Genomic DNA, 57671 nt, shown 5'->3' with positions numbered 1-57671 from the left:
GCTCGGGATACCAGCCGCCTGCCGGCCAGTCACGACCATCCTGACGCGCGATGGCCGCGTGGAAGGAGATGAGCGGATTCACCTCCTCCACCGGAAAGTCCGAACCGTTCGGGATCACCACACCCGTCTGCAGCAACGACTGCCAGGCATACGCACCGTACAGGCGCGTGGGGCCGAGACGTTTGCCGATCCAGTACATGTCGCTCGTCTGGTGACTGGCCTGCATGGACGGAATCACCCCCAGCTGCGCGAAACGCGGGATGTCGTCGTAATGCAGGATCTGCGCGTGCTCCACGCGGAAACGATGATCCACGCGCGGCGCGAGACCGAGCGCTTTTTCGTAGGCGTCGAGCACCACCCGGTTGCCGCGGTCGCCGATGGCATGGGTGTTGACCTGAAAGCCGGCCCGGAGACCCGCCTCCGCGACATCCTGGATGTGCTGCGGCGCGCTGAGCAGCAGACCCGTGTTGTTCGGATCGTCGCTGTACGGTTCGAGCAGTGCCGCGCCGCGTGATCCCATGGCGCCATCGGCGTACAGCTTGACGGCACGCACCCACACCTGTCCGTTGTAGAGCCCCGAACGGGGACCCTGTGCGAAGTAGTGCCGCAGGGCGGCCGAATCGTCGCCGATCATGACATAGAGCCGGAGATTCAGCTCCTGCTTCTGCGCCATGTCCTCGAAGAGATCGATGTTCGCGCGGGAGGCGCCCGCATCATGCATGCCCACCAGACCGAACGAATGCATGCGGGCCACCGCGTCCTTGAGCGCCGATCGCATTTCTTCGCGCGTGAACTCCGGCACTTTCGCCCCGACGATGCCCTGCGCGCGATCGATCAGCACGCCCGTGGGATTGCCCTGCGCGTCCTTGAGGATCTTGCCGCCGTCGGGGTCTTTCGTGATGCGCGTGAGACCCGCGAGACGCATGGCCGCGGCGTTCACGAAACCCGCGTGACCGTCCACCCGGGTGAGCATCACCGGATGATCGGGAATGGCCGCCGAAAGAGCCTCGTGGGTGGGGAAGCGCGTGTCGGCCCAGGCGTTCTGATCCCATCCGCGGCCGGTGATCCACGTGCCCTTGGGCAGGTTCCTGGCCTTCTCGGCTACTCGTGCGACCACCTCGTCGAGACTGCGCGTGCCCACCAGATCCACGGCGCGCAGTTTCTGCGCGAGGCCCGCGAAGTGCGCATGCGCGTCGACCATGCCCGGAATGATCGTGCGCCCCTCGGCGTCGAGCATGCGGGTGGACGCCCCCTTGAGCATCGTCGCTTCGCGCTGGGATCCCACGAAGACGATGCGTCCGTCACGCACCGCAAATGCCTCCACGAGCGGACGGGCATCGTCGGCCGTGTAGACGCGGGCATTGGTGACGATGAGATCGGCGGGCGCCGGCGCGGTCTGCGCCTGTGCACCCTGTGCGGAGAGAGAAGCGGGGTGGAGCAGCGCCGGAGCGAGCAGAACGACCGCGGCCAGCCTGATGCCGCGCGCGGGGAAGGAAAGACGCATCGGAAGGAGTTGGGGAGGGCGAGACACTCCCCAATTATCCTCTCGGCGCTGACTCCGCAACAGCGCCCACGGCTTCGCTACAGATCGTCTGGCGTGAGCCCTGTGTGTTTTGCGAGGCGTGCGAGCATCCGAGGGGCGATCTCCTCGTGATCGTGAAACGTAAACACCGTGTCGGGCCACCCATCCCGGGTCAGCGGTGCGAACTCGTCTCTCGTTTGATCCGCCAGCCGATTCGCTGCAACGCGGCGAGGGCCCGCCGAGCCTTGGTCGCTGGCCATTCACTCATGTGACCACCCAGGTCGTCAGGCGGCGCGAAAATCGAGCGGGAGGAGACTCGGCGCCGATTCTCCGTTTTCCAAGCGATCCGCGAGAACCCGCAGCGCGAGCGTCTGCACCCGCGAGATGGCCTCGTCCTCCGTCGCACCATAGGCGAGCACCCCCGGCAACTCGGGGATCTCGGCGAGGCAACGGCCATCCGCCTCGTGGTCAACTGCAACGGTCAGGTACACGGTAGGCTCCGCGAGTGAAGATCCGATGACTGCAATTTAACGGGGAAGTCCGGTGAAATGACCGTCCCGGGAGCCGGACCTTGCCGCCGCTACCGCCCCGGCGGCATCATGACCGCATCGATGCCGTGGATGACCCCGTTCTTCGCGGCGATGTCGGCCTGGGTGACATGTGCGTTGTTGATCATGGGTGTGCTGCCCATGACCGAGATCTTGGCTTCCCGTCCTTCGACCGTCTTGCGTCCCGTGCCGGCCAGCTTCACCGCATCGGCGGCCGTGATCTTTCCGGCCACCACATGATAGAGCAGCACGCTGCGCAGTCGTGAGCGGTCTTTCGCGAGGGCATCGAGGGTGCCGGGCGTCAGCTTGGCGAACGCCTCGTCGGTGGGGGCAAAGACCGTGAACGGCCCGGGGCCGCGGAGCGTCTCCGTCAGTCCGGCGTCACCCAGCAGCTTCGTCAACGTCTTGAACGAGCCGACCGCGGTGGCCGTCTCGATGATGTCCTTGTCCTGGGCCTGGGCCGCCAGCGGCGACATCGCGATCGCGGCGGCAGTGATGAGGGACCAGTGGCGCATGGAAGGCACTCCAGGCAGAAGTCGGGCCGGGCGGCGCCAGGGCCGGCAGGCGCTGGCGGGCCATCGTGCGGCGCTGGAATGCGCCACGTCGGATTATACCACACGACACTGAACGCGGGTCCAGTGACCGGCACCGGCATCAGGTGCTCACGTAGGACGTCAGGCCGCTTGCTTCGGGGTTCGCACGGAGACTCGAACTTCCGCGCCCGTCTTTCCAAGGTACGCAATCAGCGTGTCCACGCTGAAGCGATCGATTTTCGCACGCAGCAAGTCGCTGATGCGCGGCTGTGAAACGTCCAGCACCGCAGCCCACTCGGCTTGTGTTGTCCCGAACATGGTCAGCCGCTTCCGAAGCGCGATCATGAGATCGGAGCGCAACTGCAAGTTGGCCGCCTCGGCAGGCGCGAAACCCAGATCCGTGAAGACATTACCACTGCCGCGCGTGATCCTGGCCGTCATGAAGTGTGGTCCTCAGCAGGTTGCCCGCTGTCGCAAAGTTCCCGATACCGCTTCTCGCCGAGCTCCAGATCCATTCGTGCGGTTTGTCTTGTCTTCTTCTGAAACGCATGCAGCAGATCGAGCTCCTGGCCAACACGTCGTCGAGCGGCTGCCGGGAAGGCCCGCAGGTCCGCCAGTGTGGAACCCACCCAGTGAATGGGGCGGCGGTGAACCACCGGGAATATATCCGTTTGTATATACTTCCGGCAAAACACCCCGGCTTCCGGGGATCGGACATCCGATACCCGAAAGCTGAGACTCGAATGTCAGTGATCCGTCAGTTGGTCGGTCGATTCGTTCTTTGAGATTTCGGAAGAGTCAAAAGAAAAGGGCGCCCGAAGGCGCCCCTTTCACATCCAGTGGACGGTCAGCAGTGACCGTCCAACGCTGTTTTCGCTCAGACCGACCGGCGGCGACGGGCCACGGCCGCCATGGCCATGAGACCGGCGGCCATCAGCGCGTAGGTGCTGGGCTCGGGCACGGTCGACGTGGCGGCGTTCGCGATCCGGAGACCGTCGGTGGAGCCGTCACCCTGGAGCACGAAGCGGATGGACGTCGCACCCTGATACTGCGCGGCCGACAGGGTGAAGGCCGAGAGGCACGAGCCCGGGAAGCCACTCGACGGGAAAACTCCGTCACCATCGCGGCAGAAACCAGACACTTGGCTGCCAGACGGCACATCCATCAACCAGGAAGAGCTGGGCGCCACTAGACCCGAGAGCGAGTTGTTGGACGCATCCAGGAATTCGTAGCCGAGCAGTTGGTTGTCCCAACCGATGGACCCGGTGATGGGCGCCGAGCCGAGCAGGCTCGTCTGGAAGTGATAGATGGAAGCGGAGCCGACACTGCCGGCGGTGTTGACACCGATCCAACGCGACGTCGGGCCATCGTTCGGGGCCCACGGCGCCGAGGGCGGGTTCAGGATCACCGACGCCGACGCGGGACCGTACGTCGGAACCATCGAAAGATTGAACGCGCTGACCGTCCAGTAGGCGTCGGTCGAGCCGGCACCCACGCCGGTGTTCATGATCTGCGCCTGCACCGAAGTGGCGGCAGCAACGACCAGCGAAAGAGCAGCGGTGACGCGCGAAAGAGACGTGATCATGTGTCGGATGATGAGGACGGCAAACGGAGTTGCTACTCCTTCTGCAAATCCCGGTCCATGGAAAAATCAGGCCGAAGCAATGACTTCCGTGCCAATTGTCACCGGAACGTGATACCCATGTGGCGCGAGCGCCGCAGGGACCGGATAGTCGACCACAAGCCCTAAGGCCTACCCGGCCCGCGCAGATCCACGACGAACGGCCGGTGGTCCGACCCCACATCAGGCGTCACCCGCGCCCGCTTCACCCCGAACCCATCGCGGTCCATACAGCAGCACCGTGAATGGCAACGATGTTTCGGAGCGTGTACAGGCCCCCACCATGTGAGCGCCATCCCAACGAGTCACGTCCAGGCAAGTGCAACGGAAAGGCGGGACACTATCGCGCCGGGAAATGAGATCGGTGGGTCAGATGGTCAGATATTCAGAGGCCGGAGATCAGAACCCAGACGGAGATAGGAAGCAGGATGGAGGAGTCAGATGTCAGAAGTCCGAGCACTGGTGGTCGATGGTGGCGTGCGTGCTCCGGGTCGCAGGCCCGGCCAGCGGAGCCGGTGGCGCGCACAGTCCTCTCGACCGCCAGTGCTCAGATCTCTGACCTCGTAGTTGTCTGATTTCTCATCATTCGATCGCCGTCTCAGTTCTGACCTGCTGATCTCTGAAATCTGACCTCTGTCATCTGATCAGCGAACCAATGATGACGGATTCGAGTAGGCCCAGCCCGAAGTACGCTACGATCACCGTGATGTCGATCATGCCGATGGTTGGAATCACATTGCGCATCGGCGCCAGGAACCACTCGGTGAGCACGTACGACCACCGCCACCACTTCGAGTAGGGACTGCCGCCCACCCAACTCGCGATCACGCGCGCGAACAGCGCCACACGCAGCACGGTGAACGTCCATTTCACCAGCACCGCGATCAGCGAATAGCCCGAGGTGGCGGCGAAGAGCAACATCACCAGCTGATCGCGCAGGAACTGCACGCCGGAGATAAGCAGCAGGCCGCCGATGATGACCGCCGCCAGGGCCCACCAGGGCGCCGAGTAGGGGGAGCCGCCCGCGCGCAGCAGCCGGCGTTCCATGGGCGCGACGAGCCAGGGCTCGACACGCTCACGGATCGTGCGGGCCAGGGGCGAGAACGGCGAGATCCGCCGGGTGCGGACGGCCCAGGAGCCGATGGCGCCGGCGGCGGCGATCGCGCCGGCGGCGAAGACGGCCGGACGCACCACGAGCAGCAGCGCGTCGAGGAATCGGACCACGGTTTCGATCATGCGCGAATAGTACTCCGCTGACCCTCGGGTGATCGCTGCGTGGCCAGATCGATCAGCACACCCAGCGCGATGGACAGGCCGATGACACTCCACTGCAGCGCGGGAAGCGACGCCACGCCCGATAGCGCCTGCAGCGCGGGGAAGAGCGCGAGCACGGCGATCGTCACGCCCCCCAGCACCCACGGAGCGTGACGACCACTGCGCGTGCCCCACCATCCCAGCGGCAGAAACAGCGTCAGCAGCCATGCGGTCAATACGGCGGGCGCGAGCGGATGATGCACGTTCACCAGCGTCTGGATCATCGCCCAGCCCATGGTGGGCTCGAGACGCACCACGTTCGTGGTGCCGGTGACGGGCTCGGTGAGCATCAGCTGCGTACGGTCGCTGTGCCCGATGAGCCGGAGCGGCCGTGGATCGTCGGGGGTACGTCCGGCGAACACCCCGCGCAGCCGCGCGCCGGGCATGGCCAGGCCCCACAGCCAGGCCCGCCGGGTGGAGGAAAAGACCGCGTCGTCACCTTTCTGCGCGAGCATGGCCACCGCCAGGGTGTCGTCCTCACGATGCACGTACACGAACGACCGGGTATTCGTGGCCGTGTCCCGTCCCAGGACGGTGCCTTCGACCGTGAGGGACGACGGCTCGGCGGGTACGGCGATGACCACGGGGCCCGTGCCGCGGTGCGGGAACATGTGGCCATTCACCACGGCCTGACGCGGCTCGCCGTCGTACCAGCCCAGTCCGGGCGAGTATTCGAAGCGGCTGATGTGGAAGCGGTCGGGATCCGGCTCCGGATCGGCGCGGCGGGGACCCAGGGCGAGTGTGGTGATCGTGATGACACCGGCGACCATGGCCAGCCAGGCCGCCGTGAGCCACACGGCCGCCCGCCCCTCGGCCATGACCAGGGCCGGTCCCCAGCGCACCGCCAGCAGACCCACCGCGGTGCCGGCGGTGTTGGCCACCACGTCGGCCAGCGCCGCCGACCGGCCCGGCGGGATGCCCAGTGACTGCAGGGTTTCCACCGTCAGCGACAGCGCCGCGCCCATGAGCAGCGCCCAGGGCCAGCGCACGCGCAGTCTGGCCAGTGCGGCGCCGAGTGGGGCGAAGAGCAGGACATTGCTGACCGCGTCCATCACCCACAGTCCGCCGCAGGCCAGGCACCAGCGGGGCGGCGCCTGACCAAGTTCGATGGCATTGCCCGGCAACAGGGTGGCCGCCAGCACCAGCAGTACGGCGACGGCAACCGCGGCGAAAGAGAGCCGGCGTTTCCGGGAGCGAAGGTTGGTTTGAACCACGCGGTATCACGGTCGAGGTCGGCACAGCGATTGCTCCCATACTCCCGGTGTGAGAGCCGGTGCCACTTCCGTAATACCCGCCCATATGACCGCAAGTGTCAACCCCACAGTTACTTACGACGCGCCTTCGCCGCTCCGGCAGGGTCGGCGCGCTGTATGGGGGTGGGCAACGGCCCTGATGTTGTTGCAGGCATGCAACGGCGGCGACGCACTGGCGCCCGTGGGATCCGAAACCGGGGTGGCCCTTCCCGCCGTGGTGAACGGCACGCCACTCGTCTCCCGGGTGGCGCCCGATACGATCGAGGCCGGGCAGTTGCTGGTGCTCACCGGACAGGATCTGCCCACGACGCTGGCCGGCGTGCGGGTGACGCTGGGGGACACGCCGCTCGATGTGCGCGCCATGAGTGCGACCCGCATGGAAGTCGCGGTGCCCGTGGGCGTCTTCCCCTGCTCGGCGGTGACGGTGAAGCGCCTCGACGTGGCAATGGGCGCGACCACGCTGCTTTCGCAGGACGTGCCGCTCCGCACGGCGCAGCGGATCCTGCTCGAGCCGGGCCAGTCCCTGTCGGGCCAGTCCCTGTCGGCCGGGTCCCTGTCGGATCAGTCGGAGACGGGCGCGGAAACGACCGCGGCGGACGTGTCGGGGTGCTTCGAACTCGTAGCCGCCGGCCGTCCGGACAGCAGCTCGGCGGCCCCACGCTTCGTGATGGCCCTGGTGAATCCCGACACCGACCTCTCCCGTTCGGCAGTGTTCTCCGTGCACGGCATCGGCAGCCCCACCGCCGCCACCACCCGCGTTATCACGCAATCCGCAATCCCACAACTCACCACCCCGGCTTCTCACCTCCAAACCCACACCCCCGAACCCGAAACCCCAACCGCCGACACCCACGGCGCGCTCCTCCAGACCCAGGCCCGCCTCGCCGGCACCCCCGGCATGGCCCGTCGCGGCTGGCAGCAGCGCCGGTCTTCATTCGCCGCCACGCGCACCGAGCGTCAGGTCGGCGACACGGTGACCATGACCGCGCTGCTCAACAGCTGCACGCAGGGGCAGCCGGTGAAAGCGCGTGTCGTGTATGCCGGCACACGGGCCCTCGTGCTCGAGGATGTGAACGCCCCGCGCGCCGGACGCATGGACCAGAGTTATCGGGCCATCGGCGCGGAGTTCGACACGCTCGTCTACCCCATGCTGAAGCGCGACGTCGGCGATCCATTGGCCATGAACGACATGATGGCCGGCGACGGACGCGTGACGATGCTCTTCACGCGTTTCGTCAACGACTCGGCGCCGGGCACTGCCGGGTACGTGAGCGCGTGCAATTTCCATCCGCGCAGCACCTTCGCCGCCAGCAACGAAGATGAAGTGTTCTACGCGCGCACCGCGACACTCACGGAGACCCCCGACGAATGGCGTCGGACGATGCGTGCCACGGTGGTGCACGAAGCCAAACATCTGGCCAGCTTCGCCGAACGACTGGCGCGTGGGATGCCATTCGAGGAGACGTGGCTGGAAGAAGCGACCGCGCGCATCGCGGAAGAGCTGTACGCCCGCCACTTCCCCGGCGGCGGCGCGTGGCGCGGCAATACGTCCTTCAGCGGCAGCCTCGAATGTGAACTGCTGCAGTGCGACGACCGACCGCTGGTGATGTGGCGCCACTTCTCGCAGTTGTACGGCTATCTGCGTGAAGCGGGCACACTCTCGCCGCTCGGCCCCACCAGCCGCAACGACAACAGCTGGTATGCGAGCGGATGGTCGTTGGTGCGTTTCGTGCTCGATCGTTACGTGCAGGACGAAGGAGCCAGTCTGCGTCAGCTGGTGCGCGGTGATGCCGGCCGCGGGCTGGCCGCGCTGGAATCAGTGGCGTCCACGAAATCGGGCGACGTGTTGTCGTCGTGGGCACTGGCGAACATCGGCGTCACCGATGTCGTCGATGTCACCGGCACCGTCAATCGCGCCGGAAGCTGGGACGTGCCTTCGATGTGGACCGGACTCGCGCAGTTGTATGCCGGCGTGTACGACGCCTCACCGCTGCGTAGCGATCGGCAGGTGCTGGGTTCGGAGTTCACGAGTGTGCAGCGCGTAGTGGCCGGCGGCTCGGCGTATGTGGTGCTGGAGGGTGATGGTGCGGCGATGTCGCAGATTGTGCGTGTGACGCCCGGTGAGAATGGGGCGGCACCCGTCTGGAAGGTGGCGCGGGTGCTGTGAGAAAAGCGTCGGCACAAGCGAAGGTGTGCTGTGTGGACGACGACATATGTCCCCGAGCAGGCGCCGGACCGTGTTATATCTCGCAGTATGATTGACTGGAGCTCGTGCACGGTGGTCGAACAGGACCGAGAGCGGTACAGCGGTGCGTGTGCCTGATCTGCAGTACACCGTTGATTTGCTGGCCCGAAGCCGCTTGCAACCGTGCACAGCCTCCTCCGCCGAAAACCCTAGTTAGAGGAAACGAATTGTCCGCTCAATCCCACACGCCCCGAGATGGCGTCGGTGACCGTGCGGAAGATCCGGCGCTGGCACTACGACCCGTTGCTCGCGTCGGGTGGTGTGCGGCAAGTGTCGACTCATCGGAGCCCGGAGCGCGAGACCGAGTTCCGCCAGTGGCTTGCCGCGCTCGAAATCGGCGGCCCAGAATCGGCTGGCTCCGATCCTGGTGCCCAGCGCCCCCTGGGTCAGACCGGCTGCGGTCTTGGCCTGACGGACCATGGCACCGATATCCCGCCGGGGTAGTGGGAGCATTTCCGAATTTCTCGGGAGAATGTTGACGATCGTCAACATTTGGCGCAGTTTGCCGCCCGGCCTTTCAATCACGGCCGTTTTGTATGTCGGCATCAATGTTGTCTTCGACACAGTATTTGCCGGACACTAAGATGATCCTGTGCAGGTCGGCCATTGCGCTGATGCGGGCGCTGACTGCAGGGCAGGCTTTCACTGCGCGGCTGGGCAGCGCAGGAGCTGCTGGTGCAGCAGTTTGATTTTCAGCACCTCATCGACGCCGGGGTCGTGGTTCGCCATGGCGATCCGATGCGGTGCCAGTGTCACATGTCTGCCCTCGCCGGCCCCTTCCTGCAGTTCTACTATGCCGTCCTTGAGGCCAATCGGACCGTGCTGCGGGAGTGCGATATCCCGACTGTCTGGGACCATGGGCGCGACGTTCGATTCGCGGGTGCGCGGCCTGATCTTCGAGGAGCAGGCGCACCTGGGTGCGCCGCTTTGCCACACCGGAGACGACCGGAGGCATGGGGCCATGTCGACATGTCGCAGGTGGTGATCGGGCAGACGAGCTTGTCGTGGTTGCTGGGGCAATGGCGGAAGGGACATCGAGGGCGTTCCCGCCTTGCGGGTCCATTCAGACAATAGGGGGAGGAATGGCCGATCAGACCGTTTGGCCTGTCACACCTGCGGCATCTAGAGCGCGCCCGTGCAGCACTCGCCTGAAGATCGTCGGTATCCGGCTGGCGTTTTTGCGCCAGGGCTCGACGTCGACCTCCAGCGGATGGCGGCGGAGCGTGGCGACCTGGAACTGATGGATCTCGAGCGGCTCTATGGTGCGTGTTGATTCAGCGACCGCGGGAGAGACTGCTGATGACGCGCGGTGAAGGCGATTGCTCGCAATGGCGGCGCTATTCCGTCGGTTACAGGGATCTAGCGATCTCAATGCACGGTCCACAGATTCTGCGCCGCGAGCACCTAGCGCATATGAACTGTCGTTGTCATCGTTGACCTGCAACTCTGGTGAGGCCGTGTGCCTGTCCTCGTTCTCGCACCTACAAAGCTGCTCAAGTACCTATATACCAAAGCGAGAGACGACTGTCTTTTGCTTGTCGATATCGTTCCTGACCGTCCAGGTCCCACCGAGCTGCAACTGGATCTGAACCTGATCTTCAACCCAAGGCCGATTCGGTTCGGGCTTGTCAGCGAGGCTGATTGGTGGTTTGGCTCAACCGGCGCAGAGTTGCTCTTGGAGGCTATCGACGGTAGTGCAACTCACTATTCCGGTGCTAGCACCATACCGGTCAAGTACCGAATGGTCCGTACGCGACCACAAACGGCGGTCTTCAAATTTGGACCCGGAATCAAGCAGAAGACGTCTCAATCGGAAGCCGAATTAACATTCGGGTCCGTGAGCATTCCCATCGGTCACGAGCATAAGTTTGAGACGGAATTCGAGAGCGCCGAACGAACGCTTGAGGCTGTCAAGATGATACATGGAGTGCGATGGGTAGTAAGGCTTCCAAGAGGTGAGAGAGCAATACGCGATTTCTTGCTCGGCAACCTGTTTCTTGAGGCGACATGCGCATGGTCGGCCGCTCCCTTGAAGGGGGTTATTCATGTTCGGCCGCACGACATTCGCCTTTTCAAGCCCGATCAACGACCGGCTTCGAAGGCTGCCAGTCTACTCGCGCGTTATACATGTTGGCGAAAAGGCTTCAAACTTCAGCACACCAGTGGTTTTACCATCAACTTCGAAGTCGCTGAGGCATGACACGCAAGTCTCGCAGTTTACTTGATCGAGAGACTCGGATATTGATCGAGGCATTGGCTGAAGCCCCAGATGATCCGGCGATTCTCGTTAACGTTGCGGATGTCGATCCTCACGATTTTTTCCTGTTCATGCGGGAGGAATCGCTACTCAATGATCGCGTCGCAAAGCGCCTCTACCAGGCCGCTCTGGAACGGCGAGATGTTGGGCGCGACATAAGTCCCAGAGCCAGCGGTCTCGGTGGAGCCTTCTCCAAAGAGTACGCGGCGCATGTGCGAGCGCTTGACCAACAGATCAATCAACTTCTCCCTCTCGGTATCCGCGCGCCGCGCCAGAATAAAAATGTCCCGTTTCAGACCGATAAGTTACTGCTTTCACTTGCATCGATCGGAATTCCTGTTCAGACTGGCATCGCGATCGCTGAAAAGGTGCTCGAGTTCCAAGAGCGACGGGATATTGCGACTGGCGAACTCGATACCGGGGCGCTACGGCTCGGCGTGTTACGAGCCATCTATAGTCTGCCACGCAATATTATCGATAGAAGCATCGCCGATCACTGGGCGACGAGGTATGCCCAAAGGTATGGCAATCCCAAGGTCAGAACGACTCTTCAGTTCGATGCCAGCGAGCGCCGTCCACTTAGCTACAGCCTGATTCGCGACCGAGTTATTCCGGCGCTCATTGAGCGGGTGCTTGGCGTTGGAGTTGCCGAGGCTCGTGCGGGAGGAATCAGCACGCAAGACCTCGACTCGATAGCCAAACAGATCCTCGAAGTAGCTTTGAGTCTGCCGGCATACAATATCAGATTTGAGCTCCTTTTGGACATTGCAGAAGAGTTGTCAACCCAACCTCCACACCCATGGTTCGTGAGATCGTGGTTGTTTAGTGACACCGTTCGGTATGACTTGGAGCGTGCAGGCAGTCACGCTGCGCGTCTCAAGAAACTTTGGGATTCAGGCCAGACCAATCTCTATAGACATTCCGCGGTCGAATGCATTCATCATTCGGCGTCGGCATTTCTTGGCTATTATGGGGCTTTCCTGGGGCCAGAGTATCTTGAGCCAGTGCACCGGCTCGCAAAATATATCAACGGCTTGCGACACGGCCGGGTCTATACCGCATGGGATCATTTGCGCATAACTCAAATGCCCGGCGATATGCGCGCGTGCGGTGAAGACATCGGCGAATTCGCCGAGCACATCGACATCATTACCAGGAATATGAACGACGCCCCAGCAACGAAATGGCGCGATTTTCGTGGATGGGCGACGGGGCTTCATGGAACCGTCCGGAAAGTTCTGATGAGCCGCCGCGAGGAACTCGACAATCCGATCGCGCAGGGAGCATTGAGTACTGGAAAGGGACTATACGATCTGGTGCGGTCGTTAATTTCGCGAAGAGTTGATGCACCCCTCAGCGGTGAAGATGGACCGCTACCTGCGCTGTCGCTCACGACTCGCCGGGATCGGATACGCGTGCTTGCCATAGGTGACGCAGCTCAAGTCAGACAGCTCAGAAGCTACCTCACGGATACGTCTCCTCTGAATCGGCCCCCGCTACTGGTGTTCTGTTCCAGTAGTGTTGAGGTTAAGACACGCGACTTGGTCGCTGGGACGAAGCGCGTGAAGCTCATTGGGCCGGCGAATGCCATGACCATGTATCGCAGCGCCGATCCACATCGCACGTCGGAGATGTTGCTCTCGATGGAATCTGAAGAGCATGAGAACCTCGCTTAGGCGCATTGGATTTGGTGAATGGCCGCAGCTCCGAATCTCGTGGTGTTTCGCAAGGAATCCTTCGGCGCATTGGTCGCATCGGCGCATGCGAGGGGTGTGTTCTCGTCACGTGTTAAGGAGCGCCGTCGTGTTCCGAACAAAAGCCCGCCGGGATAAGATCCCGGCGGGCTTTTTTGCTGTCGCGGCCGAGGTTCAGCCGTTCTGCTTCCGCCGACGCGCCACACCGAACAGCCCCGCGAGGCCGGCGGCCATGAGCGCGTACGTGCTCGGCTCGGGCACCACCTGAGCACCGCTGACCGCCGCGATCGCGATATCGTCGAACTCGAACGCCGCCTGATCGGAGGTGAAGCGGAGGCCCGCAAACGTCGAGCTACCCGTGGGACCGAAGTCGATGTTCACGCGGCGATTCGTGCCCGGGAACGACTGATCACCGTTGGCGCTGGGCGAAGCCACGCTGGAGCCGAAGATAGTGCTGATCACGTTACCACCACCATCGAGCAATTCCAGCTTCTGGTAGCTGTCGATCGATCCCCAGTACAGGCTGAGCGACTGCACCGAGCTGAACGCGTTGTTGGCCAGCCAGCCCGAGAAATCGACCGTGACCGTGGAGCCCGGGTACGGCGCCATGGTGGTATAGAAACCGCCGCCGCTGTAGCTCTGCCACGGCTGCGCCCAATTGCCGGACGACGAGCTCGTCTGACACGCGCCACCCGTGATGACGACGCCCGAGGGCACTCCGCAGTTGGTGAAGTCCACCACATTGGTCTGTGCCGAGAACAGCGCGTTGCTGGTCAGTGGGTCCGGACCATCAACTGCTGTTACGGTTTGCGCCGTTGCCGTGGATGCAACGGTCGCGAGCAGCATCGCACCCGCGAAAAACGATCGCATGGTTCTTTCCTCGAAAGCATGGGCCGTGGATGGCCCGGTGGTGGTCGAGTGAGCTGAGAGCGCGACGGTCCTGCCGCACTTCTGCTCTCCAGGCAGATTCCTGGGGAGTCCCTACTCGCATAACCAGATGAGCAAATCCCATGCCAGTACTCGGGCCTTCCAGTATCACCTAACTTGCAGAACGTCCGAATCGTCACCGAGTGTTTCGGGTTTCGTTCCACCGTTCCGGCGCTGATACGCGTGGCGTGTCCGCCTCAGTCGCTTCCGTTCAGTGTTGCGCCGCTGACTCACCGGGTGGGCTGCCTGGTTGCGGCGACATTCACGCGTCGTCCTCATCCACGTCCCGCTCCATTCTCATCAGTGTCCTTCCGACTTTGACGTCGATCACCCCCGTTCGTCCGCCCTCGCTGGCTGCCCTGGTCGCGCGGGCGGCACATCTTTATGGCAGCCGCCATGCCCTGGCGGGGCACGTCGGTCTCATCACCTACGACGAGCTCGACAGTCTCGCCCGTCGCTGGGCCACCGCGCTGCGGGCCCACGGTGTGCCGGAGGGGGGGCGCGTGGGCATTCTGGGCAACCGCTCACGGGTGACCTATATCGGCGCGCTCGCCGCCGCCTATGCGGGCACGGCGTTCGTGCCGCTCAACAGCCGGCTGCACGTGGACCGGATCCGGCGTATCGCGAAACTGGCGGAACTCGACGCCGTCATCGTGGCGCCTGATGACATCGCGCTGCTCGAGACCATGCTGGAGGACGTGGGCGCCGCCCATGTGATTCTCGCGCCCGAGTCGCGCCTCGCTTCGCGCCTCGGCTCTGCTGCCGGTGCGGTGCCATGGTGCGACGCTGATGCATTGCCCACCGTCGATCTTCCCCCGTGTCTGGATCCGCAGCCGGACTGGGGGTGCTATCTCCTGTTCACATCCGGCACCACGGGTACGCCCAAAGGTGTACTCGTCACGCAGGGCAATGTGGCCGCATACCTACGGGAGGCGCGGGCGCGGTTTGCGTTTCTACCGGACGACCGGTTCTCGCAGATGTTCGAGCAGTCGTTCGACGTGTCGATCTTCGACCTGTTCGTGGCCTGGGCGAGCGGGGCGTGTGTGCACACGTTGGCGGCCCAGCAGTTGCTGGCGCCGGCCAGTTACATCGAACGGGAGGGCATCACGGTGTACGCCAGCGTGCCATCCGTGCTCTCGCTCATGAAACAGCGGGGCGCATTACGCCCCGACCGGTTTCCCGCGGTGCGGTACAGCATGTTTGCGGGGGAGGCGCTGTCGGTCGAGAATGCGAAGGCATGGGCGGCGGCGGCGCCGAACAGTCGTATCGAGAACCAGTACGGGCCCACCGAAGCCACCGTGGTCGCCACCGGCTTTTCCTGGATGGCAACAGAGGCAACCTCATATCCGAACTGCATCGTTCCCATTGGCAAACCATTCAGCGGCGTGACCGTACGGATCGTGGGTGAAGACGGCAAGGATGTCACCCCCGGCGAAGCCGGCGAACTGCTCGTGGGAGGGGACCAGACCGTTCCCGGGTACTGGAGGGACGGAATGCTCACGCGGGAGAAGTTTGTGGACGGCTTCTATCGCACCGGTGACCTCGTGCGAAGCCTGCCTTCCGGTGACCTTTCGTTCATTGGCCGAGTCGATGATCAGTTGAAAGTGTTGGGACGGCGTGTGGAGCCCGCGGAGATCGAAGCCATTGCCAGGCAGGTTCCCGAGGTCACCGATGCGGTGGTCGTGGGGTGGCCGCTCGAAGAGGGCCGACCGGTGGCATTGGCGTTGTTTATCCTGGCGTCAGGTCCATCCGACGATGTTGCCACGAACGTCGCCCGACACATCTCGACCCAGGTGGAACCGTTCCTGATTCCGCGATCTGTCGAAGTCCGGTCGGAGTTTCCGTTGAACGCCAACGGCAAGGTCGATCGCCGGGCGTTGTTGGCTACATTGCAGGTATCCCAGCTTTCGAGTTCCTGAACTCATCTCATCGATGTCCGTATCCGTATCTCTCGAGGAAGTCCTTGCCAACGCCCTGCGTCTCCCGCTCGAGCGGATCGACGACTCCATCGGCTATCAGTTGATCCCGCAATGGGATTCTGCCAACCATGTGGCGTTGATCGGTGCGCTGGAGGATGCGTATGGGATCACTATCGACGATGATGATATTCCCGATCTGACGTCGGTGTCTGCCATCCGGACCTATGTCCACCGACATACAGCCCGCTGACGGGCTCTTCATCGAGCAATCGCCACGACTCTCTCCTGCGAAGAACTGGTCGCAGGTCATTCGTGCATTTCAGGAACCCGGGCATGCGTTCACGGTGCTGCTGGCCGTGATCCGTGGCATGGTGTTCACATGGTGGGTCCACGCCTTCAGGCCTCGCATACAAGTAGGTCGAGGACTTCGTATTTATGGGCGCTTGAGCATTCAAGGCCCAGGGACGGTGGTGTTGGGAGACGATGTGCAGATCTACGGACGTGTTACGCCGTGGACTAACGCGACAGGGGCTCGTATCGAGATAGGAGATCGTACCAAACTGGATGGCACACGCGTGAGTTGTGTCTGCTTGGTACGCATTGGACGTGATTGCCTTGTGGCCAATTGCCGCATCCTCGATTCGTCATTCCACTCTATTCGCCGTAGTAGTGGATCTGCTCCAGCTCCTGTTCTTGAAGCGCCAGTAGAGATCGGGGATAACGTGTGGGTTTCTCCGGATGCTGGGCTGTTGCCTGGAACACGAATCGGAAATGACTCTGTGGTAGCAATGGCGGCGATTTGCAAAGGCGAGTTTCCGTCAGGCGTGATGATTCTTGGTAATCCCGCGCGAGTGGCTGGAAGAATTCCCTGAATCCGGGTGATAGAGATGCGTCAGGCAGCGGTCTCTCTGATCACGCTCCGCAGTACTGCACTTCCCAGCATTGGGCCATAGCGAAGAAGCCAACCGGAATGACTGCAGCGTGTACCTACCATCGCCCAGGAAACGCCCACAGTCGGATCATGCCAGGCGAGGGCGCCGCTAATGCCAACGTGACCGAACGAAGAAATATGCGCTTCTTTGGGAGTCCAATGTGGAGACTTTTCACCCCGAAGTTCCGCCCCAAGAGCCCAGCTGCACGGGGACCAGGTAAGTAGAGGACTGGGGCCTATTCCCAGGTATCCAGGCGAGGATGGAATTCCTCCACAGAGCATTCCGTTATCGGGATCGGAAATAGCCGCGGTGCGAAGCTGGGGACTGAGAAGGCTTCGATGTTCGGCGAACGCTCCAATCAATCGAAGTCCATCATCCGGGGCGCCACAGATGGCAACCCAAGGCAGGCTGAGTGAGTGCCAAAAAGCGGAATTGATTGGAGCGATCGTGGTATGAGAGTACAAACCCGGAATGTCGGCGACTTCCACGTATCCTTCGCGTGGAGGCAAGCCGATGGTAAGCCGCGTGCCAAGCGTTCTATTCAGACCGGAAAGACATTCCGAGAGCGGAAGTGCAGAGCAGTTCTCTACGACATCCGCCAGTAAACCGTATGCCACATCACTGTACCTGATTTGTCGTCCTGAATCGGGTACTCTATCGAGTGCGCGACACGCATTTCGAATATCTTCAGGTACGAGGCCTGCACTATAGGGCACCAACTCTTCCGAAAGAATCGGAGGAATATTGCTCCGATGCGAAAGGGCGTCGCGTAGGGTAGCGTTTCGCACATCGCCCGTGATCAGCCTGTTCGCTTCACCCAATGTCGTATCGAGAGAGACCTTCCCCTCGTCGACGAGCTGAAGCACGAGAAGCGCGATAGCGAGCTTCCCGACCGATGCAAGACAAAAGGTGCTTTCACTGGAGAGCGGTCGGTGATGGATGTCGGTCCCCGCAATGACCGAGATGCGGTTCTGCCACATGTCTTCCGCAAAAAGCGCCACCCCATTCATGCCAAAAGTGGACTCCGGTCTTGCAATGATTCGTAGCGCGAGCTCTTCGAGTCGAGTCTTTACCTCCTCCGCTGCAAGGCAGACTCTGATATCTCTCGCCGCGGTTGGGTTAATGTGTTTACTCACGTATCGGAAGTGGGGGCAGGTTCGATCTGTTTCACCACTACAGCAGGGTTTCCAGCAATGAGCGAGTCAGGTGGAAATGCACCCGAAAGCACCGCACCAAACCCCACCACCGAGTTTCGGCCGATCCTGGTGCCAGGGAGGATGCCAGCATTCGCGGCAACCCAGACATTCTCCTCAAGCACCACAGGACTCACCTTGACTGGTGCCTCGGGGTTCCAACGATCCGCGCGCGTGGAGTGAAAGTTGGTATCCATCAATCGCGCTTCTGCGACGATTGAATGATCCCCAATTTCGATCCGCTCGGAGCAACCGATTCTGGCGCCATTCAGGAAACAGTGGTTGCCAACGCGGATGACAGCGGTGGGTGCATGGGTGAAAGGAGTCACGTGCATGCCAACCATTACATCATCGCCAAACTCGACCCGACCGGGACCCGAGACGGTCATCTTCCCAAAGACCCGAAAATTACGTCCTGCAGAGAACTTCAAACCTCGTAACGGCAATGAGATCTTATAGTATTGACCCTTGGCGAGAGCCCAGGCTACGCTCAAAGCCTCCATCGGATTGCTCATCGCGCGCTGGACTCTCGAGGGGCGAGTCATTGCCGTCTACCGTAGGACAGACTTAGCGATGGTCTGCAACTGCATGTTGCTTGTGCCCTCATAAATCGTACCGATCTTCGCATCACGATAGAATTTCTCCGCCGGATACTCTCGAGTGTAGCCGTAACCACCGAAGAGCTCCACGCAGAGCGAAGTCACTCGCTCGCACATTTGCGAGGCGAAAAGTTTGGCCATCGCTCCTTCACGAGCAATATCTTTGCCCGCATCCTTAAGGCGCGCCGCATTGTAGACCATCAAGCGCGCGGCTTCCAGTTCGGTGGCCGCTTGAGCTACTTGGAATTGAATGCCCTGAAACTCGGCGAGCGCCTTGCCAAACTGTTTACGCTCTTTCAGATAGGCTGTCGCTGCGCTCAGAGCCCCCTGTGCCACACCGATCATCTGTGCACCGATACCGATACGACCCTCGTTGAGGGTCTCAATAGCGATCTTGTATCCCTGGCCAACATCGCCGAGCACATCAGCGTCGGGCACAAATGCGTTCTCAAAGTGAAGGGCCGTGGTGCTGGAAGCCCGAATGCCGAGCTTGTCTTCCTTCTTGCCCACAGTGAAGCCTTCGACACCCCGTTCCAAGACAAATGCGGTGATGCCCTTGTAGCCCGCTTCAGGCTTCGTGTTGGCGAACACCACGAAGACGTTGGCTTCGCCGCCATTGGTGATCCAGGCCTTGCTGCCGTTGAGGATCCAGCCGCCGTCCGCTCGATCGGCACGCGTGGCAAGACCGAAGGCATCCGAGCCCGATCCGGGCTCGGAGAGCGCATAGGCACCGATGGTGTCAGCCGTCATCCGCGGCAGAATGCGTGCGCGTTGCTCCTGGCTTCCATAGCGATGCAGGGGATAATTCACGAGCGTGTTCTGTACGTCCACTTGGATGGCAGCGCTTGCATCCACCTTGCTCAGCTCCTCGACGGCAAGGGTAACCATCATCAAAGATCCCTGCGCCCCCCCGTACTGCTCAGGAAGCTCAATACCCATGAGACCGAGCTCGAAAAATTTCGCGGTCAATGCCGGGTCAACCTTGCCGGCAGTCTCCATGGCGTGAACACGCGGGCGAACCTCGCTTTCCGCAAGCTCTTCGACGGCAGCGCGAAAGAGTTCCTCTTCTTCGGACAGCAGGGTCAGGGGGCGATGGACGGAGTCGGTCACGGTCGATGGCTGGGCAGAGTGCTGATAGATGAGTGAGGCTATAAAAGAAGGATATCGGATCGACGGGCTCGCGGCGACCGCTTTCTATTCAACGAACACCGATGCCGAAATTCACCATCCCTGGATCTCTTCGCAAGATGCTTCGGGAGCAACCAGACTCTTCTGGTTATGTCAACTATATGACGTCTGAGATGCGAAAATGTTCTTCCCAGAGTCTAAGAAACACCATGGCGAATAGTCTGTCGCCCACCGGTCGGCCACGTAGCAGCAAACTCCGATACTTGGCCAACGTCGTCTCATCTATCAGGCTGAATGGACGTTTCAGAGAGACGTGGTCGAGAATTGGACGCCAGGTACTCCGCATCCAACTGTCCACCGGAATGGAAAACCCCTGCTTCCGTTTGAGATCCAATGTCGGTGGCAGAAGGACTGCTCCCAAACGTCGAAGTACCACTTTCCGGTCTTGTTGGGTGGCCTTCAGATAATCCGGTACCGCGTGGAAAGCATACTCGACAACCGGAACATCGAGAAACGGAGCACGGACTTCCAGAGAGGTGAGCATGCTCGCGCGATCGACTTTAACCAGCACATCGTCGACCATATAGGACGAAAAGTCGATGGCAGTCCCGCGCTGGACGGGGCTCAAACGGTTCGTCATTGCCTGCCGACGGAGCTTCTCTGGTGCCTGTAGGTGGTCCTTGCCGAGGTCCCGCAGGTGTGGACTTAGCTGAACCCGCTCGTCGACACGGTAAATGCGGCCTGCATTGGCGATGCCCGTGCCCACATCTCCCGCAAGCGCTTCGAGGGTGCCACGTCCCCTTGCACCATCCGGGATGAATGCAGAACCCACCGTCGCTCCGATACGACGAAACACACGAGGGATGCGTCGTCGGAGCGATTCCTGCCGAAGCAACGCCGGATACCGATGATAGCCCCCGAACAATTCGTCGCCGCCATCACCTCCAAGGGCGACCGTGGCGTGCTTACGGATCTCCTTTGAAACGAGATAGGTGGGAATCATCGAAGAATCCGCGATGGGGTCGTCGAACTGCTCCACCAGCATGTGCAGCAATTCCATGTCCGCCGGCGGGGTCTCGAGCTCGATATGCTCGGAGCCGATATGGTCGGCCACGAGCCTTGCAAATGGCCCTTCGTCAAATCCCTGATGACCAGGGAAACGCGCGGTGAAAGTGCGGATTCGCGAGTCGCTCACTTCTGCGGCGATGGCAGCAACCAGACTCGAATCCACGCCACCGCTGAGCAGCACACCTACAGGAACATCGGCGGCCAGTTGTCGGCGCACTGCTCCTTTCAGCAATTCGTGCACGTGCTCGACCGTCTGGGTATCGTCCGGATACGCAGACGAAGGAGAGAACTCAGGAAGTCGCCAGTACAGATCGTGTTTCTTCTGTCCCCCTTTCTGCAGATCAATGACGATACGCTCGCCGGGCAATACACGATGGATGTCGGCAAACATCGTGTTGGCGCCCGTCACATATCCATAAGCGAAGTACTCATTGAGCGATTCACGTTTTACACGGCGCGGGCACGAAGGGTCAGCCAGCAGGGCTTTGGCTTCGCTGGCAAAGAAAAACCCCGTGTCCGTAACACGATAGAACAAGGGCTTCTCACCGGCTCGGTCACGAGCCAACAACACACGCTGCGTCTGCTGATCATGGATCGCCAACGCGAACATGCCCTGCAGGCGTTCGAGGCTGGCGACACCCCATTCGCGATACGCAGCAAGGATGACTTCCGTGTCAGATTGTGTACGGAAGAGATGCCCTTTGGCGATCAGTTCATCACGGAGAAGAAGATAGTTGTATATCTCTCCGTTGAACGTGATGGTGTTTCCGTTCAATGGGTCGACCATCGGTTGATGGCCTCCGGGAGTCAGATCGACAATCGCCAGTCGCCGATGTCCGAAACCCACCCGACCGTTCTCAGAAAACCACATACCCGCGGAGTCTGGCCCCCGGTGCGTCATGGTATCGCGCTGTTTCTCGAGCAGATGTCGATCGAGCGCGTCACGGAAGGAAATGGCCCCGATGATTCCGCACATGATTCAGGTCACCCGTAGAGTTGCGTCGATCACGTCGAGTACATACTCGACCCGCCCAAACGGTGCGCTCACCTGCACCCCCTGCACGACTCCACGCACACGTTCCAGCGCCTCGCGTGCGATCTGAATTCCCTCCGCCACTGCATGCTCCTTGCTCTTCTCACTCGCGCGGCGCATGCGATGCAACACCTCCTCCGGCACGGTCACTCCCGGTACCTCGTTCGCCAGGAATTCCGCGTTCCGGGCACTGACCAGCGGCCAGATCCCTGCAATGACCGGAATGCGCACGTCCTGGATGGACTCGAGGAATCGTTCCAGTTGTGCCGGATCGAACACGGGCTGAGTGATCGCATACTCCGCACCCGCCTCCACCTTCCAGTGAAAACGCCGTAGTTCCTGCTCCGGATCGATGGCCACCGGGTTCACTCCCACGCCGATCACGAACCGCGTGGGTTCGCCTATCGGATTCTTTCCCGGGTCGAGCCCACGATTGAGCTTCGACACGAGATTGGTGAGACCGATGGCGTCGATGTCGAACACCGCTGTGGCGTCGGGATACGGTCCCATCTTGGGCGGATCACCCGTGATCAACAGGAGATTGCGCAGGCCAAGCGCCGATGCTCCCAGCAGGTCGCTGAGCATGCCCAGCAGGTTGCGATCGCGGCAGGCGTAGTGGGTCACCGCTTCGATACCATGTCGCTCGATGATCAGACTCGTGGCAATCGCACCCATGCGGCTTTGCGCACGCGGGCCATCAGGCACATTGATGGCATCCACTCCTGCCTTGGCCAGCAGCACCGCGTCCTGCTCGAGTTTGGTGGTGTCGATTCCGCGTGGTGGTACAATCTCCACACTCGTCACGAACTGTCCGGCTGCCAGCTTCGCGCCCAACCGTGAGCGTTCCGCGAGCGAAACCGGAGCGCGGCCAGACTGTGCAGTTCCTTCGGCCGGCCACTCCGCCGTCGTGCCCACCTGCACACGCGTACGTGGCGCCAGTGGCCTGATCCCTTCGGCCATGGCCTTGATGTGCTCCGGCGTGGTACCGCAGCACCCGCCCACGATCTTCGCGCCCGCCTGCACCAGATGCCGCGCATAACTGGCCATGTATTCAGGGCTCGCCATGTACATGCTGCGACCGCCCACGTCACGCGGCATCCCGGCATTGGGCTGCGCCGACAATTTGCGGTCGGTGACCGTGGCCATACGCTCAATGGCTTCCAGGATGGTCTGCGGCCCGACCGAGCAATTGAGCCCGATCACGTCCACGCCCCAGCGATCGAGCACGCGCGCCACGTCTTCCGGAGTTGCCCCGAATGCCGTGCGCAGATCGGGGCCGATGGTGGCCTGCGCGATCACGGGTGCTGACGGATTCACTTCGCGGGCGGCCAGAATGGCCTGTTGCAGCTCTTCGAGATCGCCGAACGTTTCCAGCACGAAACAGTCGGCGCCTCCGGCCACCAGGGCACGCATCTGTTCGGCGAAAATGGCCCGCGCATCTTCACGGCTGGTGGGCCCGTACGGTTCGAGGCGAACGCCGAGCGGCCCAACCGCACCTGCCACGAGTCGATGCTCACCCGCCGCTTCGCGCGCCAACTCGGCCGCCCGGCGATTGATCGCCTCCACCTGCTCTTCGAGGCCATACTGCGCGAGCTTGGTCCGATTGGCGCCGAAGGTGTTCGTCTCCAGCACCTCGGCTCCGGCCTTCGCATAGGCCGCATGCACATCCCGCACGAGATCCGGGCTGCGCAACACCAGTTCGTCGTAACACTGGTTGATGAAGACACCGCGCGCGTAGAGCATGGTGCCCATGGCGCCATCGAACACCACCACCTGATCGGGGTCGAGCAGCCTGGCCAGCTGGGCTGCTCTCGGAAAGCGCGCATCATCAGAAGGGTGCGCGGGGTGCTGTTCGACGGGCGTGATCATATAGTTTGAATGTATGTTAGCATCCGTCGTAACCCCACGGCCGTCGGTTGTCTCCGCGGCCTCGGCCCGCGCGGCCCGTATTGCAATGCTGCAGGAGGCGCTTGGCCGGCGCGTACTGATCATCGACGGCGCCATGGGCACCATGCTCCAGCGCCACCGTCTCACCGAGGCCGACTACCGAGGCACGGGACGGTTCGCCGACTGGTCGCACGACCTCAAGGGCAACAACGATCTGCTCGTCCTGACGCAACCGGAGATCGTGGCCGACGTGCACCGCCAGTACCTCGCGGCCGGTGCGGATATCCTCGAAACCAACACCTTCAATGCCAACGCCATCTCCATGGCCGACTACGGCATGGAGGCGCTGGCCTATGAACTCAACGTGGCCGGGGCGGCCCTGGCCCGCCGGGTGGCTGACGAGTTCGAGATGCAGGACCCCGGCCGGCCCCGCTGGGTGGCAGGGGTGCTCGGCCCCACCAACCGCACGGCCAGCATCTCCCCCGAAGTGGAGAATCCGGGCGCCCGCAATGTGACCTACGACCAGTTGGTCAATGCCTATCTCGAAGCCACCCGCGGGCTGATCGACGGCGGGGCCGACCTGCTGCTGGTCGAGACCATCTTCGATTCGCTGAATGCCAGGGCCGCTCTCTTCGCCATCGAACGGTATTTCGAGGAGACGGGCACCCGCTACCCGGTGATGATCTCGGGCACCATCACCGACGCCAGCGGCCGGACTCTGTCCGGGCAGACGGCGGAGGCGTTCTGGTACTCCATGTCCAATGTCCGGCCGCTGTCCATCGGTCTCAATTGTGCCCTGGGTGCCGATCAACTCCGGCAGTACGTGCAGGAGCTCGCGCGCATCGCCGATTGTCATGTGAGCGCACACCCCAATGCCGGCCTGCCCAACGCCTTCGGCGGCTACGATGAGACGCCGGAGCACATGGCCGAGCAGATCGGTGAATGGGCGCGCAGCGGTCTCGTGAACATCGTGGGGGGATGCTGCGGCACCACACCCGAACACATCGCGGCCATCGCGCAGGCCGTGCAGGGGGTGGCGCCACGGGCCATTCCCGCACTGGAGCCGCGCCTGCACCTGAGCGGCCTCGAACCCTTCACGGTGGGGCCCACCACGAATTTCGTGAATGTGGGTGAGCGCACCAACGTCACCGGTTCGGCGCGCTTCGCGAAGCTCATTCTCGAGGGCAGCTACGCGGACGCCCTGGTCGTGGCACGGCAGCAGGTATTGAGCGGCGCGCAGGTCATCGACGTGAACATGGACGAAGGGCTGCTCGACGCCGAACGCGCCATGACCACGTTCCTGAATCTCGTGGCCAGCGAGCCGGACATCGCGCGGGTGCCGGTGATGGTGGACTCCAGCAAGTGGAGCGTCATCGAAGCCGGCCTCAAGTGCCTGCAGGGCAAGGGCATCGTCAATTCCATCTCGCTCAAGGAAGGCGAAGCGGAATTCCTGCGTCAGGCGCGGCTGGTGCGTCGTTACGGCGCGGCCGTGATCGTGATGGCGTTCGACGAAGACGGACAGGCGGACACCGTGGCCCAGCGCGTGAGCATCTGCACGCGGGCGTACCGGCTGCTCACGGAACAGGTGGGCTTCCCGCCCGAAGACATCATCTTCGATCCCAATATCTTCGCCATCGGCACGGGCATCGAGGAACATGCCAATTACGCGGTGGACTATTTCGCGGCCACACGCGAGATCAAGCGTACGCTGCCACATGTGAAAATCAGCGGCGGCGTGAGCAACGTGAGCTTCTCATTCCGCGGCAACAATCCGCTGCGTGAAGCCATCCACGCGGTGTTCCTGTACCATGGCATCCGTGCCGGCATGGACATGGGCATCGTGAACGCCGGACAACTCGTACCCTACGAGGATATCCCCACCGATCTGCGCGAGCGGGTGGAAGACCTCGTGCTCAACCGGCGCTCCGATGCCACCGAGCGGCTGATGGAAGTGGCCGAACAGGTGAAGGGACGCGCCGCGAAGGCGGTGACCGATGACGCCTGGCGGTCATTGCCGGTGGACGAACGTCTGTCACATGCCCTCGTCCATGGCATCGACGCGCATGTGGTGGCAGACACCGAGGAGGCTCGCCACCTGGTGGCGCAGCCCATCGAGGTGATCGAGGGTCCGCTCATGCGCGGCATGAACATCGTGGGAGACCTCTTCGGCGCCGGCAAGCTGTTCCTGCCGCAGGTGGTGAAGAGCGCGCGCGTGATGAAGAAGGCCGTGGCGCACCTCATCCCATTCATCGAAGCACAGAAGACCGCCAACACCAAGTCGGCGGGGCGTGTGCTCATGGCCACGGTGAAAGGCGATGTGCACGACATCGGCAAGAACATCGTGGGTGTGGTGCTCCAGTGTAACGGCTACGAAGTCGTTGACCTCGGCGTGATGCAGAGCTGCGCCACCATTCTGGACAAGGCGCGGGAGATCGAAGCCGACGTGGTTGGCCTGTCGGGACTCATTACACCCAGTCTGGAAGAGATGGCCTTCGTGGCCAGCGAGATGGAGCGGCAGGGCTTCACCATCCCGTTGCTCATTGGCGGTGCCACGACCAGCAAGGCACACACGGCCCTCAAGATCGAACCGGCCTACAGCGGCCCGGTGGTGCACGTGCTCGATGCTTCGCGTGCAGTGGGCGTCACCAGCAGCCTGCTGAGCCCCGAACGGCGCCATGCCTATGTGCAGGCGCTCCGGCAGGAGTATGCCGGGATCCGCGAGGCGCGGGCGGCGCGTGGCGGGGCGGACCGTCTCATTCCCATCGAAACGGCGCGGACCAATCGGGTGGCCATCGACCTGTCGATACCTGTGCCGGTGCCGACGTTCACGGGGGTGCGCAGCATCGTGCCGTATCCGCTGGAAGACCTGGTTCCCTTCATCGACTGGACCCCGTTCTTCCAGACCTGGGAGCTGGCCGGCCATTACCCGGCCATTCTCGACGACGAGGTGGTTGGAGAGACGGCCAGGTCACTGTATGCCGACGCCCGCGCACTGCTGGACCGGATCGTGGCCGAGCGGCGTCTCGAGGCGCGGGCGGTGTTCGGATTCTGGCCGGCGCAGGCGGTGGGGGATGATATCCGACTGTACACTGATGAGTCCGCCTCGTCTGTGGCAGCCACGCTGCATATGCTGCGGCAGCAGCTCGACAAGAAAGGTGACGGCCGTCCCAATTATTGCCTCGCCGATTTTGTCGCGCCCAGTGACAGTGGCGTACTCGACTATATGGGCGCTTTTGCGGTGACGGCCGGTCATGGGCTCGAGTCGCTGGTAGCAGAATTTCACGCCGTCCATGACGACTACAGCGCCATCATGGCCAAGGCGCTGGCTGATCGGCTGGCGGAGGCGCTGGCGGAGCGGCTGCACCAGCGGGTGCGCACGGAGTTCTGGGGGTACGCCAACGGGGAGGTGCTGGACAACGAAGGGCTGATCCGGGAGCAGTATCAGGGCATCCGGCCGGCGCCCGGGTACCCCGCCTGCCCCGACCACCGCGAGAAGGGCACTCTCTTTGCACTGACCGGCGCGGAAGAGCACGCCGGGATGGTCCTGACCGAGGGGTATTCCATGATTCCCGGCGCCAGCGTGAGTGGCTGGTACTTCTGGCGGCCGGAAGGCACGTACTTCGGCGTGGGCAAGGTGCTGCCGGATCAGCTGGCGGACTACGAGGCGCGCGCGGGGCGGACGGAACCGGATCCGCGGTTCACCAGCATTCTGCTGGCGACCTGACCCGCAGGGAGCAGTGGAGTAGCTTGAGGGTTCAAGGATGGGCCGCTGCCCGCGTCCTGGTCTCCGGGGATTCCAGGCTGTGACAGCGAGGGCCGGCCGGGCGTCTTGCCTGTGCCTTCCCTCATTCGCGCAACTGATGGACAACTGGTGGACTACGGTGAGTACCTGGTGACGATTCCCGCAACTTCGCCACAGCAGACGAGCAGTTCGGCGTTGGACGAGCTCGGTCGCGACCTCCGTCGCGGCCTCGAGTCCGTCCGGGCGCTGGCCCCTGCGGAGCTGGCAGCCCATGTGCTGACCGCCGTGATGTTCGTCCTGCTCTTTGCCAAGCCGATGCGGCTGCTGGCCGACGCCTGGTGGAACGACCCCAATTCAGGGCACGGACTGCTGCTGGCGCCTTTGTCCCTCTGGTTCGCGTACAAGAGTGGCGTCGTGGAAGGTGCCAGGCCACAACGCGCCCTTGGCCTGGCCATCATCATCGCCGCGGTATTGTTCCGCTATGCGTCTGACCTCGCCGCCGAGCTGTTCGTGATGCGGGGCAGCATGGTGATGGCGCTGGGCGGCCTGGTGGTGTGGCACGCCGGTTTCCGGCAACTGCTGCATTGGTGGCTGCCCTTCACCTTGGTGTCGCTGAGTATTCCGATTCCGGAAGTCATTCTGAACACGGTGGCGCTGCCGCTGCAGTTCACGGCCAGCAAGATCGGGGCGGCGCTGCTGGAGTGGCGCAAGATCCCGGTGCTGATGAACGGCAACGTGATCCGTATTCCCGGTCAGGAGCTGTTCGTAGCCGAAGCGTGCAGCGGACTGCGTTCGCTCACCGCGCTGCTGAGTCTTGGCGTGCTGCTGGGGGCGATGTTCCTGCAGAAGTGGCCGACGCGGTTGCTGCTGGTGCTCATCGCGATCCCCATCGCGATCGTGATCAACGGCGTGCGTGTGTTTCTGACCGGATTCCTGGTGCTGTTCGTGAGCCCCGAGATGGGTGAGGGCTTCATGCACACCAGCGAAGGGATGTTGATGTTCGGTGCGGCGTTTTTCTTCACGGCGATCGTGGCGTGGGTGCTGAGCAAGGGTGAAGGCCTGGTGCTGCGCTCCACGGCAAAGGCGGGAGTAGCGTGATGCGATATGGGATGTTCGCCCCGATGGCGGTGCTGGGGCTCGGCGTGCTGCTGATCTCGGGGATGCGGGAGCAACATGCGGTGGAGCCGCGGGCGCCGATGAACAGCATCACGAAGATGATGGCCGGCTATGAAGGACGCGACATGATCGTGCCGGAGGAAGAGCGGAAGGTGGCCGGCATGACGGACTACATGATGCGCGTGTACGGGCCGGACTCGTTGCCGGCGTTCACGACGTATGTGGGGTACTACGACAAGCAGGTACAAGGGAAGTCCATTCACTCGCCGAAGAACTGTTTGCCGGGGGCAGGGTGGGAGATCATGACGAGCGAACGAGTGGTGTTGTCTCCAGAGTATCCGGACCAACTCGTGAATCGCGTTGTGTTAGCCAATAGAAGCGCCCGTGCACTGGTCTACTACTGGTATCAGGGGCGTGGGCGAATCAGCGCTAGCGAATATTCGGTGAAGTGGGAGTTGATGAGAGATGCTGCCTTGAGGGGTCGAACAGAAGAAGCGCTGGTCAGGATTGTGTTACCACTGCCCGATCGGTCTGATGCGGGCACAAATCGCACGACTGAACAGGACCAGCTAGCCAAAGAGATCGCGCGTAGTTTGCGAGGCGAAGTCTGGCGTGCCATGCCTGAGTGGGTGAGTTGATCGATGTATGAGCGCGGTCTCGAGCCTCTACTCGTCACTGGAGGATCTGGCTTTATTGGCACGCATGTATGCCGTCAGTTGGAGTCACAGGGACGCCCGTATGTCATACTAGATCTACACCATCCCGATAGCGATCTTAGTCCCTCTCGGGTTGTCATTGGCGATGTACGCAATCGTGCGGCGGTTGTTGCCGCAATGCAAGGGTGTTCAGAGGTGCTGCATCTAGCTGCGGCGCATCACGATTCCGGAATCGACAAAGAGACGTACTTCGCGGTGAATAAACTGGGTACGGAGAATGTTGTTGAAGTCATGATGGAGTCGGGGGTGAAAAGGATATGTTTCTATTCCTCTGCCGCCGTTTACACACCCGCAAAAATACCAGCTACTGAAGATTCTCTCCTTCGCCCCACAAACTCCTACGGAGCAAGCAAGTTGGCGGCAGAGGCAGTTCTTCGTTCCTACGCTGATGCGAAAGGTCTTTCTGCGCTTATCATCCGTCCGAGCGTGACGTTCGGTGAGGGGAACTACGCCAATATGTTCTCGCTCATTCGCCAGGTGCATCGCCGCCGCTATATGCATGTGGGACGCTCGGAGAACAGAAAGAGTCTCTCATATGTAGCAAATCTGGTAGATTTCACTTTCTGGGCCTGGGCTCGGCATGTGGATGGCGTCGATGTCTTCAATTGGGTGGAAGCACCTGATCTGACGAGTCGGGAGATTGTGGAGGTCGTGGCGTCAGAGTTGGGATCTCCAGTCTCTCGCGTTGCCATTCCCTTGAGTCTGGCCCTCGCCGCGGCATTTCCTATCGAATTGTTGGCTTCGATAGCAGGAGTCGATACCCCAGTCAACCGGATGCGAATTCGTAAGTTGGTTGTCGACCAGACACAATTCTCCGCGGAGAAAGCGCGCAACGCGGGTTTTAAACCCCGTGTTAGCCTTGAATCTGGCCTCCGCAATATGGTCAAGTGGTATCTGAGTCTGCCACAAGCGACTCCTCCGATTCGCAGACTTCCTCCGCAAGTTTCCAGCCTTTCGGTTGATATTTTGTAATGCAATCAACAAGAACCTTGCCCGTTGTCGCTAAAGGCTCGACCAGGCTACGTCCGCTTTCTCCATCGACGCTTGCCCTCTACTGGAATGGCTCTATCGCTGTAGCGATACTTGCCATTGCCCTCACTGCGGTGAGAGTGGGAGAGCAGCTTGGGCCAGCACGGTATCTGAAGCCCGTATTCTCCGCGACTCTTATCGGGGTCGTGCTTCACCTCGTGAGGACACATTCTGTCGCTTGGGGACGTTTGTGGCGCTCTACTTCAATGCGATTGGTATTGCTGTACTGCCTGATCATCGTGTTTTCCTTCCCTTTCTCCATTTGGAGAGGACAAACCTGGGCTACGCTTCAAGTACTCCCATGGGGACTAGGGCTCGTCATCATTATCGGTCTGACAAAACCAACAATCCAAAGCCTTGACATCGTATCCCGATGGACGGGTTGGCTTACGGCCGTGGCAGCAACACTGCTTCTTGTTAAGGGCGAGGTAGTGGAAGGAAGCCGGCTGACCAGCTCCGGGAGCTACGATCCCAATGATCTGGCGGCGTTATTCGCGCTGACATTGCCATTCGCTATTGGCTCAACGCTCCGGGGAAAATTCCTGTACCGCTGCTGCTCGCTCATAGCCGCCGTAGTCCTTCTCATTGCCCTGATGAAAACAGGCTCAAGGGGGGGATTGGTTGGTTTTGTCGTTGGGATTGCCGTGATGATATTCAGCTTCCGCCCTCGCGTAGTTGTAGGCGCAATTGTAGCTCTTATGATCATTGTTCCTTTATCCATTCCGCTTTTGCCGAGCACTATGCGCGCTCGTGCCGCAACACTGGTTTCACTCGAAGACGACTACAACACCACCAGCAGCTCCGGCCGAATCTATCTCTGGAAACGGGGTTTGGTTTTTGCCATGGAGAACCCCGTTCTTGGCCTAGGAGCAGGTTCGTTCGAAGCCCAAATCGGCAACGACTTTCGCGCGCAGCAAACGACCGGAGCCTGGCACACCGCTCACAATACCTATGTCCAGGTAGCCGCAGAACTCGGATTCGCAGGAATAGGATGTCTGCTATTCCTTATGTGGAAACACATTAGACGTTCGGCGCGACTGGCTTCATGGAAGGCTGAGTATCATAGGCCAGAGTATCTGGCTAGCCTTGTTGCGTACCTCACATGCATAGTTTTTCTGTCTCATGCATATAGCTACATCCTCTTTGCGGTGCTTGGGCTGGGAGTGCTCCTGGAGTCGGTAGCATACACTCAAACAAATGCTACTCATCAGACTTCAGCACACAACAGCCCTCGTAGGATGAGCCGCAGGCTGCGCCAGGTGTCATTCGATCGACGCGTGCGTAGTTAGCATAGATGACAGTTGTGAAGAAAGAAGAGAAGATCGACGCATTGCTCGATCGCCGGACCATAGTGATCGGCACACGTTGGGTCGCATTGTCGCGTTGGTTACCGCTCTTGATAACGTGGCCGATTACAATCGCACTTGCGCGAATCCTGAGCCCCGAAGACTACGGGTATCTCGCTTTGGTGACGGTTTTTACCCGATTTGGCCGGATTGTCGCGGAGGGTGGGCTTTCCAATACCGTCGTCCTTGGCCCCGAGTTGGAAAGGGGAGAATACGAGACTCTGCACAGTCTCGCGCTCACTACGTTTCTCGCAGTTGGCACAGTGTTGTGCCTGGCAGCATGGCCTCTTGAATTAGTCTATCGTCGCGAGGGCATGGGAGTCGTCATTCTAGCACTTTCCTTTGGGTTTGTTCTTGAAGGGCTCTCTCTCGTGCCAACCGCCTTGATGCGGAGACAGTTGCGATTCAAAGAAACGGCTATCGCGGAAATAACCCGAGTCGTTGTTGAGGCGGCGGTGAGTCTTACCCTCGCATTGTGGGGATGGAGGTACTGGTCATTGGTCGTGGGCTATCTCTGCGGAGCCTCGGCTGGAACTATCACCATTGGTGTACGCGCGCGTCTAAGTCTCGGTAGACTTCGAAAGTCCGTGATTGGGAAAATACGCGCGAGCGCAAACAAGCTCTTGGCCGCCTCCACCACGAATTTCTTGGCACAAAGCTCGGATGCTTCGGTGGGAGGTTTGGTTGTATCGGTGGCTCAGCTCGGTGGTTACACGTATATGGCGGGGCTTGCAAGATCTCCCATCGAAAAGCTATCAGGTATCATTACCTACGCATCGGCCTCGGTATTCGGTAGCGTTCGCTCTTCATCGGATCATGTCGTCAACGCTCTATTGAGGATCACCAGTGTTTCAGCTCTCGCAATGTTTCCTATTCTTGGGGGCATTGCAGTGGTAGCGGGTGATCTCGTACCCGTTGCATTGGGGCCCAAGTGGGACGAGTATATTTTGGTCTTGCAGATCTTGTGCATACAGTCCGCAATTCTACCGCTAACCTCAGCGCTTGATAATGCAATGATCGCCACAAATGGCGAGCGTACGTATGCGCTCAATGGCGTTCTCCTGCTATTGTTGCTGCCACTGGCCTTCCTCGTCCTCGGCCATTTCTACGGTGCCAATGGATTGGCGCTCGCCTGGCTTGTACCACAGCCAATCTTGATTGCGCGTCGACTACAGAGACTTAGGCACTCAATTGCATTGCCTGTACGTTCATGGCTAGGGGCACTTTCAGGACCCCTTGTTGCCACCATCATTATGCTGGCGGTCGTTTCCATAGCTCGAAATTATGGACCGATTGCCCAGGCAAATTCTTTTGCTCGATTGCTATTGAGTGCAGGTCTTGGCGCCGCCCTCTACCTTCTGCTGGTTCTATGGCTATGTAAAGATCAGCTTGACTGGTTGGCGAGGATCCCGGGAACCGGCGCAATAGGCAAGCTCTGTGAATTCGGTCTACAACTGCGAGCCCGCTTCGTTGCAAAAATGTAAGGTGGACTAGCATTGAACGACGTCATCGCAATGACGTGGAGAAATGTCTCCTTCACGAACACCTTTATTGGAGTTGCGGGCGATATCGCTAACCTGGAACAGCTAGCGATTGTCAACCAACCGGAGATAAGTCGCCTGCGCTGAACGCATCATGAATGCCTGAGGGTCTATCCTGGAGGGACGATCTGATGAGATCGTCTTCAAAAGAAGGCGAGCGGATTCGTCAAAGACATTCGCTGCTGTTCTTTCCAAAGCAGGAACATTTTTACGCAACAGCCCCAAAAAATGAGTCCGGAGAGCTTCCGTTTGTAGGTCGCTGATGAGTTGAGGAAGAGACTCTATGCATTCCTCCGGTAACAAGCAAAACTTCTCTACTTCGAGTAGGCGAGTGATATGACGTACTTTGGGGGCGTAATCAAGTGCAATAAACGGAACCCCAATTTTTGATGCGAGAATGAGCGCGTGGAGCCGCATGCTCACGAGAAGGCTTGAGGTGCTGAGAATGTGCGTCGCTGCGTCTACGTCTCGTCCTATGACCGTTATCAGTGTTCGCTCAGGGAGAAGTCTACTCGCCACGAATTCTGCGATTGCCTCGTCTGATCGAAATTGTTCATCTATGTTGGGCGATCCAACATGCTCAGATGCATCGTTGGATAGAAAAGGAATGAGATGGATGGTATAGCCATTCTCTTGAGCACCTCGCAAAGTAAGCGCCACCTCGAGCAATCGCCTCGCATCCCAAGTCCTTTCGGCTCGCTCGCTGCCCCGCAAGCACACGGCGATGGTGTTGCTGTGATTCAGTGCAGGCTTCGGAGCCGAATAGGCATAGACCAAATCCCGCCCATCGACAATGTCGTGGCGGTGGAGCATGCCACGGAGTGTACGTGTGCATTGGGGGTCGCGGGAGGCGATCAGTTTTGCATGATCCAGAGCCTGCTTGAGGAAATATCGATCCGCTCTCCCTCCCCAGGCTTCTCCGCCGACTCCCAACCAATGAACCGGCTTGCCCGCGGCAGCAGCAGACAGTGTGGCGAAGATGTATTCATGAAAAGGCCCGACAAGTTCACCGCCACCAACAATCAACGCGCGTGTAGGCGCGAGCGCCTCAGCAAGCCTCTTTCGTGATTCTCGAGACCTGGCTGGTGCGATTTCTCTGCCTGCGCTCCCGTCGGATGATTGAAAGAGTTCCACGAAAGACAGTTCGAACTCCGGCAGGCGATCCCGGAGCCCGGATTGGATGGATCTAACGAGAAGCTCATCCCCCAGATTGTCTCTGGCAGCATGAGCATGGGCTATCAAGACAGGAGAGGCTTTTGGAGGCATGATGCTGAAATGTGGGCGAGATTCGGCTTGCGATGTTGGATAGGTAGGCTATTAGAAATGCTTCGCTACGCGGGTCTATTGGAGATGATTAAGCTCTCGTATACCCCACGAACTGCAAGAGCAAGCCTCCTCTCGTCAAAGCGGATTCTGGATGAAGTAAGCGCGGAGATTGCCATCTGATGTCGCTTCTCTGTGTTGAGCACGAGATCGCGAATGCACTCAGCCAAAGCAAGAGCATCGCCCGGCCTGAACGACACGCCAGCTCCATCGACCAATAGCTCAAGCGCACCAGCTTCTCCGGACGCAATGACTGGAACACCTGCCAGTTGTGCTTCGACAATTACCCTGCCAAGAGGCTCAGGAGCTAAAGACGCGTGAACAGAAATGTCCAGTGTCTCCAAGAATCCATACACGTCTTCCACTAATCCCACCAATTCAAACTGTTCGCAGAGATCAGCCGCTTCAATTGCCGCACGTAGATCGGCCGCATACTGTTCAGCGCCAGCCACCGGAGCTCCTGCAATTTTGTAACGCAATTTCAAATGATGATGGGTGCGCAGGTAGGCTGCTGCCTCCACTAGCAGAAGTTGCCCCTTCCATGGCGTAAGCATCCCGTGCATTCCAATCGTTATGACTCCGTTCTTAGGCGTTTGGCGATTTACCATACTTGGGTGTTTTACGACATCGTATATTGCCCGAACATTGAGATCCGAATCAATCGAGGAATGTAGATGTCTCTCGACGGCTTCAGAAATTGCGAGAACGGGGAATCGGCCGAGTAAGCGACGCGCAAGCGAAAGGCGCCTTCTTGGCTTCTCCCAGCCTCGTTGGTGAACTACGAATGGAATGTTAAGCAACCTCGCTGCTATCATGCTTGCGAGATTGTAAGAAATTCCATTGTTGAGATGCAGGATGTCTGCTCTGCTGGATTTCGCAATTCGCACGATTGCATAGATCCAGTATGCATCCTCCATCACTTCACGTATATAGGACGGAAAACGAGATACCCAACGAGGAATACGAGCCATTTCGTAGCGCACTTTGGTTCCATCAAGCACACTGTCGGGAAACGGAATTCTCGTCAGTATAGTCGCCTCCACGTTTTCTTGCGCATCAATCAGCTCGATAAGGCTCTTGCCAGACCCGCCCCATGCGATCGCATACTCCAGATAGAGCACACGGATCTTATCTCGGCCCACAGGCGTTCCGATCACTGACTGAGTCTCGATAACTGGGTATTGTTTCACTGTCTGAAATGACGGTGAATGGGCAGCGTTTGCTCTCAGTGCCTATGTCGGCGTCTGTAGAACTATGGGATTCCGATATGTGTATATCGAAAGAGCGGCAGAACTAAGAAACCCACAAGATGCGATGTGAGGATCTTGCGGGCTCTCGTCGAAGAGGCGTCTCGGCTCGCCAGGGTCCCTGAAAATGAACCGAATACCGTCGTCATTGCGATCGGTATGCGAAGTACCTCCAACTGGTACTGTATTGCTGGTTGAACTGCTTTGAGCCGTAGAGAAAAGACTTCTCAACAGAGCCCTTGAAAATGGCGTCTGCTCTGGTCGCTGCGGTATTTGAACGAGTCTTAGTGTACACCCAGGCGTAGCCGTTTACAATGAGACTGTTGAGTTCAGGCACCGGCGCTGTATCTCCAACCCCTGTACAGGCGGCTGGTAGATACTTGAAGCCTTGAGCGGTCGGCACCCACTGTGACCATAGCCAATTTGTATTCTTTTCGACTGCTGTTAGAATTCGAGAATCCTCACGGAACAACTGATAGATCTGAATCAACGCTTCATTGAGCATTCCATCCATGTAGTTCAGGGATTGGTTGCAGTAGGCTGTGAATCGATACGAGCCATCTGATTCTTGAGCACTCAGCACGGCGGTGTATGCACTTTCGAGCTCAGCAGCCAACGTTGCCGGACTGTCGCTCAATCTCCAGGCCCACAGATGAGCCATGAGTACGCGCGCGCGAATTCGATTTTCGATATCTGCAGACGTTTTGGTACCCAAGCCAACCCGCACTCTAAAGTACCAAAGTGTTGTTGTAACACGGGTGATTGCGTATCGCGATTGTTCATCTCCAGTTAGAAGGTAGTGCAGGCCAAGCCCATCCATCTGCGACCAATGAGGAGATGTGCCGTAGTTGCTTTGCTCGAGGTATCCCTTTCGATAGTTCAATAGGTGCTGAGTACCTCTTGACCAATAGATGGGGTTACCGGATCGCACCCACATAGCGTAGTACGCTTGCGCACGATCATAATAATTCTCCATCCACCCATCGCCATAATTGGTGAGAAGGAGGTCTGCGAACTTCGCGAAGTCTTCATCGTACCGCTTCCCGAGCGCACCAAAGCGAATGAACGTTTCCGCCATGGTGAGAGTCGGACCGACCAGGTCTGTAGAAACCAAGTACGCTGGATCTGTGGGAAGGATGACCGCATCTGGATTCCCCCTGTCTCCTTCCTGCTTTGGTATATCGACTCCAGATCGACCGGTTTGTCCGACTACAATTTGCGCTGCAATTCCGCCCGTCGTGGGCGGGTCGAACGGAAACTGAACGAGCACGCTACGCAGACTGCCGTCCTGATGGCGTCCCGAGAGCTCCTCGACAAAGATCCTTTGTTCTACTCCACCCACGAGTACTCGGACTTTGCGACTTTCGCCGGCTCGGAGCAGACCTTGGGGCAATGGTATCGCATTGGAGACAAGCACCGTGCCGACTCCAGGGTTTCGACGACTCACTGAAGCATTGATTGACAAACTCGTGGGTTGGGCAGGCCTTGATTCAACCGTTACTAGCAGAGTATCCGGACGCGCGCCAAATGCGGACGCCACAATCTCCGTCTGACCAACGCTCTTGGCTTCAACTGTTCCGTCTTGACGCACTGCAGCAATCAAGGGATTATGGGAAACATATGTAACGGTCTCACCATTGGCGCCGCTTACGGGAAAAGAGGCCATATCACCGGCGAACAAAGCGACTGAATGCACACCAAAAGAGAGTGCAGCACTGCCACCCACTACTACGGGAAGCCGACCTGACGCACCTGTCAGATCGACCACTTCAATCACGGCCAACCCATTGCTTCTCGCGGAAACCACGCCTGCAGGGGATACCATGGCCACAGATGTGTTGTTACTACGAGCTTGCGGGCGATATCTGTTTTCCGTTGGCTGAATGAGCTGGGAGGCACCGATTTGGCCGAGTCGCAGTGTATCGACGCTGAAACGTAGTTCGCGGGGGCCGCTACCAATCCGTACAACAAAGGTATCGATAGCGACATCGGGTCGTATATGAAGAATGAGAGTTGCCCCATCGCCGGTTCCCTGAACTACGCCCTGAGCCGTAACTGACGCAACGTTAAGATCTACGCTCCGGAACGAAGCACTCATCCCGACCTTTCGCGTGTCGCGAAAGGTTTTCGGAGCGTCTGGCAATTGGATTGTTTCACCAATCTGAAGCGCGATAGGCGCGCCTGAGAACACCGCACTGGTCTCAACGGACGAGCTGGCTGGCGCGCGGTTCGGCGAGATGAATGCTGATGGTGCATCGCACGCTGCGAGCGACGCAAAAAATATGAGGGCGTTCACACGATGAACGATACAGCGCAACACTAATTCCTCCAGCGATCTCGGCAGCCCGCTTCGGCGCTCCATCGTCGATAGCGCACTAGCTTCTGAGCTCTGTGATCCCGGCATCGCCGAGCTTGCTGCTCGTGCGATTGGGGCCTAGGAACATGGACGGCTCTCGCTCACAAAGACGCCGCGCGTGCAGCTTTCGCAACCGATTGCGCGAGTCTTGTTGGGGCATGCATACTGGTAGGCCCGGCGCTGGTAAACCACTTAAAAACAAAGGTTTGTGTGAGCCGAACTGGTGAGAAGCATGGGGTGCTGAGGATACTATATCTTTATCCCGACACGCTCGGACCGTCGCAAGATCGTAGTCGAAACGCCTTGCACTTCCTAGGGCAGAGGCTGCGAGGCGATGTCGTAGCTGTCACAATTCCCAGGAAGCCGAATTCTTCCGTAACGGAAAAAACGGACGGACTGATCGGTCAATTTGACTTTTTTTCGGCCCGTTCTTCCAAGCTCCCTCGTCGTCTCCGCAAGTTAGGAGAGATTGCGAATTTTTTCCGTGTGGCGATGCAAAGACGCTCTTTGGGAGGACCATATGATGTTATTGTGGCACACGGCCCCTACAGGATCGGACTGATTGCCTTTTCTCTTTCCATTTTTTGGAAAAGTCCACTCATGGTAGAATTCCCTGGCCACCCCCTTCGAGGACTTGCTCTAGACAAGAGCAAACTCGGCCGTCTCAAGCGCACTATCGCGCCAATGATTTTGAGAATGATTGTGCGAAGAAGCAATGCCATTCGCCTTCTGTATCCTAGCCAACTCGATGACGTCATAGGAGTTCATCGTTCAGAAGTTTCCTCTCGTTTTCACGTATTCCACGAATTCGTACCTCTTTCCTCTATTGAAAGAGGTGAGCATCGGAGTCAGACCATTCTTTTTGTTGGTTTCCCCTGGATGCTCAAAGGGGTAGATGTACTGATACGTGCTTTCCTACGACTGGCGGAAGACTACCCCCAAGCGACCCTGCAAATCATAGGTTACTGTGCCGATCTTAAACCTTGGCAGGAACTCGCAGAATATCATCCAAGAGTTCAGTTCAGTGGACCACTCCCAAATGAAATGGTTGTCCAGTTAATGGCGAATGCGGCGATGTTCGTCCTTCCTTCTCGAACGGAAGCGATGGGCCGCGTGCTTTTGGAAGCAATGGCGGCTGGAACGCCGGTCATCGCGTCTCGGGTGGATGGAGTTCCGCACTACGTGCGAGACGGGGTCGATGGTTTGCTCTTCACCAGCGAGGATAGTGGCGAACTTGAAATAGCCATTCGTGCCGTGTTGGACGACCCAGAGCAGGCCCAGTTCCGTGCAGATGCCGCTCGGCAACGGGTAATGACTTGCTATAATGAGTATAGCTATGCCGAAAATTTTGAACGCGCCGTTCGTTCGGCACTTGAAGATTTCGAGAGAAAATCCACTAGTATAGACCCGATATAATCCCAAGAAAAATGCTCTATGACATGATTCCGTCCATTCCGCGCCAACTCACGTGCCAGTTCAGGCTCTCGCTCTAAGCGCTCAAGAGCATTCGCCATCGAATCACCGTCATCGGCTCGAAGAAAATGGACTTCATCTTTCAATTGTAGGCCGTCAACAGCGAGGCCTGTTGCGACGAGGGGGCAACCAAGCGCTAGCGCGTCGAGCACTTTGAGTCTCGTGCCGCCGCCTTGGCGAATAGGGCACAAGTACGCAAACGCTCGGTGGATGAACGGTCTAACGTCTGGGACAAAGCCGGCGACCTCTATCCTAGCGTCCGTACGTGCAAGCTGAAGCACTTCTGTTGGAGGCGACTTGCCAACAATAGTCATCGAGTGCTCCGGATTTGCGTTCACGAGTGTTTCCCACAACTCTTCTGCGAGCCATTTGATTGCATCTCTGTTAGGATACCAATCCATACCACCGGCGAAGACTAGAGAGTTCGGGATCTGCGAAACGGTCGCACGGGGTTCCGGAGAGAAGTATTCAACGTCTACTCCGTTCGGTACAATAAATGTTTGCACGTCACCAACTACAGATCGCAGGCGCATGCTGTCCTCCAGAGATACGACCCAATGATGCGCAGCAAGCTTGCTAATTTCGATTTCCAAAGCAGCAGTTCGAGTTGCTTGGGCATCGAATAGCGCGGTCAGCGCACCGCCCTGTCGACTAGCGCGTTGTGCCAGCAAAGCCGATTCAACGTTGTGGTGATTTACAATAAGGGTCTGACAATTGACGTGTTTGACGTATGGTGCGAGGAATGCGGTGTCCAATATTACCAAACATGGCTCAACAGCTGCAGCCGATACAATTTGTGCGTGCAGAGCTTCATGATAAAACAAACGTTCCCAATAAGTGCTCTTGCCAAGGAGACTTCTGCACATGGGCAATACCTTATCGAGGCCAGTCCTCGGCTTTATCGACGAAATACTCTTAACACCAAGTGCCGCCGAGACCGCTTCGTGGTCTTCGACTTCATCGACAACGAATAGGTGCACATCGAACGATTTTGCGACTTGACGCACGAGATGATGCGTCCGCTGCAGTGCGCCGTGTCCAGTGGATGGATATGGGAGAAAATGGCAGACCCACAGGATCTTGTTCATGTAGCAGAATGACGTGAAGGGGCAGTAAGCGAAAGCTGCCGATCGAAGGCCAAAATCTTACGAGTAAAAGCGAAGATAGTCCGCTGTCATGCGTTCGACGCTATAGTGCTCCACGACGAAATCACGCGCTGCTTTTTGAAGTTTGGCGTCCTGATAACTGGAGGCTGCCGTGAGCATGGCTGCCGCTATACTAGACCTGTCCGGACCTGATGCGAGGATACCGCGCTCATTTCTACCTAGGAGTTTAGGATTGGAGCCGACAGGCGTAGCGACCACAAGTGCGCCGCTGGCCATAGACTCCAAAATGCTAATAGAAGTGCCTTCAGCCAGGGAGGGAAGAACAAAGATGTCTATTGCTCGGTGAACGCGATCTGTATCCGCTCGTTCTCCAAGAAATCGGCAACTTTCCGCAAGTCCCCAATGTTCTGCGATCGACCGAAGTTCCAGCTCCAAAGGGCCGGCTCCTACAAGCAGAAGGACGGGACGATGTTCGAGAGGGATCTTGGATCGGATCTCGGCGAATGCCTCGATCAATACGTGGAGGTTCTTCACGCTGACGAGCCTTGCGACCACTCCAAAGACGAGCCGATCGCTGACATCGAGCGCACGACGAATTAACGATCTGTCCAAAGCATCGGGGGCGAATTTGCTTGAGTCCACCCCATTCTCGCAAATAGAAATCTTGGATCTATCAACGCCGACCCTTACTACCAAATCCTCCGCCAGCGGAGCTGATACCGTGACGATCCTATCTGTCATCCGCGCTTCCCATTTTCTCAGGGGGATGTCAAACCAAGGATCCTGATCCGGCTTTCCGTGGACAGTGTGAACTGTACGCCTGATACCTGCCATACGTGCTGCACGGCATGCTCGTCCCCATACACCACTATGAGAGTGGACGACATCAGGTCGAAGTCGAGTAAAGTGAGTGGCAAGGCCGGGAGCTGAAAAATTCGAGAGAAAGCCGGGCGCCTTTTGAAAGGAAACGCGTATGCCAACGGAAGTGAGTGTCTTGATAAGCTCGCCATCCGCATTGTCCACGCACGTCACGCCGACTTCCATGCCAGCGCGATGCAGTGCGGTGGACAGTGTAACCGCCATGTGCTCCATACCACCAACCTGAAGACTGGGTAGAACCATCTCGACTTTCATAGTGCGTTGGTTGGTGCGTTAATGGCCGGCTTGGTGGGAACGTAAGTCCATTGCCTCTTTGTACAACGCTATGAGTGCGGCCGTACGCCTCTCAAGCGAATAGCGATCGAGCAGCTCGTCCCTGGCACCCAGCCCATCGAGAGCATATTCACGTGAACTAACTTCTCGAATCACACGCTCGAGCGCTGCCGCGTCGTCGACGCGGCATAACCTGCCAGCCCGTGGATCGGATAGGACTTCAGGGATAGCACCCACCGTGGTCGCCGCGATGGGCAGTCCAAACCGCAAAGCTTCGAGAAGGACGTTGGGTAAACCCTCACTTCGTGAGGGGATCACAAGCACATCGAGTTGGCGATACAGGTCGTCTGTGTTCCTGAGATGACCGACGAATTCCACCGCAGCACCCAAGCCGAGATTGCTCGCCATCCTTTCAAGAGACTCTCTTTCGGGGCCATCACCCGCGATGAGGGCGCGATACTTGTAGCCATCTGCGTCCAGGCGCGAACAAGCCTCCAAGAACACATCGACCCCCTTCTCGGGGCTGAGTCTACCCACCACTCCTATCGTTACAGGCGATTTCGTATTGCGTTGTACCGTTCGGAGGCCTCTCTGCGGATCCGCCGGCAGGAGGACAGCGTTGTAAACTATCCTAATTTTGTTACCGAGAGATACGGCGTCATTTTTATGATGCATTGACATGACTGTGACCAAATCTGCCTTCTTCATTAACTGCTGATCCAACCAATGATAAGCGCGCACCTTCAAGTTCTCTGCTGTCGCTCCGTGAAAGAATGCAATCCACGCGGTTTTGCAGAATGCAAAGGATCGCGCGAAGAACATGCAAGCGGATGGCTTGTATCCGTGAGTTTGTACTAGATCGGGAGCATACGAGTTCAATTGCGTGCGGAAACGCTTCAGTGCCCCAGGTCCAAACGTATAACCTTCCTCCACCACTCGATAGTCAATTGAGTGGGAAGCGAGAAAGTTCTCAAACGGCGAGACGCTTCGACCTTTGCGACGAAACACTAAGACCCTGACAGAAAGTCCCAACTCTGCCAGCCTTTCGATACTCGCAACGAGCTGCCGCCCTGGTCCCGAAACTTCCACCGTATCGATGACAGCCAGGACGCGCAGTTGGCGTCCTGGCTCTTCGACTCTAGTCACTTACGGATGCTATCCTTCCGCGCCTTCGGAAACTTCTCCGACAGCCCATCCACATACGGCCGCTCTCCATGGCCGACATAGATCTGCCGCGGGCGCGCGATCTTCTGCTCTTTGTCCAGGATCATCTCCTCCCACTGCGCCAGCCAGCCCGATACACGCGCCACGGCAAAGAGCACGGTGAAGAAGTCCGTCGGGAAGGCCATCGAGCGATAGATGAGTCCCGTGTAGAAATCGACGTTCGGATACAGCTTGCGTGACACGAAGTAGTCGTCGGACAACGCAATGCGCTCGAGTTCCAGTGCGATCTCGAGGTCCTTGTCCATGCCCACCTGCGCAAACACTTCGTCGGCAAGCTTCTTCACGATGCGCGCCCGCGGATCGTAGCTCTTGTACACGCGGTGGCCGAAGCCCATGAGTCGCTCACCCTTGCCGCTCTTCACCGCCTCGATGAAGGCGGGGATGTTCTTCTTGTCGCCGATCTCGGTGATCATGCGTAGCACGGCTTCGTTGGCGCCGCCATGCAACGGGCCGAACAACGCCGCGATACCAGCGGCCACCGCCGAGAACGGGTCGACATGGGAGGAGCCAACGGCACGAACGGCGTTGGTGCTGCAGTTCTGTTCATGATCCGCATGCAGGATGAACAGCACTTCGAGCGCCTTCACGAACACCGGGTTGGCTTCGTATTTGGGCTCCGACATCCGCGCCACCATGGAGAGGAAATTCTCCGTGTAACTCAGATCGTTGTCGGGGTAGATGAAGGGCAATCCCTTCACGTGCCGATACGCAAAGGCCGCAATGGTGGGAAGCTTGGCCAGCAGGCGGATGGTGCTGATGTAGCGCTGTTGCGGGTCCTGAATGTCGCGGGCTGCCGGATAGAAACTGGAGAGCGCGGCCGTCGCGCTGCACAGCATGCTCATCGGGTGTGCATCATACCGGAACCCTTCCAGGAACTTCCGGATGTTTTCATGCACGTAGGTGTGATACGTGATGTCGCGCACCCACTCGTCATACTGATGCTGGTCGGGCAGTTCGCCATTGCGCAGCAGGTAAGCCACTTCGAGGAACGTGGCATTCTCTGCCAGTTGCTCGATGGGATAACCGCGGTAGCGCAGAATGCCCTTGTCACCGTCGATGAATGTGATGGCACTGCGGCACGAGGCGGTGTTCATGAACGCCGGATCGTAACTCAGCAGGCCGAATTCACTTGCCTCACGCTTGATGGGACGCAGATCCATCGCACGGACATACGTGTCACCCTCCGGCCCTTCGGTGCGCACGGCGGCGCTGTAGGTGGAACCGGTGCGGTTGTCGCGAAGCTCGAGAGTGTCGGGCGTCGCCGGATTGGAAGCGGAGGTTGGCTGGCTCATCGGTAAACAGGCAACTCGGGGAAATCGGCATCACTGTGAGTCCCATGTGCACACAGCGTGGTACTCAAACTTAAGTCGGTGCGCGGTTGCTGTCCGCAAGATCGCATCGCTGACGCCGTCTAGGTGGCGGCCGGCAACCGTAGCTCGAATTCAAGGCAGGTTCCGGGCCCTTGCTGATGGCCCAGTTCCAGCCGACTGTTCAGATCGGCAAGTGCGCGCCTGCAGATGGCGAGTCCGAGGGTCCGGCCATTCCTTGAAAAAGGAAGTTGCTCCTGTCCGGGCGGCTCTCCAATCATGGCGCGCGCTGGCTCATTGAGACCCGTGCCGGTGTCGCTGACCCGGAATCGCACCCGCGCCTCGTCCAGTTCTTCCACGGTCACCGAAATCGTGCCTCTGATCGTGAACTTGAGGGCGTTCGTCACCAGGTTGAGCAAAACCTTCTGAAGAATCTCCGGATGCCCCGTGCGGAGGTCCGTACGTGGGCCCGACCAGCGAAGCACAAGTCCACGTTCCTGGGCGATCGGAGCGAGTAGCGCACGTACCGTATGCCATGTGCCGGTGACGGAGAACGCCGTCGGGACTTCTGCAGGCGGAGAAACGTCGCTGCGTCGGGCCAGTTCGAGAGCGTTGCGGGTGAGATTGTTCACCTCGAATGCCGCCTCGTACAGAATCCCCAGTTGCAACTCCTGCTGGCGGGTCAGGGGGCCGGCACGTCCGCTCTGCAACTGCCCGATGAGCACCAGCATCGAACTCAAGGGAGAGCGGAGGTCGTGGACGACCTCCGTCAGGAGTTCCAGTGCTGCGGGAGCGTCATTCAGCTCCCGTGTTTTCCCGGACAGCTCTGACAGCGCCAGATGCCTGCCCGCTTCGATGAGGGGCTCGAGTCCAGCCGGGCTGACATCGACCGCCCGTATCGGGGTGTCAGTCGGCGGAGCCGGAGAGCGCGTCACGTTTGAACCCGTGCTTTTCCATGAGTCGATACAGCGTGGTGCGATCGATGCCCGCCAGACGCGCGGCCTTGGACATGTTGCCCCCTGCCCGTGCCGTCAGACGCGTCAGGTACTCTTTCTCGAAGTGGGCGATCAGGCTGTCCTTGGCCGAATGGAACGCCTCGTTCATGATCGCTGCCGGCAATCCGCCGTCCGCCTGCGCCATGGGCGCGTCGTCGTAGATCGGAATATCGTCGGGCGTGATCGGGCGGTCGCTGTCGGCAATGACGGCCACGTGTTCGATCACGTTCTGCAGTTCGCGCACGTTGCCACGCCAGGGACGCGACTGCAGGAATTCGATGGTTTCCCGCGTGAACGAGGGGGCGGGGGCTCCGCCCGTCCGATGCCGTTCCCACGATCGCTTCAGGAAATGTTCGGCCAGCATCGGAATGTCTTCCAGGCGCTTACGTAGCGGCGGCAGCTTGATGGGCACCACACGCAGGCGATAGAACAGGTCTTCGCGCAGGATGCCCTGCTGCACCGATTCCTGCGGGTCCCGATTGGTGGCCGAAATGAACCGCACGTCCACCACCGCGTCCTGGGTCTCACTACCCAGCCGACGCACCACGCCATCCTGCAGCACACGCAGCAGCTTGGCCTGGAGCGGCATGGTCATCTCGGTGAGCTCGTCCAGAAACAGCGTACCGCCGTTGGCCACCTCGAGAAGACCAGCCTTGTCACGGTCGGCGCCGGTGAAAGCGCCTTTCCGGTACCCGAACATCTCCGACTCGAGCAGGTTGTCGGGGAGTGCGGCGCAGTTCACCGGCACCAGCTTGCGCGCCGAACGGCGGCTGTGCTTGTGGATGAACTGGGCGATCATCTCCTTGCCAGTCCCGCTCTCGCCGCTGATCATGACCGACGCGTCGGTGGCCGCCACCTTCTGTGCCAGCTCCACGGCCTTCCGGAACGTGGGCGAGACGCCTAGCAGCGACATCAGCTCGCCGGCGCCGCTCTGCGTAACCAGACCGGCGGGTTTCACCGGTTCTTTGACGTCGCGCACGGCCGCAGCGGCGTGGGCGGCGCGGCCCACCAGTACCTGCAAGTGGCTGGCAGAGAAGGGTTTGGGTAGATAGTCCCAGGCGCCGGCCCGCAGGGCTTCGATGCTGGAGGCCACCGTGGGATTCCCTGTCATGACCACCACGATCACCTGCTTGTGCGCTTCCACCGCGGCCTTGAGGACCTCCATGCCCGATACTGGCGTCATGTAGAGGTCCACCAGGATCAGATCGAAGCGTTTGCGGCGCACCATCTCCAACGCCTCGTCGCCCCGTCCGGTGGCCGTGATGACATGACCATCCATCTGGAGCACGGAGGCACACCCCTCCCGCAGCGTCCGGTCGTCGTCGACGATCAGGATACGCAGGCCTGTTCCCTTATCGGGAACGGCGGCTGATGGAGGTTCGGTGAGGAAGGGGTCGGTCATTGGCGATGCATCGGGGAATCCCGAAAGAAATCCCGGAAGTGAGGGATGGATCCAACTCACACGTGGCGGATACACCATACGTGAGCCATTCCCGTATCCGGAGCAGGTCGAAATATCGTATGGAAGGCGTTCCGTCAAGGTAAATCGTAGCTTTCCGGCTACAATCACCGTCTCGTGACTGCAACAACGGGTAAAAGGTAACCGGTTTGTTGCGCGTCTGCTGCGTGGTGCGTGCGCTTACGCAGCAGTGTGTTGCGCCACAGATTTGTGAACGTCTCTCATCAGATAATTCGGCTCCCGCAGTACTTCCACATCGTCATCACACAATGTCCGGCCAGCAGATACAGCCTGTTCAACCGCGCGATGCCGCGCTCGAGCCGTATCAGGAAGGAGATCCTCCTGGAGATTGGGGGGGCTCGTCCGCAGACGCTGCTCCGGAGCCCAAGGGGCCGAATCTTCGCCGCTATCTGGCGGCGGTGAACCGTTTCAAGTGGCTGGTGCTCCTGCTGCTGCCCATTGGCGGGGCTGCCGGATACGCGGCCACCCGGTTCATCGAGCCGGAGTACGAAGTGCAAGCCACCATTCTGCTAGAGCAGGGCACGGGTGTGAACAATGGTGCCGGGCGGGGGCCTATTCAGGCGGCAGAGCTGTTGCAGGCCTCTGGATGGCAGGACCTGTTACGCTCCTATGCCATTGCGGACCCGGTGGTGATGGGACTCGGACTATTCGTCACTCCTGTGGCGGATGCCGACAGCGTGCTGTTCCGACAGTTTCGAGTGGACCAGACGCGACTCCGACCGGGCGACTACAAGCTGACCATTGCCGGCGGTCGCTATGTGCTGAGTCTCAAACCTGGCATCGAAGTGGAGAAAGGAGCGGTCGGTGATTCCATCGGGCGTCCGGTGGGCTTCCAGTGGCAACCGGCGTCTACCGATTTTGGACGACGCGCCACTGTCGAGTTCAACGTGCAGACGCCGCGTGAGGCATCGAGGGCGCTGATCAAGAAACTCTCCCTTTCGTTGCAAACCGGTTCTTCATTCCTCTTTCTGCGTATGACCGGGCCCAATGCCCAGCGCAGCGCGGCCACCCTCAATGCCTGGGTGGAACAGTTCGTAACGGTGGCTACCCAGTACAAGAAGCAGAATGTGGTCCAGGTGGCCGGTATTCTCGAGGGACAACGTGAGTATGCTGCGCAGGAATTGGCCGGCGCCGAGTCGGCGCTGGAGAGTTTCCGCGTGCGCACGGTGACCGAACCCAGCGAGCGTCAGACGATCACGCCGGGAATCGAGATGACCAATTCCCCTGTGTTCGAGAACTATTTCCGCGACAAGATTCTCTCGGACAACTATCGGCGCGATCGCGAGGCGCTCGAGCGTATTCTGCAGAGCGGCCGTTCAGGCACGCCCATCACGCGTGAAGCGGTGCTGTCGGTGCCTGCGGTGAATGCCGACCCTGCTGCAGACAACCTGCGCAAAGCACTCGAAGAGCAGGCTGCCCGCGAATTCGAGTTGCGCCGGCTGCGTGAGACGTACACTGATGAATATCAGCGAGTGAAAGACGCGCAGGCCGCACTGGCAGGACTGCGCGATTCGGTGGTCCCGCGGGCCCTCAATGCGTATCTCGGAGAACTTCGCCTGCGTGAGCAGACGCTGAATGCCACCATCGATCAGAGCAGCAGGGATCTGAAGGGTATTCCTTCACGCACTATCGAGGAACAGCGTCTCAAGCGACAGGTGGATGTGGCGGCGCGGGTATACGAAAGTCTGAATATGAAAGCGGCCGAAGCGAAGCTTGCCGAGGCATCCACTGTTCCCGATGTGAGCATCCTCGACGCGGCAGTTCCGCCGCTGGCGCCTACGCGCAACACGGCGCCCATGATCATTTTAGGGGCCATTGGCGGCGCCTTGGCGTTGGGCATCGCTCTCGCCATTCTGCTGGATCAGGTGGACAAGCGATTCCGCTATCCAGAGCAGGTCACGGACGATCTGGGACTGTTCGTGTTGGGTGTAGTGCCAGTGATCGGTGGCAAGGGGCGCCGCAAGGCAGAACAGGCCGCACAAGTAGTGGAAGCATTCCGCACTATTCGCATGAATGTGCGATACGCTGCCGATCCATCGCGTCCGCTCGCCATGACCATCACAAGCCCAGGTCCCAACGACGGGAAGAGTCTCATTTCATCAAACCTGGCGTTGAGTTTTGCGGAATCGGGGCTGCGTACGCTGCTCATTGATGGCGATATTCGCCGCGGTGAGCTGGCGAAGACGTTCAATATCCATTCGCGGCCGGGGCTGGTGGAGTATCTGGAGGGGACTGCCTTGATCGCCGAGGTGCTGAACCCACTCACTTCGCATGCGAATCTGACTCTGATGCCCGCTGGGGTGCGGCGACGTCGCGCGCCGGAATTACTCGCCACGCCCAGGCTCTCTCAGTTGCTCAATCAGATGACCAGCGAGTTCGATGTGGTGATCGTCGATTCTCCACCTCTCGGTGCAGGATACGACGCCTATGCACTCGCAACCGCCACCGGCAACATGGCGCTGGTGATGCGCGCCGGTGTCACCGACCGCAAGATGGCGGCAGCCAAAATGGCCACGGTCGACACGCTCCCCATCCGGGTGATGGGCGCCGTCCTCAACGGAATCAAGATGACCGGTGTGTATCAGTACTACTCGTACTATCAGGACTACGCCGCCACCGATGAAGAGCAGTCAGAGCGCCTGCCGTCCGGCAGGGGAGCCGCGCGACCTGCTGCGCTTTCTGGGGGGATTGGCAATGAGTAAGCGGCAGAAGGTCGTGCGGCGCGTTGTTGTAATTGCCGCCGGGGCATGTCTGGCTGGTGCCGGACCTCTCTCCGCACAGACACCTGTTGGCAGCGTGGCCACCATGCAACGTGCCAGCCGGGCCGATCTTGCGGCGCGAGTTACACAGTTGGAGCAGCAGGTGGCCAGCGGAGCACTCAAAGGAAAGAGTGCAGAACAGGCCAATCGTGAGATTGCCGAGATAAAAACGCGACTGTTGGCGGGTGATTTCCAAGTGGGTGACCGTTTCGTCATTACGGCCCGCATGGACTCCGTGCGGGCGGATACGGCATCGGTACGCGACAGTCTCAAGGTCACCGTACTCAATCTGCCCGACATCACGATTGCCGGCGTCTTGCGATCAGAGCTGGATGAACGGATCAACGCGCATGTCGCCCGATATGTGCGTAACGTGACCGTGCGGACCAGTGTACTTACGCGTGTGGCCATTCTTGGTGCGGTTGCGAGACCCGGCTTCTACTATGCCCCACCAGACCGCCCCGTCAGTGATATGGTCATGCTGGCGGGGGGGCCAGTGCAAAACGCCAATCTCAATGAATTCGAAGTGTATCGCGCCAGAGCGCGGATGCTCTCGGCGAAGGAGTCGCGCAATGCCGTGCGTAACGGGACCACGTTGGAACAACTGGATATTCGGTCAGGTGATGAATTCCGCATTCCTCAGAAACGGAAGATCAACTGGCAACTGGTGATTCAGTTGGTCTTTATTCTGAGTTCGCTGCTGTTCGCCCTCATTAACTTCCTGAAGTGGTACTACGATCGACAGGAATAGGGCTCGGACTCGCTAAAGCGATCACGTGGGACGGAAAACGAAAACGGATGCGGAGCCTGAATGGGCACCGCATCCGTTTTGGGGTTTGGTAGAGTTTTCCGGGTGCCACCGCAGAGACCCACAGATATCTGCCGGCTCCATACCGTACCGGATATCGCCATGACCTGACGCACTTGCATGCCAGGTTTAGCATATCTGCCAACGAAAGAGAGGCCCCCTGCAATATTGCAAGGGGCCTCTCTACTACCGGCTAGCCACCAGAAGGATCAGACGTTCGTCTGACGACGACGACGGTTCGCCACCAAGAGGCCAGCGAGACCGGCCGCCATCAGAGCGTACGTCGACGGCTCCGGGGTCACCACCGCAGGCGCCGTACCCTGAACCAGGAACGACTGCGAACCGGCGTTCCCGCTGGACCAGTTGGCCGCATCGACCAGAACCAGCCAGCTGTTGGAATGATCCGCACCGGAATAAGCACCATCAGCCACGTTGGTCAGGCCGGCGGAGATGTCCCAGATTTGCTGCTGGATCGGGGCGTTATGGGAATTGCTGAAATTGTAGGTTCCGGCGAGGCCGGCCATCGTGTTCAGCTCGTCCGTATTGTCGATATTCGCCCAACGCGCACCCGTCGCATTCGCCGAGAGGAACTGGTCGAAGGTGAGCAGCGTGTAGGTGGTCGTCTGACCGTAATTGAACGTGCGCAGCTGATCGAAGCAGTACACGATGTTGGTCAGGCTGTATCCGGCAGGTACGCCGCTGAAGGTGGCATTGAAGCTGCCACCCGAGCCCGCCTGCTGGTAAACCGAGTTCACCGTAACCTGAATGTTAACTTGGGCCTTGGCCCCGCTGGTCATGACCGCTACGGCCGCGGCCGCGATCATCACAGACTTGAAAAACCGCATGGTCAGTCTCCGTTTGTTTTGCTGAACACCAGGGCCGCCTCAGTGGGCACCTGTGCGCTTCCAGCTCGGCAAGCAAGTGTCGCCTCGCTCATGAGTAGGAGCAAGTCGCGTGCCGCATCCGCATCGTGCGAGGAAGAGGGATGATCCAAAGGGTGTTTTGTGCTAAGTTATTTCACAGTAATGACTTATGTTGCATTCTCGTCGTCGGTGTCACAAATGTGACCAAGGCCGCGACGTGATGCGGATCGCGGCCTTGGTAAAAAACGCAACAGTTGTTGTGTCAGCGCATCAGTGCTGCTCCCGGACGGAGCGGGTGCCGTCGGAAAAAACGATCTCCACAGAGTGGCCCGGATCGCGGAATTCATCTCCCGGCCGCCTCAGGAAACTCAGGATCTCGCCGGTGTTGCGGTCACGCACCATGCCCATCCGGAAGGTCTTTTCGTTCCAGTTCACCCGGCGGCGCGCGCCCCCGACGCTCTCCAGACGGGTTTCGACTTGGGAAGACTGCTGATCACCGGTGTCCCGAACCGCTGCCTGCGTACTCCGCGCGCTCTGCTGAGATGCAAGAACTCTCGGTGACCGCATGGACCGCACGACGATGCGGGCGACTTTCTCCTGCACGGCCGTGCTCACCGGAACCACAATGGCAAACTGCTGAGCGTCGTCCGCGTGATCGATCGATTCCATGGTGAAGCCATGGTTGGCCAGAAGGCTTCCGTGCTCATCATAGAGATCGACTTCGTGTGTGACCGCCGCCGGTTGCGGAGTGGCGCGCGCAAATACGGGGAAAGCGGGCTCGAGCGTTACGACGCCGCCCGTGGAGCGACCCCAGAGCAGCAATCCATCCGAGCTGGCGGCACTGGCCACCATCGATGCAGTCCCGCGCCACTGTGCGACGCGGCTCCAGGTCCAGTCACTCACCCATTGGGTTGAGCAATAGCCCATGACATCCGTGGCCGTCGGTGACACCAGTGTATTCGTCTGCGCGTTCCATCCCCACGTTCCGGTCACGCCGCCAGCATAGGGATATGCGGCCGTACCACTCACGCCGCAGGGAGCGTGTGCCAAACCGAAATTGTGGCCGATCTCGTGGGCAAAAATGCGCTGGTAAGTGGCGTCCTGATCCCAGCCCACTGCAGCGCGGCCAGGTTGGAGACCGTAGCCGGCAACTCCCGATGAGTAGCTGGTCTTGACTACGCCGTAGTAATGCGACGTGGCATCCTTGTCCACCGCTCGCAGGGCGTTCATCTCATTGAGGACGGTGAGCCATGCCCCGTTCCCATCACTCGACTGCAGAGAAGAGGCATTCGATACGAAGGGCGCGCGTACCGACGCCGTCACATCACGGACAGGGTGGACCAGCTTCAACATCTCCAGCCAGCTTGCTTTGTTGGACTCGGAGACGTTTCCGGTCAACCCAGCCACTGTCACCGGCACGAACTTCACTTCCATGGCCGCAGGGTTCACCGTTGTCACCGCCTTCAACGTCCCGCCCCGCGGCCACACGTTGTCCGTGCGATCGCTCTCTCCCAGCGTGTTGTTCGGATCCAGATCCGCCAGCACCTGCATCCCCGACCGCACATTGGCCGCCGGGATCACCACGTTCCAGCTCGACGACATCGTGCCTTCGCTGATGGCCGTGGGCACGCTCGCGGCCGTGGCCGGAACGGTCACCGTCGACACCAGGGAGCCATTCGCGTAGATGCGCAGGCGCACATCGGGGCGGGCCGAATTGGTGGCCGCCGCCTTCACGAACACGCGGGCCAGCGCATCACGGCCGATGACGATCGGCGCGGTGCCCTCCCAGTTCTGCGCGGCCTGCGTCACGTACACGTTCTCGATGGACAGATTGGGCGTGCTGCTGGACCCGCCGCCGGCTCCATTGGTGCCGTTGCCCGATCCACCACCCTGCGCCGCGTACGTCACTGCGGCCGCCTGCGCGGTCAGCGACGCGGTCACGGTCACCGTGCGCGTGGCCGGTGAGGGGGCGTAGGTGGTGCCGCCCGCCGTCACCGAGGCCGCCGTCACCGTATAGCTGCCCGGCACGAGGCCGGTGAGGGTCTGCGTGGCGGTCACGGCCTTCGAGTAGCTGCCGGGGCCGGTCACTGTGATGGCCGCATTGGCACCTGATGGCAGCCCGCTCGCGGTCACCGCAATCGCACCGGTGGCCAGGGCATAGCTCACGGGGAAGTTCAGGGTGTCACCGGCCAGGACGGTCTGGTCATATGACGCCGGCGAAGGCGCGTAACCATGTCCACCGCTCGTGATCGACGCGGCGGACAGGCGCCACCGGCCGGTCGTCGCGCTGGTGTTCGTGGTCGTGGCTGTCACCGACGTGGTGCCCCCCGACGGCGCGGTGAGTGTGATGGCGGCCTGCGCGCCACTCGGCAGCCCCGACACCGGGACGGCCACCACGGCCGCCAGGGCGGAGTAGGTCACCGTCTGCGAGGCGCTGCCGCCCGCGGTGATCGTCACCGCCTGCGAGAGCGGCGAGGCCGTATACGTACCGGCCGACGTGCGCACGTTGCGTACGGTGAGCGTATAGCTGCCCGCAGCCAGGCTTGTCAGCGTGGTGGTGGCCGTCAGCGCCTTCGAATAGCTGCTGGGGCCCGTCAGCGTCATGTCACCCGAGGCCCCCGAAGGCAGGCCCGACACGGTGAGAGCGAACGATCCGGCCTGCGAGGCATAACTCACCGCGGCTGCCTGCGCGACCAGCGAGGCGGTCACCGTCACTGTGCGTGTGGCCGGTGTGGGGGCGTAGCTGACGCCACCCGATGTCACCGACGCAGCGGTCACCGTGTAGGTGCCCGGCACGAGGCCGGTGATGGTCTGCGTGGCTGTCACCGTCTGCGAGAAGCTGTTGGGACCCGTGATGGTCAGGCTGGCGTTCACGCCATTCGGCAGACCGCTCACCGAGGTCGCGATCGCGCCGGTCGCCAGCGCGTAGGCCACCGGGAAGTCGAGCGTATCACCGGCCAGCACGGTCTGATCGTACGAGGCCGGCGATGGGGCATAGGCATGCCCGCCGCTCGTGATCGACGCGGCGGCGAGACGCCAGCGGCCGGTGGCGGCGCCGGTGTTCGTGGTCGCCGCCGTCACCGACGACGTGCTGCCCGACGGCGACGTGAGCGTGATGGCGGCCTGCGAACCACTCGGCACTCCGGTCACTGGCACCTTCACCACGGCGGGCAACGCCGCATAGGTCACCGTCTGCGATGCCGTGCCGCCGGTCGTGATGGTCACCGCAGCCGAAGCCGGCGTGCCCGCGTACGTGCCCGCCGAGGTGCGCACGTTGCGCACGCTCAACGCATAGCTGCCGGCCGCGAGCCCGGTGAGGCTCGTCGTGGCCGTCAGCGCACGCGAGTAGCCGTTCGGACCCGTGAGGGTCATGTCACCCGATGCACCCGACGGCAGCCCGGCCACCGTGAGCGTGAGCGCTCCGGCCTGCGAGGTGTACGCCACCGACGCCGCCTGGGCAACCAGCGAGGCGGTCACCGTCACCGTGCGCGTGGCCGGTGAGGGCGCGTACGTGGTGCCGTTCACGGTCACCGACGATGCGGAGATCGTGTAGGTCCCCGGCGTCAGATTGGTGAGCGTGGTCGTGGCGGTGGCCGTCTGCGAGAAGCTGTTCGGACCGGTCACGACCACCGTGCCATTCGTGCCCTGCGGCAGGCCGCTCACCGATACCGCGATGGCGCCGGTGCTCAGGGCGTAGGCCACCGGCATGTCCAGCGTGTCGCCGGCGAGAATGGTGCGATCGTACGAGGTGGGTGTGGCGGTGTAGCTGTGTCCACCGCTCTGCACCGTGCTGGCCGTAAGACGCCAGCGGCCGGTGGCGGCATTGGTGTTCGTGGTGCTTGCCGTCACCTGCGACGTGGTACCCGACGGTGCAATCAGCGAGATGTTGGCATTGGTGCCGGCCGGCACTCCCGACACCGACACGGACACCACCGAAGGCGCCGCGGCATAGGCCACCGTCTGCGTGGCCGTGGTGTTGGCCGTGATGGTGACCGCGCGCGTGAGCGTCGAGCTGGTGTACGTGCCCGCAGACGTGCGTACTGCGCGCACCGTGAGCGTGTAGGCACCCGGCGGCAGCGCGGAGAGTGTACCGGCCGCGGCGATGTTCTGCGAGAAGCTGTTGGGCCCCGTGAGCACCAGATCGGGATTTGCGCCCGCGGGCAGACCGCTCACCGACACATTGAGTGACCCCGTCTGCGACGTGTAGACCACCGACGCCGGTTCGGCCACCAGCGACGCCGTCACGGTCACCGTGCGTGTCGCTGGCGAGGGCTGATACGTGAGACCGCCCGCCGTGACCGACGTGGCCGACACCGTGTAGGTGCCGGGCGCGAGGTTGGTGAGTGTCGTCGTGGCGGTGAGCGTGCGCGAGAAGCTGTTCGGGCCCGTCACCGTGATGGTGCCGGTGCTGCCCGTGGGCAGCCCGGCCACCGTGATGGCAAGCGCGCCGCTGGAAAGGCTGTACGCGACCGGGAAAGTCAGCGTGTCACCGGCCAGCACGGTCTGATCGTAGCTCGCCGGTGACGGGGCATATGTGAAGCCGCCGGTCGTGACGTTGGCCGCCGCCATACGCCAGCGCCCGGTGGCGGCATTGCCGATCACGGTGGACGCCGTGTGCGTGGTGTTCGTGCCCGAGGGCGCCGTCAGCGTGACGGCAGCGGCGGTGCCGTTGGGAAGACCGGTGATGGGCAGTTCGACGACGGCCGGCAGCGCGGCATAGGTGATGCTGCCCGATACCGACTGTGCCGACAACACATTCACCACCTGGGACGACGGCGAGCCATTGTAGGCGCCGCTCGAGGTGCGCACGTGCGCGGCGGTGATGGTGTACGCGCCGGGCGTGAGGCCGGTGATGGACGTCGTGGTCGTGATGGTGCGCGCATACCCATTGGGCCCCGTCACGGAAACCTGCGCGTTCTGACCCGCGGGCAGACCATTCACCGTGAGAGCGAGCGTGCCGGTGGGCGCCGCAGTGGCCGCATACGACACGGTGGCGCCCGCTGCCACGACCGACGCCTGCACCTGCACGGTAGTGGACGCCGGCGTCGGCGCATACGTGACCCCATTCGCCGTCACCGAGGTCGCGGCAATGGTGTAACTCCCGATGGTCAGACCCGTGAGCGTCGTGGTTCCGGGGAGTGTACGTGAGAAACCATTGGGACCGGTGATGGTCACGTTGCCATTCGAGCCGGCAGGAAGACCCACCACGGCGAGCGCGAGGCTGCCGGTTCCCACTTCATATCGCACCGACAGCTTCACGGCATCGCGGTCACGGACCGTGCGCGATTGGCTCGTGGGATTGGGCGTGTAGGTGCTGGCCCCCACGGTCACGGGCGACGCTTCGAGCGTCCAGTCTCCCAGTGCGGCGTAGTCGACGGAGTCGGTGCGGGTCGCGGTCTTCACGGCGCCGGTGGGGCTGGTGAGCCGGAGATTGGCCGACACGCCGGAGGGCAGTCCCGCCACATCGACGATCACGAGCGCGCGCCGCAGCAGCGCGTCGAACGAAATGATGATGGACTGCGGTCGCAGCCCACCGTCGACCATCACGGTCTGCGTGGATTCGTCCGGTGCGACGCTGGTGCCGGCCACGACGGCCGCATCGGCATTGACGGTGTAGGCGCCGGGTGCGAGGCCGCGCAGGGTGTCACCGCTGCTGGCCTGCTGCCGGTATCCTCCGGGACCCTGCACCGTGACTCGGCTCTTCAGGCCGGCCGGGAGTCCCCGTGATTCCACTATCAGTTGTCCGGTGGCGCCTGAAGCGTGGCCGTTGTCGGGATCGTGTATGGGGGCGGCGGGGTTCTCGGTGCAAGCGCCGAGGAGAAGGGCAGCAACCGTCAGGGTGCGGACGGCGGCCTGCGCAACATCGCAACGGGCACGCGAACGGAGAGAAGAGAGCCTTGTCATGCCGGGCAGACGATCCACCTGTGTTTGGAGTCATCGGTTTGTGCCGGCAATGTGATACCATTTTCCGCAGCTGGCTCAGCCATATGTTACGGGCATCACAGGGATGTGCAGAAAAGTTCCATCTCTGTGACGCAGGGCACGAAAGTGCGTCTCTGTGACGGTGAGACCGTGCGTCTGCCTTGTGCATTCTGCGCCGTTTTTGTGCAGGGCTCTCATGTGCCGCGGTATCATTGTTCGTCGCTGCGACTGCATTTCGCTGTCATTTCGTTTTCGCTCTCCGATTCTGTTTCCGATGACGGACACCGCTTCAACATCCCTCGCTTCCTCCTTCTTCCGTACACAACTCCTCGCGCGTATCGACGACCGCTCCGCGGTCATCGGGGTGATCGGGCTGGGGTATGTGGGCCTGCCGCTGGCGATGGAGTTCGTGGCGGCCGGGTTCCGGGTGATTGGCTACGACGTGAGCGCGCGGGTGGTGGACGCGCTGATGGCGGGGCAGTCGCACATCCAG

40 protein-coding genes and 1 pseudogene (1 of these 41 running past the window's edge) are annotated in these 57671 nt (G+C 60.5%); 15 read left to right on the top strand and 26 right to left on the bottom strand.

All coding sequences use genetic code 11. The features are described from left to right. The 8 genes and pseudogenes from WG208_RS11355 to WG208_RS11325 form a co-directional block, all read right to left on the bottom strand. A protein-coding gene (locus tag WG208_RS11355; protein WP_337171474.1) for an amidohydrolase crosses the window boundary here: on the bottom strand, positions 1–1504 show its 5' portion. The gene continues 224 nt to the left of window position 1, outside the view; the window shows 1504 of its 1728 coding nt (coding positions 1–1504); its start codon is at positions 1502–1504; its stop codon lies beyond the left edge, outside the window. 77 nt (positions 1505–1581) lie between these two features. After that, positions 1582–1790: pseudogene (locus WG208_RS18780) on the bottom strand (type II toxin-antitoxin system HicA family toxin). Between the two features lie 16 nt (positions 1791–1806). Beyond that, positions 1807–2013 (bottom strand): hypothetical protein, encoded by a 207-nt coding sequence (locus WG208_RS11350; RefSeq protein WP_337171473.1) that lies wholly within the window; start codon positions 2011–2013, stop codon positions 1807–1809. 89 nt (positions 2014–2102) lie between these two features. Further along, positions 2103–2585: a fasciclin domain-containing protein gene (locus tag WG208_RS11345; RefSeq protein WP_337171472.1), complete on the bottom strand. Its 483-nt coding sequence runs from the start codon at positions 2583–2585 to the stop codon at positions 2103–2105. Positions 2586–2744: 159 nt separating this feature from the next. Continuing rightward, complete coding sequence (locus WG208_RS11340; protein ID WP_337171471.1) at positions 2745–3044, bottom strand: helix-turn-helix transcriptional regulator; 300 nt, start codon at positions 3042–3044, stop codon at positions 2745–2747. Positions 3045–3480: 436 nt separating this feature from the next. Further along, positions 3481–4188: a PEP-CTERM sorting domain-containing protein gene (locus tag WG208_RS11335; RefSeq protein ID WP_337171470.1), complete on the bottom strand. Its 708-nt coding sequence runs from the start codon at positions 4186–4188 to the stop codon at positions 3481–3483. A 672-nt stretch (positions 4189–4860) separates the two neighbouring features. Continuing rightward, positions 4861–5460 (bottom strand): YggT family protein, encoded by a 600-nt coding sequence (locus WG208_RS11330; RefSeq protein ID WP_337171469.1) that lies wholly within the window; start codon positions 5458–5460, stop codon positions 4861–4863. Further along, positions 5457–6752 carry a VanZ family protein gene (locus tag WG208_RS11325; protein WP_337171468.1) on the bottom strand — a complete coding sequence of 432 codons (1296 nt, stop codon included), beginning with the start codon at positions 6750–6752 and terminating at the stop codon, positions 5457–5459. Before WG208_RS11325 ends, WG208_RS11330 begins: the two co-directional genes overlap by 4 nt. A 178-nt stretch (positions 6753–6930) precedes the next feature. Here WG208_RS11325 and WG208_RS11320 point away from each other — a divergent pair, with 178 nt between their 5' ends. Continuing rightward, positions 6931–8958 (top strand): hypothetical protein, encoded by a 2028-nt coding sequence (locus WG208_RS11320; RefSeq protein WP_337171467.1) that lies wholly within the window; start codon positions 6931–6933, stop codon positions 8956–8958. 720 nt (positions 8959–9678) lie between these two features. On the opposite strand, the gene WG208_RS11315 is transcribed toward WG208_RS11320, so the two are convergent. Then, entirely contained in the window at positions 9679–9894 is a 216-nt protein-coding gene (locus WG208_RS11315) for a hypothetical protein (protein WP_337171466.1), read from the bottom strand. A 277-nt stretch (positions 9895–10171) separates the two neighbouring features. Between WG208_RS11315 and WG208_RS11310 the strand changes: the two genes are divergently transcribed. From WG208_RS11310 to WG208_RS11300, 3 genes are all read left to right on the top strand, one after another. Further along, entirely contained in the window at positions 10172–10309 is a 138-nt protein-coding gene (locus WG208_RS11310; RefSeq protein WP_337171465.1) for a hypothetical protein, read from the top strand. A gap of 186 nt (positions 10310–10495) precedes the next feature. Next, positions 10496–11236 carry a hypothetical protein gene (locus WG208_RS11305; RefSeq protein ID WP_337171464.1) on the top strand — a complete coding sequence of 247 codons (741 nt, stop codon included), beginning with the start codon at positions 10496–10498 and terminating at the stop codon, positions 11234–11236. Next, complete coding sequence (locus WG208_RS11300) at positions 11233–12969, top strand: hypothetical protein (RefSeq protein WP_337171463.1); 1737 nt, start codon at positions 11233–11235, stop codon at positions 12967–12969. Before WG208_RS11305 ends, WG208_RS11300 begins: the two co-directional genes overlap by 4 nt. Before the next feature lie 192 nt (positions 12970–13161). Here the strand turns inward: WG208_RS11300 and WG208_RS11295 are convergent, their stop codons facing one another. Next, entirely contained in the window at positions 13162–13857 is a 696-nt protein-coding gene (locus WG208_RS11295) for a PEP-CTERM sorting domain-containing protein (protein ID WP_337171462.1), read from the bottom strand. Positions 13858–14231: 374 nt separating this feature from the next. Between WG208_RS11295 and WG208_RS11290 the strand changes: the two genes are divergently transcribed. Both WG208_RS11290 and WG208_RS11285 read left to right on the top strand, forming a co-directional pair. Continuing rightward, the gene (locus WG208_RS11290) at positions 14232–15833 is read left to right on the top strand and encodes an AMP-binding protein (protein ID WP_337171461.1); all 1602 of its coding nucleotides are present in this window, start codon (positions 14232–14234) and stop codon (positions 15831–15833) included. A gap of 13 nt (positions 15834–15846) precedes the next feature. Continuing rightward, positions 15847–16083, top strand: coding sequence for a phosphopantetheine-binding protein (locus WG208_RS11285; RefSeq protein ID WP_337171460.1), 237 nt, complete (start codon positions 15847–15849; stop codon positions 16081–16083). Positions 16084–16725: 642 nt separating this feature from the next. Here WG208_RS11285 and WG208_RS18775 read toward each other — a convergent pair. The 5 genes from WG208_RS18775 to WG208_RS11265 all read right to left on the bottom strand — a co-directional run bounded on the left by WG208_RS18775 (position 16726) and on the right by WG208_RS11265 (position 23655). Beyond that, the gene (locus WG208_RS18775; protein WP_345786991.1) at positions 16726–17745 is read right to left on the bottom strand and encodes a serine hydrolase domain-containing protein; all 1020 of its coding nucleotides are present in this window, start codon (positions 17743–17745) and stop codon (positions 16726–16728) included. A gap of 152 nt (positions 17746–17897) precedes the next feature. Then, positions 17898–18473 carry an acyltransferase gene (locus WG208_RS11280; protein ID WP_337171459.1) on the bottom strand — a complete coding sequence of 192 codons (576 nt, stop codon included), beginning with the start codon at positions 18471–18473 and terminating at the stop codon, positions 17898–17900. A gap of 36 nt (positions 18474–18509) precedes the next feature. Then, positions 18510–19667: an acyl-CoA dehydrogenase family protein gene (locus WG208_RS11275; RefSeq protein ID WP_337171458.1), complete on the bottom strand. Its 1158-nt coding sequence runs from the start codon at positions 19665–19667 to the stop codon at positions 18510–18512. A gap of 175 nt (positions 19668–19842) precedes the next feature. After that, positions 19843–21729, bottom strand: coding sequence for an asparagine synthase (glutamine-hydrolyzing) (asnB, locus tag WG208_RS11270; protein WP_337171457.1), 1887 nt, complete (start codon positions 21727–21729; stop codon positions 19843–19845). A 3-nt stretch (positions 21730–21732) separates the two neighbouring features. Then, positions 21733–23655 (bottom strand): bifunctional homocysteine S-methyltransferase/methylenetetrahydrofolate reductase, encoded by a 1923-nt coding sequence (locus tag WG208_RS11265; RefSeq protein ID WP_337171456.1) that lies wholly within the window; start codon positions 23653–23655, stop codon positions 21733–21735. Positions 23656–23668: 13 nt separating this feature from the next. Here WG208_RS11265 and metH point away from each other — a divergent pair, with 13 nt between their 5' ends. The 5 genes from metH (at position 23669) to WG208_RS11240 (ending at position 33106) form a co-directional block, all read left to right on the top strand. After that, entirely contained in the window at positions 23669–27397 is a 3729-nt protein-coding gene (gene metH / locus WG208_RS11260) for a methionine synthase (protein WP_337171455.1), read from the top strand. 168 nt (positions 27398–27565) lie between these two features. Continuing rightward, positions 27566–28513 (top strand): exosortase/archaeosortase family protein, encoded by a 948-nt coding sequence (locus WG208_RS11255; RefSeq protein ID WP_337171454.1) that lies wholly within the window; start codon positions 27566–27568, stop codon positions 28511–28513. An 11-nt stretch (positions 28514–28524) separates the two neighbouring features. Next, positions 28525–29169, top strand: a complete 645-nt coding sequence (locus WG208_RS11250) for an exosortase C-terminal domain/associated protein EpsI (protein ID WP_337171453.1) — start codon at positions 28525–28527, stop codon at positions 29167–29169. 3 nt (positions 29170–29172) lie between these two features. After that, positions 29173–30219, top strand: coding sequence for an NAD(P)-dependent oxidoreductase (locus WG208_RS11245; protein WP_337171452.1), 1047 nt, complete (start codon positions 29173–29175; stop codon positions 30217–30219). Positions 30220–31570: 1351 nt separating this feature from the next. Continuing rightward, complete coding sequence (locus WG208_RS11240; protein ID WP_337171451.1) at positions 31571–33106, top strand: oligosaccharide flippase family protein; 1536 nt, start codon at positions 31571–31573, stop codon at positions 33104–33106. 102 nt (positions 33107–33208) lie between these two features. Here WG208_RS11240 and WG208_RS11235 read toward each other — a convergent pair whose 3' ends face one another. From WG208_RS11235 to WG208_RS11225, 3 genes are all read right to left on the bottom strand, one after another. Next, positions 33209–34429, bottom strand: a complete 1221-nt coding sequence (locus tag WG208_RS11235) for a polysaccharide pyruvyl transferase family protein (protein WP_337171450.1) — start codon at positions 34427–34429, stop codon at positions 33209–33211. Positions 34430–34494: 65 nt separating this feature from the next. Further along, complete coding sequence (locus tag WG208_RS11230) at positions 34495–35607, bottom strand: glycosyltransferase (RefSeq protein ID WP_337171449.1); 1113 nt, start codon at positions 35605–35607, stop codon at positions 34495–34497. Positions 35608–35878: 271 nt separating this feature from the next. Then, entirely contained in the window at positions 35879–38050 is a 2172-nt protein-coding gene (locus tag WG208_RS11225; protein WP_337171448.1) for a hypothetical protein, read from the bottom strand. Positions 38051–38581: 531 nt separating this feature from the next. Between WG208_RS11225 and WG208_RS11220 the strand changes: the two genes are divergently transcribed. Continuing rightward, on the top strand, positions 38582–39505 hold the full coding sequence (locus WG208_RS11220) for a glycosyltransferase family 4 protein (RefSeq protein ID WP_337171500.1): 924 nt from the start codon (positions 38582–38584) through the stop codon (positions 39503–39505). Here the strand turns inward: WG208_RS11220 and WG208_RS11215 are convergent. The 6 genes from WG208_RS11215 to WG208_RS11190 form a co-directional block, all read right to left on the bottom strand. Then, positions 39424–40650, bottom strand: a complete 1227-nt coding sequence (locus tag WG208_RS11215) for a glycosyltransferase (RefSeq protein WP_337171447.1) — start codon at positions 40648–40650, stop codon at positions 39424–39426. The two genes, WG208_RS11220 and WG208_RS11215, sit on opposite strands and share 82 nt — an antisense overlap. A 57-nt stretch (positions 40651–40707) precedes the next feature. Beyond that, on the bottom strand, positions 40708–41802 hold the full coding sequence (locus WG208_RS11210) for a glycosyltransferase (protein WP_337171446.1): 1095 nt from the start codon (positions 41800–41802) through the stop codon (positions 40708–40710). 18 nt (positions 41803–41820) lie between these two features. Next, positions 41821–42909 (bottom strand): glycosyltransferase family 4 protein, encoded by a 1089-nt coding sequence (locus WG208_RS11205; protein ID WP_337171445.1) that lies wholly within the window; start codon positions 42907–42909, stop codon positions 41821–41823. Between the two features lie 53 nt (positions 42910–42962). Continuing rightward, the gene (locus tag WG208_RS11200; protein WP_337171444.1) at positions 42963–44336 is read right to left on the bottom strand and encodes a citrate synthase; all 1374 of its coding nucleotides are present in this window, start codon (positions 44334–44336) and stop codon (positions 42963–42965) included. A 119-nt stretch (positions 44337–44455) separates the two neighbouring features. Then, positions 44456–45082, bottom strand: coding sequence for a HAMP domain-containing sensor histidine kinase (locus WG208_RS11195; RefSeq protein ID WP_337171443.1), 627 nt, complete (start codon positions 45080–45082; stop codon positions 44456–44458). Between the two features lie 175 nt (positions 45083–45257). After that, positions 45258–46748, bottom strand: a complete 1491-nt coding sequence (locus WG208_RS11190) for a sigma-54 dependent transcriptional regulator (protein WP_337171442.1) — start codon at positions 46746–46748, stop codon at positions 45258–45260. Positions 46749–47074: 326 nt separating this feature from the next. Between WG208_RS11190 and WG208_RS11185 the strand changes: the two genes are divergently transcribed. After that, the gene (locus WG208_RS11185; RefSeq protein WP_337171441.1) at positions 47075–49528 is read left to right on the top strand and encodes a polysaccharide biosynthesis tyrosine autokinase; all 2454 of its coding nucleotides are present in this window, start codon (positions 47075–47077) and stop codon (positions 49526–49528) included. Beyond that, positions 49521–50336 carry an SLBB domain-containing protein gene (locus WG208_RS11180; RefSeq protein WP_337171440.1) on the top strand — a complete coding sequence of 272 codons (816 nt, stop codon included), beginning with the start codon at positions 49521–49523 and terminating at the stop codon, positions 50334–50336. The genes WG208_RS11185 and WG208_RS11180 overlap by 8 nt, the downstream gene beginning before the upstream one ends. A gap of 266 nt (positions 50337–50602) precedes the next feature. Here WG208_RS11180 and WG208_RS11175 read toward each other — a convergent pair whose 3' ends face one another. After that, complete coding sequence (locus WG208_RS11175; protein ID WP_337171439.1) at positions 50603–51238, bottom strand: PEP-CTERM sorting domain-containing protein; 636 nt, start codon at positions 51236–51238, stop codon at positions 50603–50605. A gap of 288 nt (positions 51239–51526) precedes the next feature. After that, complete coding sequence (locus WG208_RS11170; protein ID WP_337171438.1) at positions 51527–56944, bottom strand: M66 family metalloprotease; 5418 nt, start codon at positions 56942–56944, stop codon at positions 51527–51529. Positions 56945–57452: 508 nt separating this feature from the next. Between WG208_RS11170 and WG208_RS11165 the strand changes: the two genes are divergently transcribed. Beyond that, positions 57453–57671 (top strand): NAD(P)-binding domain-containing protein (locus WG208_RS11165; RefSeq protein ID WP_337171437.1); only part of this gene is annotated, 219 nt, incomplete at its 3' end.

The organism is Gemmatimonas aurantiaca (assembly GCF_037190085.1).
Lineage (GTDB): Bacteria > Gemmatimonadota > Gemmatimonadetes > Gemmatimonadales > Gemmatimonadaceae > Gemmatimonas > Gemmatimonas aurantiaca_A.
The sequence above is the reverse complement of the archived record's forward strand: the minus strand, read 5'-3'. Positions and strand labels throughout refer to the sequence as shown.

Coding starts and splice junctions, on each gene's coding strand:
- WG208_RS11315 (WP_337171466.1), bottom strand. CDS start 9,894: ATGGTCCCAGACAGTCGGGATATCGCACTCCCGCAGCACGGTCCGATT.
- WG208_RS11295 (WP_337171462.1), bottom strand. CDS start 13,857: ATGCGATCGTTTTTCGCGGGTGCGATGCTGCTCGCGACCGTTGCATCC.
- WG208_RS11195 (WP_337171443.1), bottom strand. CDS start 45,082: ATGCTGGTGCTCATCGGGCAGTTGCAGAGCGGACGTGCCGGCCCCCTG.
- WG208_RS11340 (WP_337171471.1), bottom strand. CDS start 3,044: ATGACGGCCAGGATCACGCGCGGCAGTGGTAATGTCTTCACGGATCTG.
- WG208_RS11335 (WP_337171470.1), bottom strand. CDS start 4,188: ATGATCACGTCTCTTTCGCGCGTCACCGCTGCTCTTTCGCTGGTCGTT.
- WG208_RS11180 (WP_337171440.1), top strand. CDS start 49,521: ATGAGTAAGCGGCAGAAGGTCGTGCGGCGCGTTGTTGTAATTGCCGCC.
- WG208_RS18775 (WP_345786991.1), bottom strand. CDS start 17,745: ATGTGGCAGAACCGCATCTCGGTCATTGCGGGGACCGACATCCATCAC.
- WG208_RS11185 (WP_337171441.1), top strand. CDS start 47,075: ATGTCCGGCCAGCAGATACAGCCTGTTCAACCGCGCGATGCCGCGCTC.
- WG208_RS11280 (WP_337171459.1), bottom strand. CDS start 18,473: ATGAGCAATCCGATGGAGGCTTTGAGCGTAGCCTGGGCTCTCGCCAAG.
- WG208_RS11215 (WP_337171447.1), bottom strand. CDS start 40,650: ATGAACAAGATCCTGTGGGTCTGCCATTTTCTCCCATATCCATCCACT.
- metH (WP_337171455.1), top strand. CDS start 23,669: ATGTTAGCATCCGTCGTAACCCCACGGCCGTCGGTTGTCTCCGCGGCC.
- WG208_RS11300 (WP_337171463.1), top strand. CDS start 11,233: ATGACACGCAAGTCTCGCAGTTTACTTGATCGAGAGACTCGGATATTG.
- WG208_RS11285 (WP_337171460.1), top strand. CDS start 15,847: ATGTCCGTATCCGTATCTCTCGAGGAAGTCCTTGCCAACGCCCTGCGT.
- WG208_RS11190 (WP_337171442.1), bottom strand. CDS start 46,748: ATGACCGACCCCTTCCTCACCGAACCTCCATCAGCCGCCGTTCCCGAT.
- WG208_RS11200 (WP_337171444.1), bottom strand. CDS start 44,336: ATGAGCCAGCCAACCTCCGCTTCCAATCCGGCGACGCCCGACACTCTC.
- WG208_RS11250 (WP_337171453.1), top strand. CDS start 28,525: ATGTTCGCCCCGATGGCGGTGCTGGGGCTCGGCGTGCTGCTGATCTCG.
- WG208_RS11320 (WP_337171467.1), top strand. CDS start 6,931: ATGTTGTTGCAGGCATGCAACGGCGGCGACGCACTGGCGCCCGTGGGA.
- WG208_RS11235 (WP_337171450.1), bottom strand. CDS start 34,429: ATGCCTCCAAAAGCCTCTCCTGTCTTGATAGCCCATGCTCATGCTGCC.
- WG208_RS11175 (WP_337171439.1), bottom strand. CDS start 51,238: ATGCGGTTTTTCAAGTCTGTGATGATCGCGGCCGCGGCCGTAGCGGTC.
- WG208_RS11245 (WP_337171452.1), top strand. CDS start 29,173: ATGTATGAGCGCGGTCTCGAGCCTCTACTCGTCACTGGAGGATCTGGC.
- asnB (WP_337171457.1), bottom strand. CDS start 21,729: ATGTGCGGAATCATCGGGGCCATTTCCTTCCGTGACGCGCTCGATCGA.
- WG208_RS11240 (WP_337171451.1), top strand. CDS start 31,571: ATGACAGTTGTGAAGAAAGAAGAGAAGATCGACGCATTGCTCGATCGC.
- WG208_RS11345 (WP_337171472.1), bottom strand. CDS start 2,585: ATGCGCCACTGGTCCCTCATCACTGCCGCCGCGATCGCGATGTCGCCG.
- WG208_RS11210 (WP_337171446.1), bottom strand. CDS start 41,802: ATGAAAGTCGAGATGGTTCTACCCAGTCTTCAGGTTGGTGGTATGGAG.
- WG208_RS11265 (WP_337171456.1), bottom strand. CDS start 23,655: ATGATCACGCCCGTCGAACAGCACCCCGCGCACCCTTCTGATGATGCG.
- WG208_RS11330 (WP_337171469.1), bottom strand. CDS start 5,460: ATGATCGAAACCGTGGTCCGATTCCTCGACGCGCTGCTGCTCGTGGTG.
- WG208_RS11220 (WP_337171500.1), top strand. CDS start 38,582: ATGCAAAGACGCTCTTTGGGAGGACCATATGATGTTATTGTGGCACAC.